Below are 57,671 nucleotides of genomic sequence, written 5' to 3'. Positions count from 1 at the left end.
ACCTGTCGCTGGTGCTTCGTGCCGTTCACGGCGTCGGTCGTGGCGGGCTCGGTGACGCGGGTCCGCCGGGACAGGGCGTCGTAGCCGTAGGTCGTGGTGACGCCCGCCGGGAACGTGTCGGACACCTCCCGCTCCGAGGTCAGCCGGCCGAGCACGTCGTAGGAGTAGTGGGTGACCAGCCCGGACGGCGTGGTCAGGCGCGCCAGGTCGCCGTTGGCGTAGTACGCGTACCGGGTGACCTTGCCGCGCGCGTCGGTGGTCGTCAGCGGCAGGCCGGCGGGCACGATCCCGCCGCCGACCGCCGCCTCCGCGCCGTTGGTGTAGGTGTGGCGGACCGTGGCGCCGTCGGGCTCGGTCTGGGTGGCCAGGTCACCGGTCGCGGTGTAGGTGTAGGCGGTGCGGTAGGTCGGGTCGGTCGCGCCGGCGGACCGCGCGTCCCGCGTCTCCGACGGCTGGTCCGCCCGCGGGTCCGCGGCGTCGCCCGCCGGGTAGGCGGTGTGGCTGGTGTGGCACTCGCCGGCGCGACGGCACGTCGTGGTGGACGTGGCGTTGCCGCGCGCGTCGTAGGTCATGGTCACCGCGTCGCCGTTCTCGTTGGTGACCGCGGTCAGGTTGCCCGCGTCGTCGTAGGAGAACGACCGGATGGCCATGCCGTCGACCGGGTGCCGCACGAACACCGGCCCGCCCGCGTCGCCCGGGATCACGGTGCAGAACTTCGGGTCGGCGGGGTCCGGGGCGCTGCACTGCTCGACCGGCTCCGGCTCGGGCGCCGGCTCGTCCTCCTCCCGGGCCTCCAGGCCGAGCGGCGTGCCCGAGCGCAGCAGGTGCCCGGTGACGGCGTCGAACTCGTACAGGCTCGGTCGGTTGCCCGGGTCGAGCACCTGCACGCCGCGCCGCAGGTCGTCGTCACCGCCGTAGACCACGGTGGGGCCGATCTTCCACAAGCCGCCGTCGCGGTCGGTGTAGGTCGTGACGCGGTCCAGGTCCACGTCGTAGGTGGCGTGCGAGGAGACGTTGCCGCTCGGCCGGGTCACGGTCGCCACCAGGTCCGCGGCCGTCGTGCCCTGCCGGTGGTGGGTCGACACGGCGTTCGGGCCGAGCGGGTGCGAGTAGACCGCCACCTCGTCCACCGAGCCGCTGAAGAACCGCCGGCCCGCCGCGCCCCACGCGGGCCACGAGCCGGGCGTGCTCACCTCCGCCGCGCCGACCTGGTTGAACGTCAGCTGCGCGTGGTCCAGCGCCACGCCGGCCGCCGTCGCCACCCGGGCGCCGTCGAGGTAGAGCGTCTGCGTGGCGCCCATGAGCGACAGCACGACGTGGTGCCAGCGGCCGTCGTTCACGGCGCCCGGCGAGGCCAGCGGCGCTATCGTGGTGGCGCCGAAGCCGCCGCGCAGCCTGCCGTCCGTGCCGACGTACAGCACCGGGACGCCGCGGCCCGGCGTGGCGCCGAACGCCTTGTCCTGGTAGCCGAGCAGCGGGCCGCCCGCGCCGGTGACGTTCGCCTTGAACCACAGCTCGACCGCGCCGTCCCGGCTCTTCTTCAGCACTCCCTTCGGCAGGTCGAGCCGGGTGGAGGAGCCGTTGAACGACGCCGCCGTCCCGGTCGTGCCCGCCAACGCGCCCGCCGTGCCCAGCGCCGCGTTCACGTACGCGCCCGCGTCCTCGCCCAGGTTGGCCGACACCTCGCTGCCCGCCGCCGTGCCCTGCGCCTCGCCGAGCCGCCAGTACGACTCCGGCCGCGAGTCCAGCACCGCGCTGCGGTAGTGCGACCCGGTGCTGTAGGCGTACTTCGTGCACCCGCCGCCGGGCGCGCACGCCTGCGTCAACGTGTCCCCGGCGTAGCCGTAGGTCCAGGTGGTGTTCGCGTCGGTGGTGACGGAGGTGATGTGCCCGCCGGTCCACGTGAACCGCAGCGCCCGGCCGGCGGTGTTGCTCTGGCTGTTGGCCACCTGTGCCTTGGCCAACCTGCCGTCCGCGGCGTTGTAGGTGAGCACCACCGACCGGCCCGCGCGATCGGTCGTGCGGCTGAGCAGGCCGGCGGCCGTGAACAGGTGCACCGTGCCCGTGCGGTCCGCGAGCCGCCAGCCGCCCGCCTCCCGGGTGAGGCTCGACACCCGGCCGGGCGGCGGCGCGTAGGAGCCGTCGGGGTCGCGGCCGTACCGGACCGCCTGGCCGTCGGGGAAGGTCACCACGACGTTGCCGCTGCCGTCGTCGTCCGGGACCAGGCGCATGTCGTAGCGGCTGGTCCAGCCCGCGCCGAACACGCCGTCCCGGCGCGGGTCCAGGCTGTTGTAGGTGCGCACCACGTCCAGCTCCGGTCCGACCGTGGCCACCGTCGCGTCCACCGCGACGTTCGACACGCCGCCGGTCAGCGGCTCGAACTCCCGCTCGTCCGACGCCGCCGCCGCCCGCGAGACCAGCTCGGGTTGCGGCACGACGGTGTCCAGCGCGGACCGCGGCGACGCCACCTCGTTGCCCGCGTCCCGCACGACCACCCGCCACAGGTAGCCGCGGCCCCACGACAGCCGACCGTCCGGGACGGTCCACTGCGGACTCGCCTGGAACCCCGAGTCGAAGCACGACGTCGCGTCGTCCGCCCGGCACACCTCGAACCGGAAGGACAGCGACGCACCCGGCGGCGCGTCCACGTCCAACGCCCGGCCCCACAACATCGGCGTCAACGTCGGCGCGCGGTAGCCGTTGGGCGGGTGCAGCTCCTGCACCACCGGCGCCAGGTCGAGCACCTGCAGCGCCAGCCGGGCGGGCGGCACCTGGTGGTCGGTGAACACCACGCCACCGGTGCGGACCATGGTGAAGTCGAGGAAGTAGGACCCCGGCGGCAGCGCCTGCACCGTCGCCTCGACCGTGACCCGCGCGCCGCGCGCCACCGTGCCCGGCAGCGACGCCGCGCGCCGCTGGCCGATCGCCGCGCCGGTCCGCGCGTCGTACGCCCGGTAGGCCAGGTAGTAGTCGGCGGGCGCCCACGCCTCCGCGCTCCTGTTGGTGACGGTGACCTTGACCTTGCCGTCCTGGTTCTGGAGCATCGGCGGGTTCGGCACCGGGTCGGGGATGGCGTACTCCGCGTGGTACGGGCTGTGCGTGACGAACAGCCGCGGCGGGTTCGCCGTCGCCGTGCCGGTGAACCGCTTGCCCGACACCGCGTCCGACACGTCGGCCCGCAGCGACAGCCCGTTGTTCGCCGCCGTGCCGTCACTCCAGCCCTGCACCAGCCTGGCGCCGTCGCCGCCGAGGTCGAACACCTCGGCGGCCGCCGGGCACTGCGACGTCGACTGCCCGGTCGCCACGTAGCCGTGCGCGAACGACCGGCTCGCCAGCGCCGCGCCGACCGCCGGCCCGGGGTAGGCGTAGGAGCCCGTCGCCGACCACGCCTGCGTCACGGGGTGCACCGCCACCGGCCGCGCCTGGCACGAGTTCGCGTCGAACCCGACCACCTGGAGCTTCGCCCCGAACACCACGTGGCCGCGCAGCCGCTCCACCAGGCTGCCGAACCGCACGTACGCGGCCGTCGACACGCCCGCCACCCGGCCCACCCGCAGCTCCGACCCGCCCGCGACCGACGTCGAACCCTGCACCGACATCGCCGCGTCCGCCGCGGCGCCGTCCACCGGCAGCGTCACCGTCGGGTCCACCAGCACCGGGTACCGCCGGGCCGGGTCGGCGAGCCACGACTGGTCCAGCTCGACCTTCACCACGTCGTCCACCAGCGAGTACCGCACCCCGCGCGACACCGCGCCGGCCGCGTCCACCATGTCGCCGGGCGGCACGACGGCACGCGTGGCGCCGCCGTCGGTCAGCACCAGGGTCTGATCGCGGAGTTCGGCCCGCAGGTTGCGCAGGGCCAGCGCGAACTCGAACTCGCGCGTGGCGAGCGCGTCCTTGAGCACGAGGGTTTCCTTCAGGCCGCCGGGCCGGGCCTGGAGCAGCAGGTCCACGCCCGGCCGCGCGTCGGGGTAGCGGACCTGGTCCCGGTCGGCCCGGCCGGGCCGGTGCGCGGCGTCCCGCAACCGGTAGCCGAAGGCGTGGTCGCCGCCGAGGTCGACCACGTGCTCGCCGTCCGCGTGCCGGGCCAGCGTCAGGCCGACCGCGTTGGTGGTGTTGCGCCAGCCGTCGTCGGCGGCGGCGAGCGTGGTGTCGATCGGCTCGAGCGTGCCGGAGCCGGACTCGTAGTTGACCGGCACGGCGGAGAACTCGGTGGTCTCGGTGCCGTCGGCGTTGGCGTAGACCCGCTCGCGCGACCCGCGCGCCTCGACCCGCTCCCGGCTCGTCGCCGGGTCGAACCCGGACCGCGCCGCCGTCGGACCGGGCGTCACCGACGCCGTGTTCGCGGGCGGCGGGGTGGCCGTCGGGCGCGGGTGGCGGCCGCGGTGCGACCGCGGCAGCTCCCGGTTGACCACGCCCGGCTCCAGGTGCGGCTGCCCGGCCGCCGACCCCCACCGCTGCTGCGGCGCCTCGGTCGCCCGGGACGGGAACACCGGGCCGACGGGCCCCGCCACGTCCCCCGCGGCCGTACCGGCCAACAGCAGCGCCACCAGCGCGAACGCGCACGCACGGGCTCGGTTCGTCCCCACGGCCCCTCCTGCCGCGGGACAGGCCCCGTCCGCACACCGACACCCGGTGTCCCCCCTGGCCTGCCCCCGGCACCGAGGACCGTAGGGACGGCCTCTAACAACTCGCTAACCGATGATCAGCCGAGGGTGAGGAACGCGGGCAGCCGCAGGGCCTGCTCCGCGAGGCCCAGCTCGCGCAGGGCCGCGTCGACCTCCTCCCGGTGCGCGTCGGCCGCCGGGTCGCCCGTGCGGGCCAGCACGAGGTGCAGCCGGGCGTGCACCCGGGCCGTCTCCAGCCGCGCGCCCGTGTGCCGCCAGACCGCCAGCGCCCGGTCCAGGTGGTCACGCGCCCGCGGCAGGTCGTCGGTCAGCACCGCCAGGTCCGCGATGGCGCGGTGGACCTCGGCCGTGGTCGTGGTGTCACCGGTGGCCTCGAAGACCCCCAACGCCTCCCGGAACCAGGCGTCGGCCCGTTCCGGGTCGTCGCGGTGCATCGCCACCGAGGCCAGCCGGAACCGCGCGTACGCCACCATGGCGGGGACGTCGAGCGCCGTGGCCGTCGCCATCGCCCCGGCGAACCACTCCTCCGCCTCGTCCACCCTCCGCGCGTCCAGCAACGCCGTGCCGTAGGTGAGCGCGTGCAACGCGGCGACCCGCGCGGTGCCCGCCGCGCTCTCCAGCTCGAACGCCTCCCGCGCGAACGGCAGCGCCTCCTCCGGCCGACCGGCCTCCACGTGGTTCGCCGCCAACCCCGCCAGCGCCGAACTGCGCACCTGCGCCGGTGTGCCGTCGTCGCACGCGGCCAGTCCCGCCCGGTTGCACCGCATCGCCTCCGCCAACCGCCCCTGCCGCCGGGCCACCAGCCCGGCCTGCGACCACGACCGGGCCTCCAGCGCGCGGTCGCCCGTGCGCACCGCCAGCTCCCGCTGCTCGACCAGCAGGTCCGTCAGCTCGTCGGGCCGGTCCCGCTCGGCCGCGCTCGCGATCATGGCCGTCAGCAGCCTCGCGCGCACGTCGTCCGGCACCCGCGCGCCCGGCTCGCGGGCCGCCGCCACGGCGGTGCGCATCACCTGCTCGCGGTCGCGGTTGCCGAGCAGGCCCAGGTAGCCGACCAGCCGCAGGGCCAGCCGTGCCGCCCGGTCGGCCAACCCCAGGTCCGCCGCCTCGCCGACCAGGCCGACGAGGGTGCGGCGTTCGACGTCCAGCCACGCGCGCGGCGCGCCGAGCACGTGCGGCAGCGCCTCCGGCGGCGCGGCGGGCACCGCGACGCCCCGACCGGCCAACATCCCGTGCCCGAGCCGTTCGTCGGCGGCGCCGGCCAGGCCGAGCCACGCGTCCACCAGGTCGGAGGTGGTCGAGAACCGCTCGTCGGCGGTGTCCTCCCGCTCCGCCCGTTCGGCGGCGAACTCGGACACGAGTTCGTGCAGCCGGAACCGCCGCTGACCGACCGCGTCCACGCCGGTCGGCTCCAGCAGGTGCACGTCCACCAGCTGGTCCACCGCCTCCGGCGACCCGCCGAGCCGCCGCACCACCCAGGCCGGCACGTCCGGCGACACCAGGCCCAGCCGCCGGAACAACGTCCGCGCACCGGCGTCCAACGCCCGGTAGCTCAACCCGATCGTGGCCCGCACGTCCATGTCCTCGACGGCCAGCTCGCCCAACCGCCCCCGTTCCGCCCGCAGCCGGGCGGCGAACCCGGCCAACGTCCACCGCGGCCGGGTCGACAGCCGCGCCGCCGCGATCGCCACCGCCAGGGGCAGGTTCCCGCAGGCCGCGACCACGTCCGCCGCCGCTGCCGGGTCGGCGGCCACCCGGTCGTCCCCGACCACGGCGCGGAACAGGTCCAACGCGGCCTCGTCGGACAGCTGCGGCACCGTCCAGCGCGCGCCGCCCGGCAGGTCGGCGAACTGCCGGCGCGAGGTCACCAGCACCCCGCACCCCGCCGCGCCCGGCAGCAGCGGCAGGACCTGCCCGGCGGAGCCGGCGTCGTCCAGCACCACCAGCACCCGGCACCCGGCCAGGCGCTCCCGGTACCGGGCGGTCAGGAGGTCGGTGTCGGCCGGCACGCCCTTCACCCCCAACGCCCGCAACCAGCGCGCCATCACCCCGTACGGGTCGACGGGCGTGCGACTGCCCCTCAGGTCGGCGTACAGCTGGCCGTCGGGGAACCGGTCCGCGACCGAGTGCGCCACGGCCAGCGCGATGGTCGTCTTCCCCACCCCGCCGGGCCCGGCCAACACCGCCACCGAACCCGCCGCCCCCACCGCCTCCGCCACCCCCGCGACCAGCGCGTCCCGCCCCACCGGCCGCCACGACAGGGCGGGCAACTGCTGCGGCGTCAACCGGCTCACCACCCCGGGCGCCCACCCCTCGCCGCTCAGGATCCGCCGCTGCAACGCCACCAGCCCGGCGCCCGGCTCCACGCCCAGCTCGGCCACGAACCGGGCGTGCACCTCCTGGTACACGTCCAGCGCCTCGGCCCGCCGCCCCCGCGCCGCCAGCGCGGACATCCGCACCTCGTGCAGCGACTCCCGGTACGGGTGCGCCGCCACCAACGCGGGCAACGCCGTCAACACCTCGTCCGCCCGTCCCAACCCCAACAACCCGCGCAACCGCAGCTCGGCGACCCCGAGCCGCTCCTCCTCCAACCCGGCTCGGGCGAACTCGGCCCACTCCCCGTCCACGTCCGCCAGCGCCCGCCCCCGCCACGACGCCAGCGCCCGCTCGACCGCCGACACGACCGACTCGTGATCGCCGTCGCCCGCCGCGTCACGCGCCCGCCGCGCCGACGACCGGAACTCGTCCACGTCCGAGACGTGGCCGTCCACCCGGACCTCGTACCCGGTCGGCCGCGTCCGGATCACGTCGCCGCCGACCCTCCGCCGCAACGCGCTCACCAGGTTGTGCAACTGCGCCTTGGCCGTCGGCGGCGCGCCGGGACCCCACACGGCCTCGATCAACCGCGACCCGCCGACCGGCCGGCCGCCCTCCAGCAGCAGGACCGCCAACACCACGCGTTCCCGCCGGCTGCCCGCGCCCAGCTCCCGCCCGCCGTCCCGCACCCGGACCGGTCCCAGCAGTCCGAACCACATGCCCGACACCCTAGGACCGCGCACAACCACGCCCCGTGACGTCAGCGGGGCCGCAGCGGCCTCGTCAGGTTCCGCCACGAGCCGCGCACCGGCGACGGTCGAAGGCCGCCCCCGCCCGCTCCGCACCTTCCCTGGAAGCCCGGTCGGCAGGCGCACCGGGCGCGAAGGCGAACGCCTGCGCGCCCGGCGCGCTGCGGACTACTCCTCGACGGTGATCGCCAGCGCCGGGCACATCACCGCGGCCTGCCGCACGTCCGCCAGCCGCTCGGCCGGGGGAGCGGCGTCGAGCAGCACCACGACGCCGTCCTCCTCGCGCTGGTCGAAGACGTCGTCCGCGGTCAACGCGCACTGCCCGGAACCGACGCACCTGTCCTGGTCGACAACCACCTTCACGACGTCCTCCTCGCCCTCACCAGGTCACCGGCAACTCGGTGACGCCGCCGGTGATGGTCGTGCGGACCTCCAGGTCCTCGACCCGCTTGACCAGTCGGAGGCCGGGCAGGCGGCGCGCGAGGGCGGCGAACACCACGCGCAGCTCGGTGCGGGCCAGGCTCGCGCCGATGCAGAAGTGCCCGCCGTGCCCGAAGCCGAGGTGGGCGCGTTCCGGGCGGTCGGGGTCGAACGCCTCGGCGTCGCGGTAGACCGAGGCGTCGCGGTTGGCGGCGTTGATCGACAGGACCACGGCGTCACCGCGCCGGATCGTGACGCCGGCGACCTCGACGTCGACGTGCGCGTACCGCAGCAGCCCCAGGTCGCCGGGCGCGCCCAACCGCATGATCTCCTCGACGGTGGCGTTGATCCGGCCGTCGGGGTCGGCGGTCAGGGCCGCCCACTGGTCGCGGTGGGTGAGCAGGAACAGCGTGCCCAGGCCGATGCGGTTGACCGTGGTCTCGTGGCCGGCGAACAGCAGCCCGACGCAGAGCCGGACCATCTCGTCGTAGTCGAACGCCGGGTCGGTGCTCTGGGCGCGCACGAGGTCGGAGATCACGTCCTCGCCCGGTCGCGCGCGCTTCGCCTCGACGAGCCCGACCATGTACCGGCTGAACTCCTCGAAAGCCCGGTGGGCCTCCTCGCCGATGGCGAGGTCGGACATGCGCTCGGACAGCGAGTGGAAGTGCTCGCGGTCGCTTTCCGGCGCGCCGAGCAGACGGCAGATGACGGCGACCGGCAGCGGCAACGCCAACCCGGCGTGCAGGTCGACCACCCCGTCGGGGGACGCGGCGCGCTCGGCGACCAGCCGGTCGAGGTAGCCGTCGACCAGGTCGCGCAGGTAACCGGAGAGCAGGTTCATCCGCTTGGCGGAGAACGCGGGGGTCAGCAGCCGACGCATCCGGGCGTGGTCGGCTGCCTCGGTGTCGTGGTTGCCGGTGGGCCCGTCCAGGATCGCGGCGGTCGACAGGCGCGCGGCCTTGTCCGGCTCGGGGTGGGAGCGGCCGAGCCGCTTGTCGCCGAGCAGGTCGCGCACCTCCTCGTAGCGGGTGACCAGCCAGGCCGGGTCCCCGGTCGGCGTGGTCACCCGCGCGACCGGCGCCTCCCGGCGCAGCACCTCGTACATCGGCGCGAGGTCGAGGACGTTCGGTCTCGCGAACGGTAATTGCGGGCGCTCCGCGGCAATGCTCATGGCTCTCCTCCCGTGATCCATCAAGCACTCCGACCGTAGCAGTTTGTTGGCAGTCACTGCCTATAAAGTTCGCCCGTCCGGGTGGACGGGCATGCTTGAATCGCCGCGTGGAGGACGTCGCGATCAACAGGCAGCAGGCGGGGGCGCCCCGCCGGGGACGGCCGCCGGTGAGCGACCGGCAACGCCAACGGCAGCGCCTGGAGATCTCCCGCCACGCGGTCCGCCTGTTCGCCGAGCACGGCGTGGCCGCCACCTCGGGCGGTCGGATCGCCCGAGCCGCCGGCGTCTCCGAACGCACGCTGTGGCGCTGCTTCCGCAGCAAGGAGAGCTGCGTGGAACCGCTGCTGGCCAAGGCGATCGACGCCTTCCGCGCGGTCCTGCGCGCCTGGCCCGCCGACGTGGAGCTGACCGAACACCTGCGCGACGCGTACCCGTCCCTCCTGGACTCGGCGTCGGACGCGGACCTCGAAGCGGTGCTCGCCGTGGTCCGGTTGACCCACGACGAGCCGGCCCTGCGCGCCGCGTACCTCATGCTCTGGGAACGCTCGGAGAACACCTTCGCCGAAGTGCTCACCGAACGCTCGGGCGGCCCGCCCGACTCGGTCGACGTCCGCGTGCAGGCCGCCGCGATGAGCGCCGCGCTCAAGGTGGCGACGGACCACCTGGCCCACGTCACGGCGACCGGCATCACCCCCGCGACCCTGCGCCGGCACCGCGAGGACGTCGCCGCGGCGGTCGATGTGGTCATCCGGGGGCTGTCGGACGAACCGCCCGGCGGAGGGCCGGCCAACCGCACCTGACCGGGAGCGCCCGACCACCATCCCGTTCGTCCGCGAGCCGGGCGTGCGGTGTCCCCGGTCACCTGCTCGTCGCGGGTTGATCACCTAGGGTGGAACCATGTCAGAGATCCAGTCGCAGACCCCTGCCGAGGCCTTCGAGCTGCTGCTGGCCGGCAACCGGCGGTTCGTCGCGGGAACGCCGGAGCACCCCAACCAGGACGCGGCCCGCCGGGCCGAGATCGCACCGGGCCAGCGCCCGTTCGCCGTGCTGTTCGGGTGCTCCGACTCCCGGTTGGCCGCGGAGATCATCTTCGACCGCGGTCTGGGCGACCTGTTCGTGGTGCGCACCGCGGGCCACGTGGTGGGGTCGGAGGTGCTCGGCAGCATCGAGTACGGGGTGGAGGTGCTGGACTGCCCGCTGGTCCTGGTCCTCGGCCACGACTCGTGCGGCGCGGTCGGGGCCGCGGCGGCCGCGTTGGAGGACGGGGCGGTGCCGGCCGGGTACATCCGGGACGTGGTCGAGCGGGTGACGCCCAGCGTGCTCGCGGCGCGGGCCGGGGGTCACACGGGGGCCGACGAGGTCCTGGCCGAGCACGTCCGGCGCACGGTGGACCTGCTGCTGGACCGCTCCCGCGTGCTCGCCGAGCGGGTCGACGCGGGTCGGGCGGCCGTCGTGGGCCTGTGCTACCGCCTGGCCGACGGCCGCGCGGACGTGGTCGCCTCCCGCGGGCTGGACGTCACCGCCGGATCCGCCCCCTGATCCGGTCCCGCCGATGACCGCGCGCCCCGCGCCCGTCGCCGGTCAGGCGGTGGGGCGGGGTCCCGCGGCGCGGCGGAGCCGGTTGGCGATCGCCAGGCCCAGGCCCTCCTCCGCCGGCAGGGAGGCGATGACGAGGTCGCAGCCCGACTGGTCCAGCTCGCGCAGGAACCCGTACAGCCCGCGGGCGTAGGCGGCCGTCGAGGGGGGAACGGTCACCACGGCGTGCGCCTTGACCGGGGCGTCGGCGAGCGCGGGCGGGAGGATGACGCCGACCCGGTGCCCCTGCTCCTGGGCGCTACGCGCTTCGGCGAGGACGTCGCCGGGCTCGACCAGGACGACCCGCGCCCGCGGCGCGTAGTGCGACGGGTGCTGGCCGGGCACCCGGACACCGCTCGCCGAACCGACCGCGACCGGACGGCCCAGCGCCGCTTCCAGCTCCTCCCGGGTCACCCCGCCGGGCCGCAGGATGGTCGGCGTCCCGCTCGTCACGCCGACGATGGTCGACTCGACGCCCACCTGGCAGGGACCGCCGTCGAGCACGAAGTCGACGGCGTCCCCCAGCTCCGCGCGGACGTGGTCCGCCGTGGTCGGGCTGACCGAGCCGAAGCGGTTGGCGGACGGGGCCGCGACGGCGCCGCCGAAGGCCGACAGCAGCGCGAGCGCCACCGGGTGGTCGGGCACGCGCACGGCCACCGTCTCCAGCCCGCCGGTCGCCGCCAGGGGCACCCGGGGGCCGCGTCGCAGGACCAGCGTGAGCGGTCCGGGCCAGAAGCGCTCGGCCAGCAGGCGGGCCGTGTCGGGCACGTCGGCGACCCAGTCGCCCAACCGCTCCGCGCCGGCGACGTGGACGATCAGCGGGTGCGAGGGCGGGCGTCCCTTGACCTGGAAGACGCGGGCGACGGCGGCGGTGTCCTCGACGTTGGCGGCCAGCCCGTAGACGGTCTCCGTCGGCATGGCCACCAGCCCTCCGGCGCGCAGCACCCCGGCCGCCTTCTCGATGTCACCGGTTCCTGCCGTCACGCCGGTCAACCTCCGCTGTTCCCGCTCCGCGCACCCGTCCGGTGACGCGTCCGCACTTCCTGGTCCGTGCCGGGCGACCCGACCGGAACGACCAGCGTAGAACGCCGCCGTCCGACCGCCGGGCGCGGGCAAGGGCGCGCCCGGCGCACGCTCGTGAACCTACGAATGTACGTGTAGAGTCGTACTGTCACGCGTGGGCGACCCCGAGGAGACGACGATGCCTTCGAGCGCGGGAGACCGGCGGAACAGGGACATGCGGTGCGCCCCTCGCGCGGTGGGTCGGCGATGACCGACCACGAGGTGGCCGTGGTCGGTGGCGGGCCGGTGGGGATGCTGCTCGCGCTGGAACTCGCCACGTACGGCGTGCGCACGGTCGTGCTGGAGCGGCTGCCCGAGCCGACCGGGGAGTCCAAGGCGGGCACGCTGCACGCCCGCACCGCCGAGACGCTGCACCGCCGCGGGCTGCTCGACGCCGTGCAACCCGGGCCGCACAAGGCCGCGCGCGGGGGCGGGCGCTCGGTGACGTTCCACTTCGCGGGCCTGTTCGCCCTCGACATCGGCCGCGTCGTGGACGAGGGGCCGGTGATCGTCGGCAGCCCGCAGGCCCACGCCGAGCAGGTGTTCGCCGACCGGGCCGCCGCGCTGGGCGCCGTGATCCAGCGCGACAGCGAGGTCGTCGGCCTCGACGACCTCGGCGACCGGGTCGTGCTCGACGTCCGCTCGACCTCCGGCGCGACCCGGCAGGTCACCGCCGACTGGGTGGTGGGCTGCGACGGCGCGCGCAGCGCCGTGCGCAAGCTGGCCGGCATCGGGTTCGTCGGCACGCCCGGCACGGTCGCGGCGCTCATGGGCGACGTGCGGCTGCTCGACCCGGACGCGGCCCCGGTCGGCTGGCAGCGCACCGAACGCGGCTGGACGTTGTTCTGGACGAACCCGTTCGGCCACAGCAGGGTGTGCACCTACGACTTCCGCGACGCGGCCCTGTCCCGCCCGGACCGGACCGCGCCCGTGACGCTGGAGGAGCTGCGCACCGAGGTTGAGCGCATCGCGGGCCGCCCGGTGCCGATGGACCGGCCGCGTTGGCTGACCCGCTTCACCGACGCCGCCCTGCAGGCCGACACCTACCGGCGCGGCCGGGTCCTGGTCGCGGGCGACGCCGCGCACGTGCACTTCCCGGCCGGCGGCCAGGGCGTCAACCTGGGCCTGCAGGACGCGGTCAACCTCGGCTGGAAGCTCGCCGCGCAGGTGCGGGGCTGGGCGCCCGAGGGCCTGCTGGACACCTACCACGCCGAACGGCACCCGGTGGCCGCCCGCGTGCTCTACAACGTGCGCGCGCAGGTCGGCCTGATGCTGCCCGACCGGCGGGTGGACGCGCTGCGCGACCTGTTCGTGGAACTCATGCGACTGCCCCAGGTCAACGACTTCCTCGCGGGCATGATCACGGGCGTGGACGTGCGCTACGACACCGGCCGGCCCGACGACCGGCTCGCCGGGCTGTTCCTGCCGGACCTGCGGCTCCGGGTGGGCGCCGAGGCCGCCACCGTGGCCGGGTTGCTGCGCGCGGGCCGCCCCGTGCTGCTGGACCTGGCCGACCGCGAACCGCTGCGCCGGGTCGCCGCGCCGTGGGCGGACCGGGTGGACGTGGTCGTCGCGAGCTGCGCCGACGTGCCGTCCGCGCCGACGCTGCTGGTCCGCCCGGACGGCTACCTCGCGTGGGGTGGCACGGGGTCGGAGCACGACCGCGACACCCTCGGCGAAGCGCTGCGCACCTGGTTCGGCGCGCCCGCGTGACGGGGATCAGGGCAGCCGCACCGACTGCCGGTGGCGGAAGAAGTCCGTCGGGTCGTAGGCCGCCTTCACCCGTTGCAGCCGGGGGTAGTTCTCGCCCCAGTACAACGCGTGCCACGGCACGCCCGACGTGTTGTGCTCCGCCTCGGTGAGGTCGGCGTCGGGGTAGTTCAGCACGCACCCGTCGGTGCGCTCGTCCGGGACCGGCACGTGACCGGTCCCGGCGTACAGCTCGGCGTAGAAGCGACGTGCCCACGCCACGTTCGCGTCGTCGTCGGACGGTTCGCTCCAGCCGGTCTGGATGTGCAGCTTGAACGCGCTGTCCCGGTGCACGTTCGCGGTGTCGGTGCGCCCGACGGCGTTCACCCGGCCGCCCGACGACGTCAGCATCGCCTGCGCGAACGGGTTGGCGAACCCGTCCCGGCCGTCGAGGTTGCGGTACAGGGTCGCCAGTTGCGCGTCGGTGAACCCCGCGCGGTGGTAGGCGGACTTGTGCTCGCCGCGCAGCGTGGGGTCCACCATCCGGGGGTGCATCGTGCCCAGGTGCCGGGTCGCGGTCAGCCAGCTCCACCGCTTCGGCCGGGCGTACCGCGTCAGCGGGCCGTGCTCACCGGAGGGCCGGGTGAGCGCGCCGTGCGGCAGGCCGACGCCGCGCGTGACGTCGGCGACGAAGCGGTCCAGCAGCCGCTCGGCGTCCGCGCCGCTGCCGTCGAGCACGGTGAACAGGCCGACCTCGCCGGTGGCGCGCTGGTTGAGCAGCAGGAAGCCGCACAACCCCGCGTACCGCCCGCCGGGCGCGGCGTTGGCCACGTGCCAGCCGGTCCAGTTGCGCACCAACCGGGTGAACGCCGCCTCGGTCATCCCGTCCCACGGCCACGCGATCGCGCTCAGCAACAGCTCCGCCGGCGGCTTGGGCAGCAGTCGCGCCGGGTCGTCCGACCACGCGTCGGGCGAGCGGAACAGGTACCGGGTGACCACGCCGAACGTGCCGCCGCCACCGCCGGTGTGCGCCCACCACAGGTCGTGGTGGGGGTCGTCGGGGTCTCGGGTCGCCACCACGAGCCCGGCCCGGCCCGCCGCGTCCACGACGACGACCTCCACCGCGTGCAGGTGGTCGACCACGAGCCCGTCCCGGCGGCACAGCAACCCCCAACCGCCGCCCGCGACGTGCCCGCCCACGCCGACCGAGTAGCACTGACCGGCCGGGATCGTCACGCCCCACGTCTTGTAGAGCAGTTCGTACACGTCGAGCAGCGTCGCCCCGGCCTCCACCGAGAACGCGCGGTGCACGGGGTCGAAGGTCACCGAGGTCATCCCCGACAGGTCGAGCACCACCTCGACCTCGGCGTTGAACACGAAGTCCTCGTAGCAGTGCCCGCCGCCGCGCACGGTCAACCGCTTGCCCGCCCGCACCGCCTCCTGCACCACGTCCAGCGCCTGCCGCGGCGAGGACACCACCCGCACCGACCCGGGCCGCCCCACCCACCGCCGGTCCAGGCCCACCACCAGGTCCGGGTAACGCGGGTCGCCGGGCTCGACCGTCACCGCCCCGAACCGCGCCCGAGCCCCGACTTCGTTCGCCGCCCCGAACCCCGCCCGAGCCCCGACTCCGGTCCCCGCCCCGACCTCCGCCGCCGTCCCGACCCCGGTCGCCGCCGCCGCACCGGACCCGGCCGCTGTCCCGGGCTCGGTCGCTGCCGCTCCGGGCGTCGCCGCCGCGCCGATCCCCATGGCGCCGGTCGCCGCCAGCAGCCGCCGCCTGCTGATCAGCCCGTTGTGGTCGTCCATGCCGCCTCCGCTCGATCCCGTCACCTCGGCACCGCCGCCGTCAGCAGCGGCGCGACCAGGTCCGCCAGGATGTCCGGGCCGTCCCGGGTGAGGATCGACTCCGGGTGGAACTGTGTCGAGGCGAAGCCGGGGCCCCGCAGCGCGTGCACCTGCCCGGTCGACGGGTCGCGGCTGACCTCGATCGCGTCGCCGAGCGGCAGCGGACCGCCGTCGTGCCGGGCCGCGAAGGTGTTGTAGAACCCGACGTGCCGGCGCCGGCCGAACAGGTCGATCTCCAGCTGCACGCCCTGGTGCGGCAGGTCGCGGCGCAGCAGCGGCAGGCCGAGGTGGGCGCTCAGCACCTGGTGGCTCAGGCACACGGCCAGGAACGGCCGCCGTTCGCGCAGCAGCCGCCGCACCGCCGCGGCCAGGTGCGCGATCTTCGGGTGCGCCCGGTCGCGCGGGTCGCCGGGACCGGGCCCCAGCACGACGAGGTCCGCGTCGTCGAGCGCGTGCTCCACGTCGTAGCGCCGCACCGCGACCTCCAGGCCGAGCGACCGCAGCTGCACGTCGATCATCGACGTGAACGTGTCCTCGGCGTCGACCACCAGCACCCGCCTGCCCGCGAAGCCCGCCCGCGGCCGGGCCCGCCGGCCCGTTGGTTCCGACCAGAACCGGGCCAGCGGCTCGTTCCGCCGCGCCAACGCCTCCACCACCGGACGCCGCCCGCCCAACCCCGCGCCGCCGGACGTCGCCACCGACGTCGCCGACCCGGTCAGCGCGGCCAGCAGGCCCGCCGCCTTCACCCGCGTCTCGGCCACCTCCGACGCCGGGTCCGAGTGCCGCACCAACGTCGCGCCGACGCCGATGGCCACCCGGCCGGCCGCGTCGATGTCGGCGGTGCGGATCAGGATCGCCGAGTCGACCGCCTGCCCGCCGGACGGGTCCGGCCCGATCAGCGCCACCACGCCGCTGTAGTAGCCGCGCCCGGCGGGCTCGTAGCGGCTGATGACCTCGCAGGCGCTCTCCAGCGGGCTGCCGGTGACGGTCGGCGCGAGCAACGTCTCGCGCAGCACGTCCCCCGCGGCCATCGCGGTGCTGCCCTCGATCAGGTACTCGGTGTGCGCGAGGCTGCCCATCTCCTTGAGGAACGGGCCGATGACGCGCCCGCCCGCGCCGCACACCCGGGCCATCATCTTCAGCTCCTCGTCCAGCACCATGTGCAGCTCGTCCACCTCCTTGCGGTCGGCCAGGAACTCCAGCACGCCGTCCAGCTCCGGCCCGGTCGGCGGGTACCGGTAGGTGCCGCTGATCGGGTTCATCACGACCCGGCCGCGGTCGAGGGTGACGTGCCGCTCGGGGCTCGCGCCCACGAACGTGCGAGTGCCCGTGTGCACCAGGAACGTCCAGTACGCGCCCGGCTCGCGGGTCACCAGCCGGCGGAACAGGGTCAGCGCGGTCGCGGGGGAGTAGTCGGCGATGTCGACCAGGTACGACCTCTTGACCACGAAGTTCGCGCCGACCCCGCGCCCGATCTCGTTCGCCAGCACGGAGCGGACGACGTCGGCGTACCCGTCGTCGTCCACGTCGAAGTGCCCGTCGGCGAGCACGATCGGGGTGTCCGGCAGCCGGTCGAGCACGCCGTCGAGCGGCAGCACGGCCCGCTCGGACACCGCCATCGCGAGCAGCGGCGCACCGTCGTCCGCGCACGCGAAGCCGCGTTCGGTGATCTGCCGGTAGGGCACCAGCGCCAGCACCTGTCCGTCGTGGACGGACAGCTCGGCCAGCCGGTCGTGCTCGGTCAGCGGGCCCGCGAACACCTCGACGTGCCCGGAGCCGGTCGACTTGGGACGGTGCAGGAGGGCGTAGGCGTCGGCGTTCCCGGCCAGCAGCCGGTCCAGCAGGTCGGTGTCGGTCACGAGTCGGCCCCCGTCGACAGCATGCGCAGGACCTCCTTGGTGGACGTGGTCGACGCGCACGTCGCGGCGGCGTAGGTGATCGCCATCCGGTGGTGCGCCTCGGAGAAGTCCGCGACCGCGTCGGTCACCAGGAACGGCCGGATGTCCGAGCTGAACGCGTCCAGGCACGTCACGAGCACGCCCACGTGCGCGTAGACACCGCACACGACGATCTGGTCACGGCCGCGTTCCCGCAGGAACTCCTCCAGCCCGGAGTTGAAGAACGCGCTGTAGCGCCACTTGGTGAACACCGTGTCGTGCTCGCCCGGCGCGAGTTCGTCCACCACCGCGCGGTCGGCCTCGGACACCGTCATGCCGGGTCCCCACAGGTCGGTGAGCAGGCCGCGTTGCGCCGGGGTCATGCTGCCGGGCTGCGCGGTGTAGGCGACCGGGACGCCGAGCGCGGCGCACCGCTCCCGCAACGCGGCGATGTTGGCCACCAGGGACACCACCGGTTCCCCGCCCGCCGGGAAGGGCGCGACGAAGTAGCGCTGCATGTCGTGGATCAGCAGGATGGTCCGCTCCGGGTCGACCACCCACCGCAGCGGGCCGTCCGACCCGGCTGCAACGGGCATGGGGTAGGCGTCGATGGTCGGGATGGGCATGGTCTGGCCACCTTCCTCGCCGGGCGGCGGACGACGACGGCGCGGTCACGCGCCGAGCGCCGCGCCGCCGTCGACGGTGAGCGTCTGCATGGTGATGTGGGACGCGCGATCGGACAGCAGGTACAGCACGGCGTCGGCCACGTCGGACGGCTGCGCGACCTTGCCGAGCGGGATGCCGGTCCGGAACGCCGAGGGCACGCCCTCCACCGAGGCGCGGACCGCGTCGCCGTCGTCCCACAGGCCGGTCAGCATCGCGGTGTGCGTCGAGCCGGGCGCGACGACGTTGCAGCGGATGCCGTGCTCGGCCAGCTCCAGCCCGAGGCACCGGGTGAAGCCGGTCGCCGCGGCCTTGGACGCCGCGTAGGCAGCCATGTCCATCCGCGCGATGCCCGCCGCGTTCGACGCCACGGTCACGATCGCGCCGCCGCGCCGGGGGATCATGCGGGCCGCCACCGCGCGGCACAGGTTGAACACGCCCGTGCTGTTGACCGCGAACGTGGTCGCCCAGTCGTCGTCGGTGAGCAGGTGTGCCCGGCCGGTCCGCAGCACCCCCGCCGCGTTCACCAGCGCGCCGATCGGGCCCACCCGCGCCTCGACGTCCTCGACCATGGCCCCGACCGCCGTGCTGTCGGCCACGTCGACCGCGTACGCCCGCACCTGGTCGCCCTCCAGCTTCGCCAGGCCGTCCGACGCCACGTCGACCGCGGCGACCGAGACGCCCTGCTCGACCAGCGCGCGCACGACGGCCGTGCCGATGCCGCCCGCCGCGCCCGTGACCACCGCCGTGTTGTCGTGGAACACGTCACTCCCCCCAGACCGCGGCGACCGCGAGGGCTTGCCCGGGGTTCAGCCTCGGGTCGCACAACGTCGTGTACTCGGCGCCCACGTCGGCCAGCCCGGCCTCGTCGGCCGCGCACTCGGTGACGTCGTCGGGCGTGGTCTCCAGGTGCAGCCCGCCCGCGACGCCGCCCGCGCCCGCGACGGCCTCCCGGAACGACCGGACCTCGCGGGTGATCGCGGTCAGCAGGCGGCTCTTCAGCCCTTCGGCGTTGGTCACCGTGTTGGCGTGCATCGGGTCGCACAGCCAGATGACCGGGTGGCCCAGCGCGCGCACGGCGGCGACCAGGGCGGGTAATCGTTCGGCCACCACGTCCGCGCCCATCCGCGGGATCAGCGTGAGCCTGCCCGGCGTGCGGTGCGGGTCGAGCCGGGCGCACAGCGCCAACAGGTCGTCGGCGGACGCGGTCGGGCCGACCTTGCACGCCACCGGGTTCACCACCGACGCCAGCAGGTCCACGTGCGCGCCGTCGGGCCGGCGGGTGCGTTCCCCGATCCACGGCCAGTGGGTCGAGCTGAGCACGGTGTCGCCGTCGGCGTCGCGTCGCAGCATCGGGAGTTCGTAGTCGAGCACCAGCGCCTCGTGGCTCGCCCACACGTCCCGGTCGCCCGAGGGGCCGCGCAGGAACGCCAACGCCGCGCGGGACGCGGTGTAGCAGGCGAGCATCCGGTGCGGGTTCGGCCGCCGCAGCTCGGGGTCCGGCTCCGGGCGGTTGACCATGTGACCCGCGTACACCGGCATCTCCACGCCGTCGACGCGTTCCACCGCGGCCGACCGGGGTTTGGCGAACTGGCCCGCGAACCGGCCGACGCGGATCACCGGCAGGCCCGCGCCGGCGGCCATCGCGCCCGCGACCGCGTCCAGCAGCCCCACCTTGCGGGCCAGGTCGCCGGGGCGGCACTCGGCCGGGTCCTCGGCGCAGTCACCCGCCTGCACGACCTGGGCGCGGCCCTCGGCCACCTCGGCGAGCAGCGCGCCGAGCCGCCGCACCTCCTCCACCTCGACCAGGCCGGGCATCCCGGCCAGCGTCGCGCCCACCTCGGCGGCGGCGCCCGCGTCCCAGGCGGGTTGGTGCGCGGCGGGCAGCGACCGTCGCCGCCGGATCTCGTTGTCCGGCAGCGCTCCGACACGATCCATCAAGTCCATGTGCCGAGCCTGCGGGACCGCGGGGCGCGATCGTGGCGAACCGGGTGGATCCGCGATCCAGTTCGTCACGGACGGTTCGACTGTGTCAGAACGTTGGGACAGACGGGTTTTCGCGCCTCCGCACGGGACCGGGGAGCGGACCCTCGGACCTGCTCCCCGGTGCCGCGCCCGTGCCGGCGTCAGTCGACGGCGGCCACCGGTTCCGCGACGGCGGCCCGGTCCGCGGCGCGCGGCTTGCGCAACGCGAAGCTCACCAGGATGCCGAGCAGGATGCCGATCGCGGCGACGTACACCGCGGACCGGAGCGTGCCGGTGGTGAAACCGATGAGGCCGGGGTCGGCGACGGCCACCAGCACGGCGAGGCCGACGGCGGTGCCGACCTGCATCGCGGTGGACGTCATGGCCGAGGCGACGCCCTGCTCGCCGCCCGCCACACCGGACGCGGCGGCGATCCACATGCCGGTCCACGTGATGCCCTGGCCGATGCCGTAGAGCGCGACGCCGGGCAGCACGGCGAGGTAGGAGCCGCCCGAGTCGCCCATGCCGTAGGCGATGGCGGCCGTGCCGACGATGCCGATCGCCATGCCCAGGACCAGGATGACCCGCATGTCCACCCGGCCCGCCATGCGGCCGCTGATCTGCGTGCCGACCGCGATCAGCACCGCGGGCACCAGGAACGCCAGGCCGGTCTGCAAGGCGTCGTAGCCGTGCACGCCCTGGAAGAAGACGGTCAGGAAGTACGGCACGGTGCTGTAGGTCGCGCCGAAGACCAGCGCGATGGACATGGCGGTGCCGAGGCTGCGGTTGGCGAACAGGCGCAGCGGCATCAGCGGGTCTCGGCTGCGGCCCTCGACCACCGCGAACGCCGCCAGCAGGACCGCCGACAGCACCGAGCTGATCAGCACCTCCGGCGAGGTCCAGCCGGACTCCGGGCCCTGCACCAGGACGAAGACGAGCAGCGTCACGCCCAGGGTCGCGGTGATCGCGCCGGGCAGGTCGAACGTGCGGCCGCGCTCGCGGGCCGGGTCGCGGGGGATGAGCGCGAACGCGACGAGCGCGCCGAGCCCGGCCAGCGGCACGTTGACGAAGAACACCGCCGTCCAGCCGAACGCGTCGGTGAGCAGGCCGCCGAGCAGCGAGCCGAGGCACAGGCCGCCGGCGCCGCACGCGCTCCACACCGCGAGCGCCCGGTTGCGCTCCCCGCCCTCCGCGAACATGGTGTTGACCAGCGACAGGGTGGCCGGGAACAGCAGCGCGCCGCCCAATCCCTGCAACGCACGCGCGGCGATCATCACGCCGGTGTTGGGCGCGAGACCGCCGAGCAGGGAGGCGACCGCGTAGACGGTGAGCGCCAGCACGAACATCCGGCGCCTGCCGAGCAGGTCGGCCGCCCGACCGCCGAGCACGAGCAGGCCGCCGAACGCGACGGCGTACGCGCTGATCACCCATTGCAGGGTCTGGGCGCTGAAGCCGAGGGAGTCGCCGATGTCCGGCAGCGCGACGTAGACGATGTTGAAGTCCACGGTGATGATCAGCTGCGCGAACCCGAGCAGCAGCAGGGCCGGGCCGAGCCGTCGAGCCTGGGGCGGGGCGGTGGGCATGGCGCTCCTTGTCGTGGCACCGTACGTCACTATACGTACAGTTGGAATGTACGTGGATGTTCGTACAGTCACGCAGCGCTGTCAAACGGCTCGCGCGGGTATGTCATTTCGCATGTACGCGTACACTCGACCTCGTGTCCGACGCCCACCACCCGACCCGCGACCAGATCCGCCTGGAGGCCGTGCTGACCGCGCTCGGCCACCCGTTGCGGATGAACGTGCTCCAGGTGCTCGCGGACGGAGGGGAGTACCCGTGCGGCGCGATCGTGGACGGCGTGTCGAAGTCGACGCTGACGCACCACTGGCGGGTGTTGCGGGAGAGCGGTGTCATCAACCAGCGCGCGTCGGGCCGGACGCTGCTGCTGTCGTTGCGGCGGGACGACCTGGACGCCCGGTTCCCGGGGCTGATCGACGCCATCCTGGCCTCGTACACGCCGGCCGACCCCGCCGAGCTCGTCGACGCCCGCTGACCCGAATCCCGGAGACCGACCGGCCGTGCGGCTCCTGGTAACCGCGGCCGGTGAAATCCCGGCGGCACACCCGGGATCCGCTGTGGAGCCACTCGCACCGGTCGGGTGTGACGTGTTCGCGGTTGATGCCGTTCTTCCGACGCCGGAGGGAGACCTGTCGCGCCAGGACCGCGAACGGCGGGCGCGGTGGGACGGACCGTGCGCGGGCGGCGGCACCGTCGACACCCTCCGTTCCGGCGGTGCCGCCGCGCTTCGGCTAGGACGACCGGCCGGCGACCAGCAACTCGGGCGCCCGGGAGCAGGCGTTGGCGGGCATCAGGATCGCGTGCGCCACCGACACCAGCGTGATGTGCCGGTGCCAGCCCGCGAACGAGCGCCCGGTGAAGTCCTCGATACCGACCTGCGAGCTGACCTCCGCCACGTCCTGGCGCACCCGGTCGAGCCGGCGGGCCAACCGCAGCAGCCCCGCGCTCGACAGGTCGGTCAGGTCCGACAGCCACAGCTGCGGCAGGCCGTTGCCGTCCGGCGGCCACACCGCCAGCAGCACCAGGCGACCCGACCGCGCCGGGTCACCGGGCACCGCGACGTCCGCGGTCGCGCACAGCCGGAACCGGTGCGACGGGTCGGGCGCCACGGGTTGCCGCAACGGGTGCAGCGCGGGCCGCAGCGAGCGCAGCGTCGTGCGGACCCGCCGGTTGTCCGCCAGGTCGGCCACCACGTTCACCGACGCGTCGACCCGCATCACGAACGACACCTCGCGCAGCCGCAGCTGGGCGATCAGGGCCTCGGCGTCCGCGTCCCGCGCGTCCAGCACCAACGGCCGGGGCTGGACGTCCCAGCCGTCGGCCACCTCGAGCGCGGCGTTGAGCTTGCACGAGCCGGGCGTGGCCGACGACAGGTGCGCCGGGATCGCGGCCCGCCGCCGGCGCACCGGGTCGTTCAACCAGCTGTCGGGCAGCGCCAGCCGCCAGTTGACGGGGTAGCTGGTGTGCTCGGCGGCCAACCAGACGCCGTAGGCGTGCTGGCTGTTGGCGACCCGGCCCAGGTGCCGCACGAAGGCGTTCTGCACCCCGACCGAGTGCCGGCCGGACTTCGTGATCGCCATCGAGTCCACCACCCAGGCGATCGGCTTGACGGTGCGGTCCAGGTGCTCGGCCAACGCGCGGCGCACCTGCTGCCAGTCCCACGGCGAGTTGCTGACGAAGTGGTGCAGGCTCTGCTCGGCCGCGGGCCTGCCGAGCTGGGACGCGAGGTTGCGCATCGACTTGCGGCCCTCCGCGGCGAGCAGGCCGCGGACGTACAGCTCGCCCGCGCGCCGCTGGCTCCGCCTGGCCAACGACGCGAACACCCGCTCGCACAGCTCCGCGGCGTCCTCGGCCAGCCACTCCCGATCCAGCTCAACCTGTCTCGTCACGTGCGCATCGCTCATTTTTCGGCTCCCCACAGCGGCGTGTCGACCTGTTCGGGCGCGCCGTCCCGGCGAATAGCGGGAGTCGGCGCGTCCCGGCGTGCGTGGTCGCGCTGCGCGTACAGCCAATGACGGCCGCCCCCTCGACGGCCACGCGCCGCGCGCGATCCACTGACCGGTGCGAAACGTGCTCAGGTAGGAGGTTCTCCCAGGGTGACCGCCCCCCCTTGCGCTGGTCACCGGTCGATGTGGCTCATGATGCCACGCCTGCGGGGAATCGGCCAACATTTGCGGGAACACATCAATTGCCCGAGTTGGTCGTCAATTCGGGCAAATAGCGTAAGCCGGTGGGGGGCGGCGTGGAATATTCCTTTGTAAAGAGCCGGTCGGTCGCCGAGGGTGACAATGCGGCGACCGACCGTTCCTTTATTCGGCGGCGGCTGCCACGCGTCGCGCCGCCCCGACGGATTCCGGTGTGCCCGTCGAGCCGTCGAACCGGGTGGCGCCGTGCAGCCAGGCGACCTTCTCGTACAGCTCCTCGGTCGAGAACCCGCCGAGCATGGCGTTGCGAGCCCGTGCGGCCTCTCCCGAGGGGTGGTACAGCCGCGTGCCCATGGCGCGGGCCACGAGCTGCGCGGCGGCCGTGCGCTCGCGCCGGTCTTCGACGAACGCCGCGAACGCGGCGGCCGGCTCGCGGCCCGCCAGCAGGTCGCCCAGGTGCACGGCGTCCTCCAACGCCATGCAGGCGCCCTGCGCGGCGTACTGCAGCATCGGGTGCGCCGCGTCGCCGAGCAGCACCACCCGGCCGTCCTGCCACCGGTCGACCGGGTCGCGGTCGCACAGCACCCAGCTGCGCCAGTCCCGCCCGAGCGCCAGCAGCGCCCGGATCACCGGCGCCGCGTCGGCGAACTCGGCGAGCACCCGCTCGCGCTCCACCGGCACGCCCACCACGACCTCGGTCGCGTCGTTGTCGCGGGTGACGGCGACGTTCAGCGACCGGCCGCCGTCGATCGGGTAGTGCACGAAGTGCCAGCGCGGCCCGGCCCACAACGTCACCGAGTCCGACCGGAGCCGCGCGGGCACCGACTCCATCGGGATGACCGACCGGTAGATCGTGTGCCCGGACACCCGCGGCTCGCCGTCGCCGACGAGCTGCGCCCGCACCGCCGACCGCAGCCCGTCCGCGCCGACCAGGGCGTCACCGCGCACCCGCCCGCCGTCGGCCAGCACCGCGACGACGCCGTCCCCGTCCTGCTCGTAGCCGACGACCGGGCTGTCCACCCGCAGCTCGACGTCGAGGTGCGCGCGGCACCGCGCCAGCAGCGGGGCGTACAGGTCGTTGCGGTGCACCACCGCGTACGGGTTGCCGAAGCGCTCGCGGTACTCGCCGAGCACCGGCATCGCGGCGACCTGCTCGCCGGTGACGGCGTCCATGAAGCGCAGGGCGTCCACGTGCACCGCCCGGTCGAGCACGGCGGCGGCGACGCCCAGCCGGTCCAGCGCGAGGAACGCGTTGGGGGCCAGCTGGATCCCCGCGCCCAGCTCGGTGAACTCCGACCGGCGTTCCAGCACCACGGCCCGGTGGCCGCGGTCGGCCACCGCGAGCGCGGTGGCCAGGCCGCCGATGCCGCCTCCGGCGACGATCACCCGTGACATCGTTCCTCCGCGTCCCGCCTCACGGCAGTTCGATCGACTGGGAGTGGCGGAACACGTCGCGCGGGTCCCACCTCGCCTTGACCTGTCGCAGCCTGGGGTAGTTCCCCTTGTAGTACAAGGTGGACCACGGCACGCCGGACGTGTTCTGCGCCGGGTCGCGCAGGTCGCCGTCGGGGTAGTTGATGTAGCAGCCGTCCGTGACGGCGTTGGACACCGGCACGCCCCCGGTGTCGGCGTAGACCTCGCGGTAGAGGTCGCGCAACCACCCGATGTGCTGCGCGTCCTCCGCCTGCTCGGTCCAGAACACCTGGTAGAGCAACTTGAACGTGGAGTCGCGCTGGCCGTTCGCGGTCGCGTTCTCGCGCACGCGGTTGATGTTGCCGCCGAACGACAGCATTGTCACCATGGCCATCGGGTTCGCGTAGTCGGCGCGGGTGAGGTGCTTGTGGATCGCGGCGATGTGCGCGGCGGGGAAGTTCCTGCGCATGTACGTGGACTTGTGCGCGCCGCGCAGCGTCGGGTTGGTCAGCACCGGGTTGCCGGTGCCGAGCAGGCGCGTGGCGGCCAACCACGGCAGCCGACGCGGCGCCGACGCGGGGGACGGGACCACCGACGTGCCCGCGGTGATCGCGGCCAGGTAGTCCCGCAGCAGCCCTTCCGCGTTCGGGACCGACGCGTCCTGCACGGTCAACATCACCAGGTTGCCGTTGGAGCGGTGGTACAGGGAGAAGAAGCTGCTCAGACCGATGTTCGGGCCGCCGGGCGCGCCGTTGGCCTCGTGCCACGCGCCGTAGTTGTGCACGAGCCGGGTGAACGCGGTGCGGTCGATCGCGCTCCACGGGAACTGCACGACGCTGACGATCACCTCCGCCGGCGGCTTGACCAGCAGGTCGGACGGGTTGGTCCCGGTGGCGCCCGGCGAGCGGAACCAGTACCGCGTGATGACGCCGAAGTTGCCGCCGCCGCCACCGGTGTTGCCCCACCACAGGTCTTGGTTGGGGTCGTCCGGGTCGCGCGTCGCGATCACCGCCCTGGCCACGCCCGACCGGTCGACCGTGACGACCTCGACGGCGTGCAGGTGGTCCACCGTCAGGCCGTGCACGCGGGAGAGCAGGCCGTACCCGCCGCCGCTGACGTGGCCGCCGATGCCCACCGAGTAGCACATGCCGCCGGGCAGCGTGACGCCCCACTCCTTGAACAGGCGGTCGTACACGTCGAGCAGCAGCGCGCCGCCCTCGACCGCGAACGCGCCCATCGCGGGATCCCAGTACACCCGGTCCATGCGGGACATGTCGATGACCACCTGCACCTCCGGGTGGTACACGAAGTCCTCGAAGCAGTGACCCCCGCCGCGGATGGAGATCCGCTTGCCCGCCCGCACCGCGCCCTGCACCGCGGCCACCACGTCGCGCGTCCCGCCCACCAGGTGGATCGCCTCGGGCCGCGCCGTCCACCGCGTGTTGTTGCCGGTGATCAGCTGCGCGTACCGCGGGTCGTCGGGCGTCACGGTCGGCCTGCCGATGCGGCCCGACGCCTCCTCGGCCGTCGCGACGCCGCCCAGGGCGCCGCCCACCGGGCCGGTCACCGCCCCGACCAGGGCGGCGGTCGCCGAACCCGCCAGCACGCGCCTGCGGGATAACTCACGCCCAGTTTCTTCAGACATGGTCGCTCAGAGCCCTCTCGTCCTGGAAGGCGTCGAGTATCACGGCGGCCGCGGGCCGTCCGGCATCACGTGTTCTCGTGATTCGCGGTGGGCCCGACAAGGGGCACCGTGGGGGTCGTCGGTGACCGCGACCCGAGGGGAGCACGGTGAGTTTCACTCCGGACCAGCTGAAGACCGCGGTGCACGTGCCACCCGGCGCGGGACCGAGCAGGTGGGTGTTCGGCGACCGCTACACGCTCAAGTCGGGCCTGCACAACACCGGCCCGGCCTTCGGGCTGGTGGAGGCCGTCGTGCCCGCGGGCGGTGGGCCGCCCAAGCACGTCCACTACCACGAGGACGAGCTGTTCTACGTGATCGACGGCCGGTTGGAGCTGTTCACCGGCGAGGAGGCGGTGATCGCCGAACCCGGCGCGTTCATCTACGTCCCGCGCGGCGTCACGCACTCGTTCACCAACGCCTTCACCGACGACTGCCGGATGCTGCTGATGTTCCTGCCCGCCGGCAAGGAGCGGTTCTTCCTGGAGATGGGCGTCTCGGCCGACGACGGCGCGCCACCGCCCCCGCCGGAGCAGTACGCGATCGACCGGGAGAACGCGATCCGGCTCGCGCCCAAGTACGGGGAGAGGTACGTCTGATGCTGGTCGACGTGCACCACCACGCCATCCCGCCGGTGTACCGCGACGCGATGCGCGGCATCGACCCGATCCCCGGCGTGGACTACCCCACGTGGGAGCCCGACCGGAGCCTGGAGGTGATGGACCGCAACGGCATCACCGCCGCGCTGCTGTCGATCACCGCGCCCGGCGTCTCCTTCGCCGGACCGGCCGACGCGCCGAAGCTGGCCAGGCGGGTCAACGAGTACTTCGCCGAGCTGGTCGCGGCGCACCCGACGCGGTTCGGCGCGTTCGCCGTGCTGCCCCTGCCGGACGTCGCCGCGGCCCGCGACGAGCTGTCCTACGCGGTGGACCAGCTCGGCCTCGACGGCGTCAACGTGCTCACCAGCTACGGCGGCGAGTACCTGGGCGCGCCGGAGTTCGAGCCGCTGTTCGCCGAGATCGCCGACCGCGGCACCGTGGTCCACGTGCACCCGGCCGCGCCGCCCGCCCGGGACCTGGCCACGTTCGACCTGCCGCCGTCGCTGTACGAGTTCACCTTCGAGACCACCCGCACCGCGGTGAGCCTGCTGTTCGGCGGGGTGCTGGACCGGCTGCCGCACCTGAGGCTGATCCTGTCGCACGCGGGCGGCACGCTGCCGTTCCTGGCCAAGAGGCTCACGTACGGCCCGACCATCGGTTCCTACCTGCGCGGCAAGCCGCCGGTCGACGTGCTGGCGTCGTTGGGCCGGCTGCACTACGACATCGCCATGTCGGCCACCCCGCACGCGCTGCCCGCGCTGACCGGGCTGGCGGGCGCGGACCACGTGCTGTTCGGGAGCGACTACCCGTTCATGCCGGACTGGCACACCGCGGAGAACATCCGCGGTTTCGCCGGTCACCCCGGGTGGACCGACGAGCAGCGGTCGCGGATCGCGAGCGGGAACGCGCTGGAGCTGTTCCCCGCTTTGCGCGCGCGGATTGTGACTTAATCCGCGGGTTGTCATGAACTCCACGACGGGTTCGTTGACCCGCCGACCGCCCCGGCACACAGTGGCAGCAGGCCATCAGTGACCAGGGGGAGTTCGGATGTCGAACACGCGGGGATCGACCAGACCCGACACGACCGGCGGCTGGACGAGCCTGACGCCCGCCGAGGCGCGGGTGGCCGGGCTGGTCGTGCTGGGGTTGACCAACCGCGCGGTGGCCCGCCGGTTGGCCATCTCGCCGCACACGGTCGACACCCACCTGCGCCGCGTGTTCGGCAAGCTGCGCGTGCGCAGCCGCGTGGAGCTGACCAGGGAAGTCCTCTCCCGCGACCACGCCGCGGTGGCCGACGCCCGACCCGGTCGGGTCGTCAGCCCGCCTCGATCGCCTGCACGATGAGTTCGTTGCGGGCGTCCTGGCCCAGCGGCTCGGTGGTGTGCACGCCGTCGCGCAGGTACGCCGTGAGCCGGGTCGGCTTCGCGGCCAGGAACTCCGCCCAGCGGACGATGCGCAGGTTCGGGTGCGCGCGCTGGGCGTCGGCGAGCTGGAGGTTGATCCACGCGCTGTTGCGCTGGTCGGCGAGCTGCACGGCGGCGCTCTGGCCGGTGCGGGCGACCTGGACGTTGACCCAGTACACCGTCCGGCCCGGGCCGACGATGTCCAGCACGCGCTCCACCTGGGCGGCGAACACCGGCGGTGTGAAGATGTCGTTGGACCCGGTGGCCATCAGGACGCGGCCGGGCAGGCCGTAGGTCTGGGCCCACTGCGCCAGCGCGTCGACGGCGGGCGCGGTCGGGCGGCCGGACCAGTTGTGCACGGCGATGACGTCACCGGTGCGGCCGTGCAGCCGCTGCGCCAGCGAGTAGCCGTCCTGCACGGAGATGCTGTCACCGAACATGAACAACCCGTCGGTGTCCAGCACCGGCCTGATCTGGGTGAGCGTCGAGATCGCCCTGGACGAGTTCTCCCACGGGCCCAGCGCGCCGGAGCCGTAGCCGTCGGCGAAGGCCGCCGGCGCGGTCAGCACCGTCGAGCCGACCGCGACCGCGCCCGCGGTGAGCAGCCGGCGGCGAGTGGTCCTGCCCGTGCTCACGACACGACCTCCGGTTCGGTGGAGCGGGTCGCCGACGATCGGTGCATGGTTGTGCCTCCCCGCTCTCTGTCACGCCGTGCCGCACGCTACGCGCCCCGCCACGCCGGGGAGGCGGGAATGAGGAGGATGACCGTCCGACGTGGGCGGGGATCACCGGTGGACGGGCCGGGCGGCCCGTCCACCGGACCCGGCTCACGCCCGCCCGTGCAGTCGCGCCAGCGCCTCCTCGGCGGTCAGGCAGCCGGCGGTCGTCAGCTCCAAATTCGCCAGCGAGGCGGTGTGCGCGGCGTCGTCGGCGGCGGTCACGCAGTCGCGCACGACGTGCACGGTGAAGCCCAGGTCGGTGGCGTGGCGCGCGGTCTGCTCGACGGTCAGGTTCGTGGCCACCCCGGTCAGGAACAGCGTGTCGACGCCCTGGTCGGTCAACCGGGCGGCCAGGTCGCTGCCGGCCAGGCCGGAGAGCTTCTGGTTGTCGACCACGGTCCCCGCCGTGCCGGTCACCTCCGGGATCAACCGCGCGCCCGGCGCGTCCGGCCGGAACCTCTCCTGCACCTCGCCGACCGCGCGCATGAACCCCGTGTTGCGCACGAGCCCGCCTTCGCCTTCGGGGATGGTGAACCGGGTGAAGAACACCGGCACACCTGCCTGCGCGTGGAACCGCGCGGCCCGCTCGACCACGCCGCTGCGGGCGACCGGCTCGGCGAGCATGGGTCCGAAGAACCCCTCGGGCTTGATGACGTTGACCTGCCAGTGCAGCGCCAACACGGCTGCTCGCTGTGCGTCCGGGCTCATGGTCGCCGATTGTGCACCGTGGTCGAGGGGAGTCGTCAGCACGTCCCGCAACCTGTTCGGCGGGAAGCGATGTCGGCCGCGTTGTCGTGCCCGGGGTCGCCCGAGCCGAGGCGTGGCGCCCCCAGGGCGGGCGGTGCCGACCCGATCACCCGTCTACCTTGACCGGTATGACCAGTTCATCACCCGCGTTCCGATCGCTGTTGCGCGCCGTCGGCGGTGAGTGGGAGCCCGTCACGAGCGGGGAGTCCGGAGCCGGCGTCTTCCGCTCGGAGGACGGGTCGCGCTACGCCAAGTGCGTGCTCCCCGGGGAAGTGGCTTCGCTGGAAGCGGAGCGGGATCGCGTCGCCTGGCTCGGCGGGCACGCGATTCCCGGTCCCCGGGTGGTGGACTGGCGCGGCGGCGCCGATGGCGCGGTCCTGGTCACCACCGCTGTCGCAGGCGTGCCCGCGGACAGCGTGCCGGCCCCGACCCTGATGTCGGCGTGGGGGGCGATCGCGGATGCCGTGCGCGGGCTGCACGCACTGCCGGCACGCGACTGCCCGTTCAGCCGCGATCTCACCTCGATGCACGCCAGGGCACGCGACGTCGTCGGCCGCGGCGCGGTGAAGCCGGAGTTCCTGCTCGTGGAGGACCAGCGCACGCCTCCGGAGGAGTTGCTGGCGCGCCTCACCCCGCAGGTCCAACACCGCCTGGCGCAGGAAGCCGACGACACCGTGGTCTGCCACGGCGACCTGTGCCTGCCCAACATCATCCTCGACCCGGACTCGCTCACGGTGGCGGGCTTCGTCGACCTCGGCCGGCTGGGGCGGGCCGACCGCTACGCCGACATCGCCCTCCTGCTCGCCTCCTCCCGGTTGGAGAAGTGGACCGACGACCGGCAGGCGGACTCGGCGGACGAGCTGTTCGCCGCCCGCTACGGCATCGCCCTCGACCGCGACCGGGAGCGCTTCTACCTGCACCTCGATCCCCTCACCTGGGATTGATCCCGCTCGGCTCGTGCGGCAACGTCCGCGTGATGGCCGGCGGACCCGGTGCCCACCGCCGACGGCTTCCCGGCCGGGATCGTGCCGCCGAGCGGTCTGCCGGCCCGCATCGAGTTCTCCGCCGACGGCGTCGCGTGGACGACGCTCGCCACGGCGGGGGCGCGGCAGGTCCGCCGGGGCTACTACCTCTACACGGCGTACGTGGCGCAGCCCGCTCCCGGTTACCGGCGCGGCGTGCACGACGGCCACCCGACGTCGGCCGAGCCGGCCACCAGCCAGGTGGTGCACCTGGTCCAGCCGGTCACCGGGTCGCGCGCGGTCCGTGCCCCGCACTCGCCTTCATGCGGCGCATGGACGCGTGCGACCGGGCCCGGCGACGAGCTTCTTCCGCCGGCATCCGACGGGCCCTGCCCGGAGGCAGGCTCAGAAGGTGAAGCGCGGCGAGGTGGAGGACAGCACGGCGTGCGCGGGGTCGCCCGACCAGGCCCGGGTCACTTCGGCGGCGAGGTCGTCGAGCAGCTTCGGCACGTCGGTGTCGGCGGTGGGGTGCAGGGCCTCGACCACGATCAGTGCCGAGGCGGTGGTGTCGCGCACCGCGGACAGGCCACTCTGCCGGTTGGTCCAGCGGCGTGCGTGCGCCCGGTTCCGCGCATCGACGAAGACGACCTCACGCGGCTCGGGGTGTTCGGTCTCGCCGGAGAACGTCAGGTACGCCTCGTCGCCCGCGGCGTGCCGCACTTCGAGGTGCCCGGCCACGTTGGCCAGGTCGAACACGGCGATCGGGATCGCGTAGGCCAGCGAGACGGCGTTGCACAGGTCGACGAGGGGGTGGATGGCGGGCAGCGACCGCTCCTTGCGGAACCGGCGCAGCAGGGATTCCGACGCGCACCGGTACTGCGTCGGCTTGAGGCCCATCCTGGAGAACGCCCGTCGCCACGCCTGGATCTCGGGCAGGTCGCTCTCGGTGCCGCCGGCCAGCCGCTGCTCGGCGACGGCGCCGTAGTGCTCGACCCGGTCCCGGACCGACCCACCGGGGTCGATGCCCGTGACGTGCAGGACGCCCGCGCGGAGCTCGGGGAACTCGGCCCACATGTCGGGCGAGTGCTGGAAGTGCACGCTGTACCTCGCTGATCGTGAAGGGGCCGGCGCAAAACCGCGGGCGCCCGACGCGTCCGGGGCCCGGCGGCGGACCGAACCCGGTGGACGTGATGGCTGATCCAGGTTTCCACCGTGCACGCCCCCCGCCGAGGAACGCGCCCGCGTGGTGCAGCGCACCCTACCGGTCCCCCGGGGATCACCTGGAAGAGCGACCCCGGTAGGGCGGGCACCAGGGGAGTGCCGCGGTCAGGACAGCAGGGCGCGGGTGGCGGCCTCGACGTCGGGCTGCCGCATCAGGCTCTCGCCGACCAGGTAGGCCGAGACGCCGACCTTGGCCAGCCGGTCGAGGTCCTCCGGCGCGGCGATACCGCTCTCCCCGATCACCGTGCGGTCCGCGGGCACCAGCGGCGCGAGCGATTCGCTGGTGGCGAGGGTGGTCTCGAAGGTGCGGAGGTCGCGGTTGTTGATCCCGACCAGCGGCGAGCGCAGGGCGAGGGCCCGCGCCAGCTCGGCCTCGTCGTGCACTTCCAGCACGACGTCCATCCCCAGGCCCAGCGCGGTGTCCTCCAGGTCGCGGGCGGTGGCGTCGTCCACGGCGGCGAGGATCACCAGCACGCAGTCGGCGCCCCACGCGCGCGACTCCACCACCTGGTACGGGTCGAACAGGAAGTCCTTGCGCAGCACGGGGAGCGGCACCGCCGCGCGGGCGGCGGCCAGGTGTTCGCGCCCGCCCTGGAACGACGGCCCGTCGGTCAGCACCGACAGGCACGCCGCGCCACCGGCCGCGTAGGCGCGGGCGTGCGCGGCGGGGTCGAAGTCCGCGCGGATCAGGCCCTTGGACGGGCTCGCCTTCTTGATCTCCGCGATGAGCGCCGGCTCGCCCCGCGCGGCACGGGCGTCCAGCGCCGCCCGGAACCCGCGTGGCGGCGGGGCCGCCGCCGCGTCACGCTCCAGGGCGGCGAGCGGCCGGTGCCGCTTGGCCGCCGCGACCTCCTCGCGCTTGTACTGCTCGATCCGCTCCAGGACGTGTGCCACGACCCGCTCCTTCAGCCTTCGTTGGACACCGCGACCAGCCGCTCCAGCCGGTCCAGCGCTTGACCGGAGTCGACCGCCTTGGCGGCCAGGTGGACGCCGTCGGCCAGGTCGGCGGCCCGCCCGGCGGCCACCAGCCCGGCCGCCGCGTTGAACACGGCGATGTCCCGGAACGCGCCGGGCTCGCCGCGCAGCACCGCGAGCAGCGCGGCGGCGTTGGTCGCCGCGTCACCGCCGACGAGGTCGCCGGGTGCGCTCCGCGGCAGGCCCACGTCCTCCGGGGCGATCTCGTGGACGCGGACCTCGCCGCCCTCCAGCGAGGCGACCGTCGTCGGACCGGTGGTGGTGATCTCGTCGAGGCCGTCGGAACCGTGCACGACCAGTGCCCGCTCCGACCCCAGGGCGCCCAACACCTCGGCCACCGGCACCACCCACTCCCGGGAGAACACGCCGATCATGTGCCGCCGCACGCCCGCGGGGTTGAGCAGCGGGCCGAGCAGGTTGAACACCGTGCGCGTGCCCAGCTCGACCCGGACGGGGTCGACCCGGCGCAGCACGGGGTGGTGCACCGGGGCGAACATGAAGCCGATGCCGACCTCGGCGACGCACCGCGACACGCCCTCGGCGCCGAGGTCGACCCGCACGCCGAGTTCGGCGAGCACGTCCGCGGCGCCGCAGCGCGACGAGCGGGCCCGGTTGCCGTGCTTGGCCACGGTCACGCCGGCTCCCGCCACGATGAGCGCGGCACAGGTGGAGACGTTGTACGAACCGGAGGAGTCGCCGCCCGTGCCGACGACGTCCACCGTGTCCGGCGGGGCGGTCACCCGGACCATCGTGGTGCGCAGCGCCGCCACCGCGCCGGTGATCTCGTCGACCGTCTCGCCGCGCAGCCTCATGGCCATCAGCACCGCCCCGACCTGCGCGGGGGTGGCGTCGCCCGACGTCATGGCGGTGAACGCGGCCGTGGACTCGGCGACGGTCAGCGTCGCGCCGCCCGCCACCTTCCCGACCAGCTCCTTGAACTCAGCCACGGGTCGCTCCTCCGGTCGGTCCCGTTCCGGGCGTGTCGAGCAGGGGCAGGTGGAGTCCGCCGCTCTCCGGCGGCAGCGGCAGGTCCCAGCCGGGGGCGACGCTCTCGCGCCGGTAGGGCGTCCGGTCGGTGACCGCCGTGTCGAGCGTGCGGGCGAACAGGTGTCCGCTGTGGACGGCGGCGGCCATCAGGGCGGGCGCCAGGCAGTCGCCCAGCCGCACCACCCGGCGCACGCCCGCCTCGCGCAGCGCGTCCGGCCGCGCGGTCAGCTCCCGGTACAGCCCGTCGTTGGGCAGCGACCCGGTCACCAGCACGACCGCGTCCACACCGACCTCGACCTCGACGCCGGTGTAGACCGACGCCAGCCGCGCCGCGCCGGGCCCGAGGCGGGTCAGCGCCGTCGAGGTGTGCACGGCCGCGCACACCTCCATGACGCGGCGCTGCACCTTGCGCTGCTCACCGGTGTACTGGGTGAACGACGACACGAGGCTGTCCGGGGTGGCGAACACGACCTCGCACCCGCGGTCGGCCAACCGCTCGGCCACCACACCGCCCATGTAGTAGTGGTCGTCGTCGAACACGAGCACGCGCCCGGAGGGCAGGCGCCCGTCCATCACGTCGTCGGGCGTGAACACCGGGACGAGGTCCAGGCCGGGGATCGGCAGGTCGTGGTAGCGGCCCGTGCCGTCGCGCCGCCAGGTGGACCCGGTGGCCACGGCGATCAGCGAGCACTCGGCCTCCAGCGCCAGCTCGGCGGTCATCTCGCTGCCGCGCACGACCTCCACGGTCCGCAGGCCGCGCAACTGGCCGACCCGCCAGTCGCTGACCCGTCGCCAGCTCGCCAGGCCCGGCAGCGTGCTCTCCCGGACCGACCTGCCACCCAGCTCGGCGTCCCGCTCCACCAGGAGGACCGGGTAGCCGCGCCGGCCCAGCGCGCGGGCCGCCTCCAGGCCGGCCGGACCGGCGCCGACGACGAGCACCGCGTCGTCGGTGTCGCGGGGCGCGATCCGCTCGGGGTGCCAGCCGCGCCGCCACTCCTCGCCCATGGTCGGGGGTGGTGTTCTCCCCGCCGGCCACGATCGCCATGCGTGGGATCCCGCCCGCCCTGTCCGGCGCGGCGTCGGGCCTGTTCAACATGACGCGGCTGGGCGGGAGCCTGCTCGGTGCGGCGGCGGTCGGCGCGGTGCTGCAGAGTCGGTTGGCGGCGTCGTTCGCCGAAGTGGAAGGGCTTCCCGGTGACGTGGGCACGGCGGTGCGCCGATCCGTCGCGGGCGCCGAGGGCGTGGACCTGGCGGCGGTGCGGGACCTCGGCGGCCCGTCCTGGGACACGGTGTTCCAGCACGCCGTGCTGGATGCCGTGCGGTGGACCTACCTGTTGCCGGTCGCGATAGTGGTGGCCGGGGCGTTGGGGGCGCTGGCGGTGCGGGTGCGCGCACCGGACGCCGTGCGCTGATCGCGTGCCGCTGCCGCGGAGGCGTGATCGTCGAACACGCGGGATCGAGCGGGTGGCGGGCCGAGGCCGGCGTCGCGTCGGACCGCCACCCGGCCCCCGCCCCGACCAGGGCGCCGCCCGCCACCGCCGCGATCGCCTGCGCTCGACGGGCGCCGGTGTCGGCCGACCGGACCCTCGAACGGAACCGGCGGCCCCCCGACGTTCGTGGGGAGCCGCCGGTCGCGTCGGAGCGGTGCTACCGCAGGCCGCGCTCGATCGCCTCGATGATCCGCGGCCGCAGGCCGGACGGCGGGATGATCGCGTCCACCGAGCCCACCTCCACCGCGCGCCGGATGCTGTGCACCCGGTCGAACTCGGCGGCCACCTCGGCCAGCTTCTCGGCCCGCACGGCGGTCCGGGTGCTCGCCAGTTCGGCGGTCAGCGCGGCACGTTCGCCGCCGCTGGACTCGGCCACGGCCGCCTCCAGCTTGCGCACCCGGGGGTCGTTCGCGGTGCGGCCGTCGACGTCACGGGCGAACACGACGGCCGCCGCCGGGGCGCCGCCGATGACCGACGCGAACGAACCCTCGACGGCCAGCACCGTCATGTTCGGGTTCAGCGCCTTGGAGAACACCACGAACGCGCCGCCGTGGTAGCGCGAGATCACGCAGAACACGATGGGGCCGCGGAAGTTCACGATCGCGCGGCCGATCTCGGCGCCGTACTCCAGCTGCAGCTCGCGCATCGACTCCGGCGAGCCGTCGAACCCGGACAGGTTCGCCAGCACCACCAGCGGCCGGTTGCCGCTGGCCGCGTTGATCGCCCGCGCGGCCTTCTTCGACGACTTGGGGAACAGCGTGCCCGCCGTGTAGGAGTCCGGGCCGTCGGTGGGCGGGAACCCGTGCCGCGGCACGGTCCGCGACTCGATGCCCAGCAGGCACACCGGGATGCCGCCGAGGTGGACGTCCTGCACCACGGCCGTGTCCGCGTCCGCCATGCCGCGCCACCGCTCCAGCACCGGGTGGTCCTGGTCGGCCAGCGCCCGCATCACCGTGCGGATGTCGAACGGCTTCTTGCGGTCCGGGTTGGCCTCGACCGAGAAGATCTCGCCCACGGTGGTGAACGGGCTGTCCGCCGAGCTGTGCGGGAACGCGCACACGTCGCGGTCCGCCGGGTCAGAGGTGGACGCCCGGCGCGGCGTGCTCTCGCCCGGCGCGACGAAGCTGTGCTCGTAGTGCGACATCAGCACGTCGCGGGCCGCGCGCAGGTCCGGCGCCCAGTACTGCGCCTGCCCGTTCGGGCCCATCACGCGGTCGTAGCCGCCGATGCCGAAGTTGTCCTCCGCCGACACGCCGCCGGAGAAGTCCAGCGACTGCTTGCCCGTCAGCACCATCGCCGAGTCCGGCGTCATCACCAGGATGCCCTTGGTGTGCATGAGCATCGTGGCCTCGGCGTTCCAGTACGGCTGGGCGCCGACGTTGATGCCCGCCACCACGACGTTGATCTCGCCGCCCGCCTGGGTGAACTCCACGATGCGCTTCAGCGCCGCCGCCACCCAGTCCATGTTCTCCGTGCCGGACGACATCGAGATCCGCGCGCCCGCGGACAACGCGAACCACTCGACCGGCACGCGCATCCGCTGGGCGAGGTCCAGCGCCGCGATGACCCGCGCGCACTCGGGCTCGGACAGCGCGCCCAGCGCCTTGGTCGGGTCGCCCAGCAGCGCCACCCGCGTCATGCCCTCGGGGTGCTTCGCGGTGGGCGTGCTGACCGTGCCGACGACGATCGCCGCCGTGTTGCGCCCGCGCGGCCGGTCCACGGCCACCAGCCCGCCGTCGACCAGGTCGTGCTCGACGAACGACCCGTCGGGGCCGGTGAGCACGTCGATCAGCTCGTACGGGTAGACGGTGCCGCGGCTGCGGGCCCGCAGCACGTTCTGGCGGTAGTCGTCCAGCGGTCGGACCGGGGCGGTCGGCGGCTTCCCGGCCGACACCCGCAGGCCACCGGCCGCGTCGTCGCCGATGCGCACGGCGATGTCGACCAGCGACCCGGTGGCCGCGTCGCGGCGGCGGGCCAGGAACAGCACCTCCTCCAGGTCGAGACCGGTCGTGGTGGGCAGCACGCGCTGCGCCACCGCGTCCAGGTTCTCCACGCCGAGGTCGGTCGGCGGCCACGCGTAGAGCACGATGCGGTTGGTCGCGGGCCGGTGACCGCCACCGTGCCGGCTGCGCGCCCGGCGGATGGCGTCCAGGCAGGCCGCCAGGACGTCCTCCGCGGCGGGCAGCGCCACGATCCGGCCGTCGTCGTCGCGCAACGGCGTCAGGTCGCGCACCTGGGCCAGCGCGACCAGGCGCTCGTCGGACGGGTTCTCCTTGGCCACGCAGCGGTAGAGGTAGACCTCCTCGTCCAGCGACGGCAGGCGGGTCAGGTCGAAGTCGCGCAGCCGGTCGAGCTGCATGCGCTCCGCGATGCGCGGGTGCAGGCCCCGCACCAGGCGTTCCTCCACCACGCCCGCCGGCGACCTGCGGAACGTGAAGTGGTGGTGCATCGCCTCGTCCCGGCGGCCCGCCACGGTGGTCGTGATGCGGTCCAGGCCCGCCGGCAGCGGCTGCGCGGCCAGCAGGTCGCTCAGCTTCGCGGCCATCTGCTCGTGCTCGGCCGGCCCGTCGGTCCACGTCACGTAGACGTCGGCGACCAGCGGCGCGTCACCGGCCACCTCGCCGAGCCCGCGCACCGCGTCGGCCAGCGCGGGGAAGTCCACCGCGGTGCTCACCACGCGGGTGTTCGCCGCCCGGTTCTCGGCCAGCACGAACACGCACCCGGCCGCGTCGGCCGACCGGATGCCGGTGAGCGCGTCGTTGCCGTAGTAGCGGCGGGCCAGCACTTCGAGCAGCGGCACGGGGTCGGCGCCCGGACGGCCGATGCGCTGGCCGAGCAGCCGCACCAGCGGCTCGGGGCTCGCCACCATGGCGGCGATCCGCTCGGCGCGGTCCGGCGCGTCGGGGTGGCGGTCGAGGTGGATCAGGTGCTTGCGCACCTCGGTGTGCACGCGGGCGCGGGAGCGCCGCAGCAGCGGCTGGGCGAACCAGCGGAACACCACGCCGCGCGCGAGGTCCGACACCGCCGGGAACCGGACCTGGGTCGCGGCGACGAGGTGCTCCAGCGCCAGGCCCACGGTGACGCGGTCGGCCTCGGCGGGCGGCCCCTCGGTCAGCCACTGCCTCAGCAACGCGGCGACCACGGCGGAGTCCGACGCGGCGCGCTGCTGGGCGAGGAAGATGCGGAAGACCGCCTCCTCCAGCGCGGGCGTGCGCTCCAGGTCGGTGACGCCGTAGTTGGCCAGGGCCGTCGTCAGCCGCTGCCGGAACGTGTCGGACACGCCGGCCCGGTCCGGTTCGAGGCTGCGCAGGTAGGTGTGGAAGTACTCGCGCGGGCTCAGCACGCGGCTGTCGGGCTGCTCCTCGCCGACGGGCCGGTTGCGGCTCAGCTCGGACAGGTCCGCGAACACCCGCAGCAACCCGGCCTCCGCCGTCAGCGGGCGCTCGGGCAGCCCGGCGCGGGCGGCCAGGTAGTCGGCCTGGAGGCGGTCGGTGCGCGCCGGGTCGGTGTCGAAGCCGAGCAGCAGTTCGCGCAGGTCGCGCAGGTGGCGCTCGACCGCCTGCGCCGGCGGCTCGCCCTCGACCCCGGCCGGCAGGTCCAGCTCGACGGCAGGACCCTGCCCGACCGGCGCGGCGGCCCCCTCGGCGTCACCCACGGGCTCCAGCCGCAGCAGCGGGGCGCCCGCGGGCACCTGGCTGCCCACCGACACCGCCGACTCGCGCAGGCGTGCCCGGAACGGCGCGCGCAGCACCGTCTCCATCTTCATCGCCTCGAGCACGAGGACCGGTGCGCCGGCCTCCACCTCGTCGCCCACCTCCAGCGGCGTGGCCACCACGAGCGCGGGCATGGGGGAGCGCAGCACGCCGCCCTCGTCACGGCTCACCCGGTGGCTCACGCCGTCGACCTCGACGTGGTGCACCGGGCCGTGCACGCCGGTCACGACGCGGAACCGCACGCCGTTGACGGTGAGCTGGCCGGTGTGCGCGTCGAACCGGTGGACCTCGACCTCCGCCTCGCGCACCGGCCCCGACGCGGCCGAGACGCCGACCCGGAAGCGCCGGCCGCCGGTCCGCGCGACGTGCACGCGGTAACCCTGGCCGCGCAGGGTGAACTCCAGCGTGCGGCCGGCTTCGTGGCGGGTGTGCGGGCGGCCTCCGCGCGCGGAGGTGAACAGCTGCTGGCGGGCCAGGCGCTCCTCGTCCTGGTAGACCTCGATCGCGGCGGAGGCCAGGGCGATCGCGGAGTGCCGGTGCACGACCAGGCCGCCCTCGGCGCGGACCCGGTCGATCCAGCCGGTGTCGGCCGTCGCGTCCACGACGGCGGGCTCGTCGAGCAGTTCGAGCACGAAGCTCTTGTTGGTCGCGCCGCCCTCGATGATCACGGTGGTCTCGGCCAGCGCGCGGCGCAGCCGGGCCAGCGCCTCGGAGCGGTCGCGGCCGTGGGCGATGATCTTGGCGATCATCGAGTCGAAGTCCGGCGGGATGCCGTCGCCCTCGCTGACGCCGGTGTCGACCCGGATGCCCGGACCGGAGGGCAGCTCCAGCCTCTCGATGCGGCCGGGGCACGGCGCGAAGTCGCGGTCGGGATCCTCGGCGTTCAGCCGGGCCTCGATGGCGTGACCGGTCTCGACGGGCTTGACGCCCTCCAGCCGCCCGCCCGAGGCCACGTGCAGCTGGGCGCGCACCAGGTCGAACCCGGTGGTGATCTCGGTGATCGGGTGCTCGACCTGCAGGCGGGTGTTGACCTCCAGGAACGCGAACTGCTCCTCGCCCGGGTGGTACAGGAACTCGACGGTGCACGCGCCCCGGTAGCCCACCGCCAGCGCCAGCCGCTCGGCCGACGCCTTCAGGTCGGCGACCTGACCGGGCCGCAGCACCGGCGACGCCGACTCCTCGATGATCTTCTGGTTGCGCCGCTGCACCGAGCAGTCCCGCACGCCCAGCGCCCACGCCGTGCCCTGGCCGTCGGCGATGACCTGCACCTCGACGTGACGGGCGCCGGTGACCAGGCGCTCCAGGAACATCACGCCGCTGCCGAAGGCGCGCTCGGCCTCCTGGCTGGTGCGGTCGAACGCCTCGACCAGCTCCTGCTCGGAGGTGATCATGCGGATGCCCCGGCCGCCGCCACCCGCGGTGGCCTTGAGCATCAGCGGGTAACCGACCTCGCGGGCGGCGCGCAGGGCCGCGTCGAGGTCCTCGACCTCGCCCCGGCTCCACGGCGCGACCGGGACCCCGACCTCCTCGGCGATCAGCTTGGCGCCGATCTTGTCGCCGAGCTTGCGCATGGCCTCCGGGCTCGGTCCGATGAAGGTCACGCCGATGCGCTCGCACAGCTCGGCGAACGCCGGGTCCTCGGCCACGAAGCCCCACCCGACCCAGGCCGCGTCCGCGCCGGACTCCACCAGCGCCTTCTCCAGGACCGCCAGGTCCAGGTACGGCCGGTCGGCCGCCCGGCCGAGGGGTTGCGCCACGTCGGCTTCCCGCACGAAGGTGGCTGTGCTGTCGACGTCGGTGTGCAGGGCCACGGTCTCGATGGGAGACCCGGTCTCGGCGGCGAGGTCGCGAACGGCGTGGATGAGCCGCATGGCGGCTTCGCCCCGGTTGACGATGGCGATTCGGGAGAACAAGAACGAGCTCCTCGTGGGCTTGCGGTCTGGGGTGACCGTCGAGGACTAGCTTTTCTGTGCGGCCCCGCATTGCCAACGGTGGGCGCTAGGCGTGTCGCAGCGCCAGTGTTGTGGGAACCCTACAAAAGCGTGGCATCGGTTGGCCGTGACGTGCGCGACGCCGCACCGCGCGGGCGCCACCGGTCCCCCGCACGGGACGAGCCCGGCCGGTCACCGGGGTGATCGGCCGGGCTCGTCGGGGAGCCGGATCAGGCGAGGTCGAACCGGTCGAGTTCCATGACCTTGGTCCAGGCCGCGACGAAGTCCGTGACGAACTTCTCGCGGGCGTCCTCGCTGGCGTAGACCTCCGAGAGGGCCCGCAGCTGGGAGTTGGAGCCGAAGACGAGGTCGACCGACGTGGCCGTCCACTTCAGCTCGTCGGTGGCCGCGTCCCGGATCTCGTACACGTGCTCCTCGGACTCCGACGCCTTCCACCGGGTGCCCGGCGACAGCAGGTTGGTGAAGAAGTCGTTGGTGAGCACGCCCGGCCGGTCGGTGAAGACGCCGTGCCGGGTGCCGTTGAAGTTCGTCCCGAGGGAACGCAGGCCGCCGATGAGGACGGTCATCTCCGGCGCCGACAGGCCGAGCATGTAGGCGCGGTCGACCAGCAGCACCTCGGGCTGGAGCTTCTCACCGGACCGCACGTAGTTGCGGAACCCGTCGGCGCGCGGCTCCAGGAACTGGAACGACTCGACATCGGTCTGCTCCTGGGCGGCGTCGGTGCGACCCGGGCGGAACGGCACGGTCACGTCGAAGCCGGCGTCGCGCGCCGCCCTCTCGACCGCGGCCGAGCCGGCGAGCACGATCAGGTCGGCGAGGGAGATCTTCGCGCCGCCCGCCTCGTTGAACTCCCGCTGGACGCCCTCCAGGACCTCCAGCACCTTCTCGAGCTGCCCGGGCTGGTTGACCTCCCAGTTGCGCTGCGGCTCGAGGCGGATGCGGGCGCCGTTCGCGCCGCCGCGCTTGTCCGTGGTGCGGAAGGTCGCGGCGGAGGCCCAGGCGGTGGTGACCAGCTCGGCGGTGGTGAGGCCGCAGTCGAGCACCTTGGCCTTGAGCGCCGCGATGTCCGCGTCGCCCACGAGCTCGTGGTCGACGGCCGGCACCGGGTCCTGCCACAGCTGCGCCTCGGGGACCCACGGCCCCAGGTAGCGGCTGACCGGACCCATGTCGCGGTGCAGCAGCTTGTACCAGGCCTTGGCGAACGCCAGGGCGAACTCGTCGGGGTTCTCCAGGAAACGGCGGGAGATCTTCTCGTACGCCGGGTCCACGCGCAGCGACAGGTCCGTCGTGAGCATGGTCGGCTTGTGCTTCTTCGACGGGTCGTGCGCGTCGGGGATGATCGCCTCGGCGTCCTTGGCGACCCACTGCTTCGCGCCACCGGGGCTCGTGGTCAGCTCCCACTCGTAGCCGAAGAGGATCTCGAAGAAGCGGTTGCTCCACTGCGTGGGCTTGTCCGTCCACGTCACCTCGAGACCGCTGGTGATCGTGTCGGCGCCCTTGCCGCTGCCGTGGGTGCTGAGCCAGCCGAGGCCCTGCGCCTCCAGCGGCGCGCCCTCGGGCTCCGGACCCACGTGGCCGTCGGCCACGCCGGCGCCGTGGGTCTTGCCGAACGTGTGACCGCCCGCGATGAGGGCGACGGTCTCCTCGTCGTTCATCGCCATCCGGCCGAAGGTCTCCCGGATGAAGTGCGCCGCCGCCAAGGGGTCCGCGTTGCCGCGAGGGCCCTCGGGGTTGACGTAGATGAGACCCATCTCGGTCGCGCCGACCTCGGGCGCCATCTCGGTCTCGCTGACGTAGCGCTCGTCACCCAGCCAGGCGTCCTCCGGGCCCCAGAAGATCTCCTCCGGCTCCCAGACGTCCTCGCGGCCGAAGCCGAAGCCGAAGGTCTTGAAGCCCATGGACTCCAGGGCGACGTTGCCGGCGAGGACCAGCAGGTCCGCCCAGGAGATCTTCTGGCCGTACTTCTGCTTGACCGGCCACAGCAGACGCCGCGCCTTGTCCAGGTTGGCGTTGTCGGGCCAGCTGTTCAGCGGCGCGAAGCGCTGCCCGCCGTCGCCCGCGCCACCGCGGCCGTCGTGGGTGCGGTAGGTGCCGGCGGCGTGCCAGCTCAGGCGGATCATCAGGCCGCCGTAGTGGCCGAAGTCGGCCGGCCACCAGTCCTGCGAGGTGGTGAGCACCTCGACGATGTCGCGCTTGAGGGCCTCGACGTCGAGCTTGGCGAACTCGCGGGCGTAGTCGAAGTCCGGCCCCAGGGGGTTGCCCTTGGGCGAGTGCGCGTGCAGCACCGAGAGGTCCAGCTGGTTCGGCCACCAGTCGCGGTTCGTGCGCGGACGGCCGCCGGTCTTCGGGGTCGGCGAGTCGATCGCGGGGTTCTCGCTCTCGCTCCCGTGCGCGGTCACGGAGTCGTGCGCGACCGGGCAGCCGGCCGCGGCCTTCTGGTCCACGCCCTGTGCGCTTGAGGGGGGCGTCTTCCCGAGGTCGCTCAATTTACTTCCTTCCAGCGGGCTGATCATTGGCGGTGTTCCGGGTCGCGCAGTCGGGGCAGGTGCCCCAAAACACGACCTCCGCCTCGTCGACGGCGTAGCCGCCGTCGTCCGAGGCGGTGAGACAAGGGCTGTGGCCGACGGCGCAGTCGACGTCCGCGATCGCGCCGCACGAACGGCACACGACGTGGTGGTGGTTGTCGCCGACCCGGGACTCGTAGCGGGCCGTCGCGCCTGCGGGCTGGATGCGCCGCACCAGGCCGGTGTCGGTCAACGCCCGCAGCACGTCGTAAACGGCCTGGTGGGAGACCGTCGGCAGGTCGGCCCGGACCAACGTGATCACCGTCTCGGTGTCGACGTGCGGGTGGTCGCGCAGCGCGGCGAGCACGGCCAACCGGGGCCGGGTCACGCGCAGGGAGACCGACCGCAACTGCGCCTCGAAGTCGGATGTCACACGCCCGACCCTAGGCGGCTTGTCTGGAATGAATCAAATTGCCGTCCGTCACACCGTCCTCGGTGCACTCACCGTAGTCCTTCGGCTACGCGCCACGTCGTGCGCATCGCGTCATCCACAACGCACTCGCCGGCTGCCGGTGCGCGCCGTGCGCGAAGTCCACAAGCGATGCGCTCTCGACGCACGGAGGCGACCGGCAAGTCGTGATCGGTCTTGGCGGAACGGTTGCTCTTGTCGCGCTTGGACCGGAACGCCCGCGGGGACCCGGGACGCGGCTTCGCCGCCGATCCACCCGTCCGCGCCTGGACCCGTCACCCGGTCGAGGCTGCGTGGGGTGCGTCGCGTCCCGCGGCCACGCGGGCTCACGGCCGGGTGTCGAACGGTTCGTAGCAGTCGAAGGTCTCGATCGAGGTGATCACACCGTCTGCGGTCTCGACGAACTGCGCGACGTGCGCGACGAGTTCGTCGCCGTGCCGGAAGGGGCCCGCGTCACGTGCGATCACGCCGCGCCAGGTGAGGCGGAGGATCGCGGTGTTCCCGACCGCGACGGCCGAGCGCACGTCGTACCGCTGACCGGCCAACAGCCCGGCAGCCGCCTCGGACGCCGCCGGCATCCGGTCCAGGGCGGTGCGGGCGCCGTGGGGCTTGAGCCGGTTCGGGTGCTCGACCGTCGATGCCGACGGGGCGAAGTGCTTCCTGAGGTCTTCGCCCCGGTGCCCGGCCTCCAACGCCCGAAGCAGGGCGGTCGCCACGGCGACCGGATCGCGTGCCATAAGCACAATGCCAGTTGTACAACCTTGGTTGTCAATTGCACAGTTGGTGCCGTGGGCACACTCGACCCGGCGGACATCGACATCGCGACCCTCGCCTGGCTGGCGGGCAGCGCCGCGAACAGGGCGATCCTGGCGGAGCTGCACCGGGCCGGTCACGCCGGCGTCCGCATCTCCCACGGCTACGTCGTGCAACACCTGGTCGACGGGTCGCCCACGGTCTCCGAACTCGCCGACCTCCTGGAGGTCACCCAGCAGGCGGCCTCCAAGCACCTGGTCGAACTGGAACGCCTCGACTACGTCGTGAGGGAGCCGGACCCCGCCGACAGCCGAGTGCGCCGCGCCCGGCTCACCGACCGCGGCCGGCGGCTCATCGAGGACAGCCGCCGGGTACGTCGGCAGTGGGACGACCGGCTGACGGGTCTGGCGGGCGCCGACGCGGCCGACGCGGCCCGGCGCGTGCTGGTCCACCTGCTCGACGCGACAGGGGGGACCGGGAGCGTGACCGCGCGTCGCGCCGTCCCGCCGAGCGAGTAGACGAGCACTCCCGACAGCGGGTCGAGGGCGAGGGCGAGTCCGGCCGCGTCGCGCGGAGCGCCGCCTGATCGGCCGGACCCGGCCGCGGGCGTGACCGGCCCGGAACGGCGACCCTCGGTCGAAGCACCGCGACCGGTCGGCGGGTTCCGCGCGGTGGTCCCGACGAGGAGCCGGTTCGTCGCCGCCCGGCGCCACTCCCGGTCGGTCGAGCGCGACGCCCTGAACGGCGAAGCCACCCGCACGGGCGGCGCGCTTCGGCCGACGTGCCCGACGCCGGGTCAGCTCTTGAACACGTCGTCGAGCGCGTCGTACAGGACGACCTCCTCGGTCTCGAACGGGACCGTGCCGGTCGGTTCGACCAGTTCCATCTCGACGGCCGGGCCGGTGTACCTTGTGACGTGCTGCTTCACGAACCTCTTGCCCGACAGCGCGGGTTGGACGTGCTGCGCGGGTTGGACGGGCTGGGCGGGTTGGACGGGCTGGGCCTGCACCGGCTGCACGGGCTGGGCCTGCGGGGGCGGCACCGGCGCGTACCCGGTGAACGCGGTCAGCTGGGCGGCCAGCGACTCCACGGTGGTCGGCACCCCGACCAGGGTCAGGAACTTCGCGGCCATCGCGTTGGCCTTCCCCCAGGTCACGGATTCCGGCCGGGCGTGCGTCTCACCGTCCCGCGACAGGATGAGTCCGGTGACGGAGTAGAAGTGGTGCAGCCCGTTGAGGGTCACGTGGAACTCGTCGAAGAACAAGTCGGGCGGCGGCACGTCGGACACCCGGGTCTTCAGCCCCTGCTTCACCTGGTTGTTCCGGATGACCCGCCACTGCTGGGTCTCCAGCTTCTTCGTGTAGACCGACACGTGGGTCTCCGCGGTGCCGAGCATCCAGTAGGCGCTCCACCCGCTGAGCGACACCAGGTCGTTCGGCGCGATCTTCGATAAGTTGAGCATTTCCGGACCCCTCCCAGGGCGACAACGCGGACGAACGGGTAGTCGTCGCCCGCAGCCCCGGCATTAGCCGCTCCACCCGCACGGGCCGGGCCGACACCCCTCGCGTGGGAGGATCCGGCGCGTGACGTCCCGGATGACCTACGCCGCCCTGGGCAGCTCCTTCGCCGCCGGTCCGGGCATCGCCCCGCTGGTGGACACCAACGCCGCCCGCTCCGGCCGCAACTACCCGAGCCTGCTGGCCGCCGCGCTGGGGGCGGACCTGGTGGACCTGACCGTCTCCGGCGCGACGGTCGCCACGATCCTGGACGAACCCCAGGTGACGCTGACCGGCGTGGAGTTCCCGCCCCAGGTCGACGGCGTCCCCGCGACCGCGGACCTGGTCACCGTCACCGCCGGCGGCAACGACCTGCGCTTCGCGGGCTCGCTGCTGACCACCGCCTGGACCCGCGTCGAACCCGACGGCCCGATGGCCGACGTGCTCACGGCGACCTACGGCCCCACCATCCCCGAGCCCACCCCGGCCGACGTCGACCGGACCGCCGCCGGCCTCGCCCGGGTGGTCGACGAGGTCCGCCGCCGGGCCCCGCGCGCCCGGGTCGTGCTGGTCGACTACCTGACCGTCATCGGGCCCCACACCGAACCCGCCCCGGACATCCCCTTCACCCCGGAGGAGATCACCGCCCTGCGCGCCGTCCAGGAAGCCCTGGAAGCGGCCTGCGCGCTGGCCGCCGACCGCAGCGGCGCCGACCTCGTCGCGGTGTCGCGGGCGAGCCGCGCCCACGCCCTCGGCGCGCCCGAGCCGTGGCTCCAGCCGTTCACCCGCAACCTCGCCAGGACCGCCGCGTCCTTCCACCCCAACGCGGCCGGCATGGCGGCCGTCGCGGCCGAGGTCGGCACGGCCCTGGGCCACGGCGACCCCACCCGACCCGCCGGTTCCGGTGACGTCGGGCGGTGAGGTCGAACGCGGCCCCGTCGCCCGCCCGGTCGGGGGTGATCACGGTGCACCAGCTCTTGCGGCAGCCCCACACCGGGGCGTCACGGAGCCGAAAGGTGACCGGATGGGCAAGACCGACAGGACCCGGCCGTGGTGGGTTCGGATGGCCGACCGGCCGATGACCACCTGCGTGCCGGTGCACGACCACCGGCACGGCGTGTGCACGCTGCCCGACGAGATCACGCCCGACAGCGCGTCGAGGAGCCGCCGCACGTCCGGCTGCCACTGGGGCGGCTCCGAGCGGCACCCGATCCGTCGGGAGACCAGGGCCGGCCGACGGGAGTGGTTCCACTTCCGCCGCGAGTCGCGTCGCCGTGACCGGCGGCGGGCGCGGCGCGAGCTGCGGGAGTGCCGCGGCGGGGAGCGCTGAACGGCGGGGGCGGGGCCGCGGTCCCGCCCCCGGGATGGCCTCCAGGGCGAAGCACAGGACGGGAACCTCGCCGGCCGGCCTCACAGCGGTGAGGGCTTCGTCGTTTCCCGCGGAGCCGTGTCCTCCACGAGCACCGCGCGCAACCTCGCGTGGCGGAACGCGTAGTGCGCGCCGACCCGCTGCAACAGCCCGATCCGGCTCGTGTCGTCGAGGAACGCGCCCAACCGCCACGGCAACTGGCCCCGGAAGGCGCAGGTCAATCGCGCCCCCAGGTAACCGCCCCACACCGATGCCGACAGCAACCACCCGGCGATGAGCGTGGCCGTGGCCGAGAGGAGCAGCGGTCGATCCCACACGATCGCCTGCGGCAGCAGTCGGTGGAGCACGACGGAGAGCATGCAGAACACCGCGCCGCTGGACACCAGCGCATGCCACCGCGCGGTCCGCACCGCCTCGGCCGGGTGCGTGTAGGTGCGCTTGACCGAGCGGAGCCTCGCCACCACCCGCACACCGAAGAAGATCGTGGTGATCGCGGCGGACAACCCCGCCGCCATGCCGGTCACCGGTCCCTGGGAAGTCCCCACCAGCACGCCGACGAGAACACCGGCCGCGAACGACAGCGACACCGAGGTGTCCACGCGCGGATCGTCGACGTAGAACAACCGCTTGTTGGGCAGCATGGAGGCCAGCATCAGCCCCACCGCGGGGTACAGGAAGGACTTCAGCAGGGCGAAGAACCTCATGTCGACGCCCAGCACGAGCGCCTGCGCCACGTAGGTCTGCACCCCGACCGCGCCCACGATCACGGCCGGCGCCGTCATGGGGTTCGGCACGCGCTCGCGGAAGTTCCACCACCGCAGTTCGCCGGTCGGTTCGGACAACCGCCGAGCCAGGAACGACAACCACCGCTCGGCCGACTCGACCGGCCACGCCCGGCCCGGCGCGCCGGACGAGCGGCGGGCGACCTGCCCGGCCAGGTCCTCGAACACCGAGGGCACCAAACCACGCCACAGCGCCCGCTCGACGGGTTCGTCACCACCGGCCTTCCGGTCGAGGTAGACCTGCCGCATCAGGTAGACGGTGAGCGGGGTGGACAGCAGGCGTCGCAAGGAGCCGGTGTCCACGTGCCGCCAGCGGCCGTCGAACGAGGCGAGGTAGGCGACCGCGTCCGCCGGCACGGTGGGGAGCAGGTCGACTCGGCGCAGACCGCGGATCCGCGACGTGCGCGCGGCCAGTCTGCGCGACGGACCCGGGCGGCTGGTCAGCACGAACGGCGTCTTCGCGCCCGCGCCGGCCAGCAGGTCCAGCACCGCGCCGCGATGGGCCTCGGGAAGCTCGTCCAACCCGTCGATCACGCACCGGACACGGCCGTCCTCCACCAGCCCCGATGCCGCCGTGCCGCCGTACTCGGCGGTGTTGGCGAGCACACCGACCGACTCCGCCACCCAGGCCGCCACCCACTGGCGCAGGGTCTTGTACTCCGGCCTCCACGACGTCGTCGGCACCAGGACCGGCACGGCCTGACCGTCGTCGCGGGCCAGCGCCCGGCACCACAGCAGGCAGACCGTCGTCTTGCCCGCCCCCGGTTCACCGACGAGGAGCAGCCGGGCGTCCACCGCGAGTGGCGCGACCAACTCGCCGCTCGCCGCCACGACCAACCGCTCCCCGTCCTCAGTGCGCAGGCGTACCGGGATCACCACGTCGTCCAGCCCTCGGCGGTGCAACTCCTCGTCCAGATAAGCCCGGACCGACGCCCGCAGCGCACGTTCGGCCTGGTCGAGTTGCGCCGGCGTGCTGACCCGCTCCACGGCCGACCTGCGCGCGGGCAGTCCGATCACCAGGGCCAGCACGGACAGCAAGGCCGAGAAGATGCCCGCCTTCCAACTCGCCGACTCGTCGCCGCCCCCGGCACCGAGGTAGGAGGGAACCAACCACCCCAACACCGCACCGCCCAGCAGCAGCCCGACCAGCAGACGCCGCCCCATACCCCTCCTCCTGTCGTGGAGGTCGTCGCCGAGCCGCGGCCCGTCGTTACGGCCGGCATCGGTCGAGGTCGACGCACAAAGGGGGAACGGCCTGCCGATCGAGTTCACCACGACCCGATCGGCTCCGCGGTTGCGCAGCTCGGTGCGGGAGGCGGCCGGCTCCGGCTCCGGGTGCGCCGGCGCGGGTGGGTGACGGGCGCGCGTTCGGGGATCGACGAGGGCACGCCCGATCGGCAGCGGTGAAGGCTTACGGCGCTTTGGCGAACTCCTGCACGATGCGCTCGCAGAAGGCCGGCAGGTCGTCGGGCGACCGGCTCGTGGTGATGTTGCCGTCGGTGACGACCGGCTCGTCGACCACCTCGGCCCCGGCGTTGCGCAGGTCGGTGCGGACGCTCGGCCACGAGGTCAGCCGGCGTCCGCGCGCGACGTCGGCCTCGACGAAGTTCCACGGGCCGTGGCAGATCGAGGCGACCGGCTTGCCCGACCGGACGAAGTCCCGGACGAACCGCACCGCGGCGGGCTCCATCCGCAGCTTGTCCGGGTTCACCGTCCCGCCCGGCAGGAGCAGCGCCTCGTAGTCGTCCACCGACACCTCGCCGACCAGCCGGTCCACCGCGAAGGTGCCGGCGTCTTCGAGGTCGTGGTCGCGCGCCTGGATCTCGCCGCCGGCGATGGAGACCACGACGGTGCGGGCTCCCGCGTCGTCCAGCGCCTGCCGCGGCTGCTCCAGCTCGACCCGCTCCACCCCGTCGGCGGCGAGGATGGCGATCCGACGTCCGTCCAGCTCCCCGGCCACGTCAGACACCCGCCCCGGCCGGGTGCAGGACGACCTTCGTCCAGCCGTCGTCCCGCTTGTCGAAGTGCTCGTAGGCATCCGGCGCGCGATCGAGGGGCAGCTCGTGGCTGACGATGAACGACGGTTCGGCCTTGCCCGCGGCGATCAGGTCGCGCAGCTGCCGGTTGTACTTCTTGACCGGGGCCTGGCCGCTGCCGATGTGCTGGCCCTTGAACCAGAACATGCCGTAGTCGAAGGCGAGTTTGCCCTGCTTGGCCAGCTCGTCGCCGGCCCCGGGGTCCTCGGGCACGAAGACGCCGACGTTGCCGATCTTCCCGGTGAAGCGCACCGAGGCGACCAGCCGGTTCATCGTCAGGTTGGCCTGCTCCCGGCCGTCGGGCTCGTGCGCCTGGTAGCCGACGCACTCGCAGCCGTTGTCCGCGCCCAGACCCATCGTCTCCTCCAGCACGGCCTGCACCGGGTCGACCTTCGAGTCGTCGATGGCGATCGCGCCGATCGACTCGGCCAGCCTCAGCCGGTCGGCGTGCCGGTCGACGACCATCACCTTGCTCGCCCCCCGGATGGTCGCCGAGAGGGCGGCCATCAACCCGACCGGACCCGCGCCGTAGACGACCGTCTGGTCGCCGGGCTGCACGCCGGCCATCTCGGTGGCGTGGTAGCCGGTCGGGAAGATGTCGGCGAGCATCACGTAGTCGGTCTGGCGCTCCTCGGCGTCCTCGCCCAGCCGCAGGCAGTTGAAGTCGCCCCAGGGCACGCGCAACAGCTCGGCCTGCCCGCCGGCCCACGGGCCCATGTCGGCGAAGCCGTACGCGGCGCCGGCCATCGTCGGTTCGGGCTGGGCGGTCAGGCAGTAGTTCGTCAGCAGGCGCTCGCAGTTCTTGCAGTGCCCGCAGGAGATGTTGAACGGCAGGACGACCCAGTCGCCCACCTCCACCTTGTCGACCCCGGCGCCGACCTCGACCACCTGGCCCAGGTTCTCGTGCCCGAACCAGCGGCCGGTCTCGAAGTCGGTCCGCCCCTCGTACATGTGCAGGTCCGAGCCGCAGATGTTCGCCGACGTGATCCGCACCAGCACGTCGGTCGGTCGCTCGATCCGCGCGTCCGGCACGTCCTTGACGCTGACCTGCCGTGGCCCTTCGTACACCACTGCTTTCACGACTACCTCCTCGTCGCGGGCGCCTCCCTCCGTCCGGGCGGCCCCTTCAGAGCCGAATACCCTGGGGAAACCGTCCAAACCGGCGGTCCACTGAGGATGATGTCCACACGGCACTCGCCGTCACACAGCGGGAGACACGAAAGCGTGAAACCGGCGTGGCCGAGCGGTCACCCGCAGCCGGGCGCTCGTCGCGGTGGCCGGGCGCCGGGTGGTCGTCAGGGTTTGAGGACGACCTTCTCGCAGTTGTCCTGCTTGTTCTTGAAGATGTCGAAGCCGCGTTCCGCCTCGTCCAGCGGCAGGGTGTGGGTGATGATCCGGGTCGGGTCGATCTCGCCGCGTTCGATGCGGTCCAGCAGCGGCTTCATGTAGCGCTGCACGTGGCACTGCCCGGTGCGCAGGGTCAGCGACCGGTTCATCCACGCGCCGGCGGGGAACTTGTCCAGCAGGCCGCCGTACACGCCGATCACCGAGACCACGCCGCCGCTGCGGCACGACAGGATCGCCTGCCGCAACGCGTGCGGGCGTTCGGTCTCCGACCGCACGGCCTGCTTGATCCGGTCATAGGCGGCGATGTGCGCGCTGCCGTGGGTGGCCTCCAGGCCGACCGCGTCGATGCACTTGTCCGGGCCGCGCCCACCGGTCAGCTCCAGCAGCCGGGAGCGGACGTCGACCTCCTCGAAGTTCACCGGCGTGTGGCCCGCCCGTTCCGCCAGCTCCAGCCGGTAGGGCTCCTTGTCGATGGCGACGACCTGCGCGGCGCCCAGGAGCCGGGCGCTGTCCATGGCGAACTGGCCGACCGGGCCCGCGCCCCAGACGGACACCACGTCGCTGGGGCGGATGTCGCACATCTCGGCGCCCATGTAGCCGGTGGGCAGGATGTCGGACAGGAACAGCACCTGCTCGTCGGTCAGGTCGGACTCGATCTTCAGCGGGTTCACGTCGGCGAACGGCACGCGCGCGTACTCCGCCTGACCGCCCGCGTAGCCGCCGGTCAAGTGGGAGTAGCCGAATATCCCGGCGACCGGGTGGCCGAACATCTTCTCCGCGATCCCGGCGTTGGGGTTGGAGTTCTCGCAGCAGGAGTACAGCTCGGCCGCGCAGGCGGCGCACGCGCCGCAGGCGATCGGGAACGGCACGACGACCCGGTCCCCGACGCGCAGCCGGTCCGGGGCGACGCCCGGGCCGACCTCGACCACCTCGCCCATGAACTCGTGCCCCAGGACGTCCCCGTCCTGCATGGTCGGCACGTAGCCGTCGACCAGGTGCAAATCCGAGCCGCAGATCGCGGTGGAGGTGATCCGGACGATGGCGTCGCGGCTGTTGAGGATCCTCGGCTCCGGCACGTCGCGGACCTCGACCTTGTTGCGGCCCGCCCAGGTGGTCGCCCTCATCCGCCCGCCCCCTTCGCGAACTCGGAATCCGACAGCGGTTGCGCCGGCCGTTGCGGGAACTCCTCGCGCGCCCTCTTGCCCCACGGCGCGCCGTCGGAGCGGACCACCTCGCCGGTCTCCACGACCTGCTTGAACCGGCGCAGGTCGTCGTCGAGCTGCTGGTGGGGTTCCTCGCCGAAGTACCTGGCGACCGCCTTGCCGACCGCGCCGCCGGGGATCTCGTACACCAGGACGACGAACACCTCGGTGCTCACACCGTCCGGGGCGGGCGTGAAGCGGACCGTGCCGGCGTTCGGCACGGTGGCTTCCCCGGTCGACCGCCACACGATCTTCTCGCCGGGCGTCTCGTCGGTGATCTCCGCGTCCCACTCGACGTCCTTGCCGAACGGCGCGCTTGCCGACCAGTGGCTCGTCCGGTCACCGGTGGTGCGGACCCGCGCGAGGTGCGCCATGAACGTCGGGAGGTTCTCCAGGTCGCGCCAGAACGCGTAGACCTCCGACGGGGGTTTGCGAACGGTTGTCGTTGCTGTCAACTCCACGGGTCCTCCTTCGCGCACGCCCCGCGCCGCCGCCACGGAGCCGGTGCGTGCCTGTCGGGTGGCCTGTACGGCGGTCAGCAGGTCCAGCGCGGTGATGCCGGCGACGGCGCCGGTGACCCCGACCAGCCGCCGCCGGCGGCCCCCGTCGCGGCGGGCGAGGGCCACCCCCAGCGCGGTCAGGTCCATCGCGTCGCCCACGACCCTGGTCCACACCCAGGCGCCCTTCCGCCGGCCCGTCAGCAGCCCGGCCGCGTGGACCAGCTCCCGCGCCCCGACGGCCGGCGCCACCGCCCGCGACCGCGCGGAATCGTCCACGCCGGCGAGCCGGCGCACCGCGCCCGGCGCCGCGAGCTGCACCACGCCCAGGGCGAAGCTCAGCCAACCCAGCCGCCGAGCCCGCCTCTGCACCTCTTCCCGCCTGCCTCGCCTTCCGGCCAGGCGTGCCGGTCGCGCCACGGGCAGCCTCCGCATCCGATCGGGTCGATCGCCCCGGTGCACACGGCCCGGGACGCGACCGATGTGGACTGGGCTACCCCTCGCCGATCCCACTAACCCCGCCGACCGGCCACGGCGCGCGGATACCCCCGGCCCTGAGCAGCAACCGACCGCCGGGGCGACCCCGGTGCGGGCAACAGCGCGGTAGCGTCGCGCCTCGCCGTGATCGGCCGTCGTCACCGCGTGCCGCCGTGAACGTGAGCCGGCGGCTCCCCACGCGGGATGGCCACGGGGAGCTGTTCGCTCGTTCGGGTTACCCGGCGCGATCGGGCTCCGTCGGTTGCGGCTCGGGCTCCTCCGGAGCGGGCACGGCCGTCGGGTCGCGCACCCACTTCAGCTTGACCTCGAACTGGCCGTCCACCGCGGTCTTCGCGATCACCGCCCCGGCGGTCGCGGACAGCTTCACGGCGAACTTCAGCTCCACCTCGTCGGGTTGCCGGCTCATCGACCGCAACTGGCCGAGTGCCGCGGCCGCCGCGTCGCGGATGCTCTCCAACGCCTTCTCGAACGACACCTTGGCGTCGGCGATCAGGTCGTCGCGGCGCGACACGCGGGTCGTGTGCGGGACGGGGTCGACCTCCACCACGACTCCGCCGCCGTCCTCCAGGACGAACCGGGCCATCTCCTGCACGCGCTGCTCCTCACTGCCCGCAAGGGACGTCGAGCCACTGTTCCGGGTCGTCCAGGCTCGCCCGGACCTCGTCCAGGTCGGCCAGCAGGGCGTCCAACCGCGCCGGGGCGTGCAGGTACTCCAGCACGGCGCGGTAGAACGCGTCGGTCATCCGCGCGGGCATCAGGTCGGACGCGTCCAAGCACAGCGGTTCCGCCGTGAGCCTCTGGACGATCCGGCGGCCGATGTCGTCGTCGTAGACGTCGGTGACGGTCTTGTTCACCGAGAACACGCTGCCGCCGCGCAGCTCCGGCCAGATGCGCTGCGCCTCGTCGGACGCGAGGAACCTGACGAGCGCCCTCGCCCCCGGGGTGTCGTGGAACATGCCCGCGAGGTCGGCGGACACCGACGACACCCGGCCACCGGGGAAGGGGAAGAAGTCGAAGTCCGACCCCGGTCGCGGCGTGCTGCCGTCCTCGCGCTCCACGGCCTGGTAGCCGCCGATGGCGAACGATGCCTGGTACTCGAGCAGGCACCCGGGCGGGTTCGTGAACAACCCGCGCCCCGCGTCGCCGAAGTCCGTGAGCAGCGCGGCCTGCGCGCCGCCTCGCACCGCGCCGGGCGCCGCCACGAGTTCGCCCCACGCCTGCCACGCCTGGCGGACCTGCGGTGACGTCCACGCGAGCCGACCGGAGGCCCATTCCCGGTACACCTCGGGCCCGGCGGAGTGCAGCAGGACGTCCTCGACCCAGTCGGTGCCCGGCCAGCCGGACACGGGTGGGGATCCCATGCCCAGGCACCACGGCGTGCGGCCCTCCGCGCCGAGCCGACGGCTCAACGCGACGAGTTCCTGCCAGGTCACCGGCGTCGGCCAGTCGGCGTTCGCGGTGGCGTACCAGATCGTGCTCTTGACGTCGGCCTTGACCGCCACCGCGTACTGCCGGTCCCGCCCCACCCGTTGCAGCGCCAACCACTGCGGTCCGTACGACCCGCTCCGGTCGCCGAGCACCTCGTCCAACGGGTGCAGCTCGCCCTGCCGCGCATACGCGGCCAACACGCTCGGGTTGGGCAGGACGGCCACGTCCGGCGCGGCGTCGCGCTGGACGTCGGCGGCGAGCACCTGGTCGACGGCACGCGTGCCCCGGTACTCGTAGCCGATCCCGGTGGCGGTCTCGAACCGGTCGAGCACCTCGCGGAAGGCGTCCTCCTCGGAGCCGGTCCACGGCCCCAGCACGGTGACCGTGCCGCTCGCGGTCGTCGCGCACGCGCCGGACGCCAGCAGCGCGACGGCCAGCACGAGCCGCCCCACCCGTGTCCGGGCTCTCCCTCGGGTTCTCATGTTCGATACCGGTATTCGTTGAGGCGGAGCGCCATGCCGGTCACGACGAGCGCCAACGCGAGCACGGCCGCCAGCGGCACGAGCCAGCCGCGCCCGCCGGACTCCGTGGCGGCCGCGGTCTGGGCGGTGACCTCCTCGGCGTCGGTGTCGCGCTCGGCGTCCGCCTCGGTGACCGGTGCGGGCAGCCCGGCCCGGAACTCGTCCACCGTGGGCCCGCACCCCTGCGCGCCGCACAGCCCGGAGAGCAGGTCGGCCAACGCCCGTTGACCGACGGCCTCGTCGGCGGAGACGGCCGCCTCCCGTGCGGCGAGCACGGTGTCCACCCGGTCACCGACCTCGACGAGCCGGTGGCGCTGGAAGGCGGTGAACACCAGGGCGACCGCCACGAAGAGGGTGAGCACGGTGGCGGCGGCGAGCCAGACGTTCAAGACCCGGCGGAACCGCTTGAAGAACTGCCACTGCACCACCAGCAGCACGAGTCCGAACAGGGCGGGCGGGAGCGGCGAGGCCGGCTGCGACCACAGCAGCCGCGGCCACAGGGTCCCGTCGTCGAGCTGTTCCGCCAACGCCGCCCGCTGGTCGGCCTGCAGGGTCTCCAACTGCTCCAGGACGCCGCCGGGCGCGTGCAGCAGGCGCGACGCGTACCACAGGTCGGCCGCGCCCAGACCGGTCGCCTCCGGGTCGCGGTAGTGGGCGTCGGCCTGGCCGATCGCGCCCGCGTAGGCCGCGACCAGGCCGGCGACGACCTGGAGCCTGCCCGCGCCCGCCGCCGCCTGGTTGGCCTCCGCGACCTTGGCCAGGCTCTGGTTGGCCGCGGCCAGCCGGTTCGTGTAGTCCTGCCCCGGTCCGGTGAGCACCGCGTGCCCGGACGCGAAGGACGTGATCACCGCCCGGTCGGCGGCGGTCAGCGCGAGGCGGGCCGCGGCGGTCTCCAGCACCGCTTCGGTCGTCCGGTCGCGGACGGTCCCGGCGGTGTCGACCACGACCCACACCGCCCACGGAGCGGTCGCCAGCGTCAGCGCCGCCGCGCCGAGCAGGAGCCACAGCCGCCGCAGCAGCCACGTGCGCGTGCCGCCGCGGACGTGCGCGGGGGCGCGCGTCACGTCCTCGGCGGACGTGGACCCGTCGCCGCCGACGTGCGCGGGCAGCGGGCTCTCCCGGGCCGTCACGTCGCGACCTCGGCCATCGGGCCGCCACAGCTCTCGCAGAACCTCGCGGCCGGCCTGTTCGGCTCCCGGCAGTGCGGGCAGGGCTGCCAGGGGCC

46 protein-coding genes (2 of these 46 cut by a window edge) are annotated in these 57,671 nt (G+C 73.8%); 12 read left to right on the top strand and 34 right to left on the bottom strand.

Annotated features, from left to right (window positions below; genetic code table 11):
• The 4 genes from ACWEFJ_RS02965 to ACWEFJ_RS02950 all read right to left on the bottom strand — a co-directional run.
• Positions 1–4,589, bottom strand: the 5' portion of a protein-coding gene (locus ACWEFJ_RS02965) for a LamG-like jellyroll fold domain-containing protein (RefSeq protein ID WP_449712740.1). It extends 4,552 nt beyond the left edge of the window; the window shows 4,589 of its 9,141 coding nt (coding positions 1–4,589); the start codon lies at positions 4,587–4,589; its stop codon lies beyond the left edge, outside the window.
• A 116-nt stretch (positions 4,590–4,705) separates the two neighbouring features.
• Positions 4,706–7,660 carry a BTAD domain-containing putative transcriptional regulator gene (locus tag ACWEFJ_RS02960; protein WP_449712739.1) on the bottom strand — a complete coding sequence of 985 codons (2,955 nt, stop codon included), beginning with the start codon at positions 7,658–7,660 and terminating at the stop codon, positions 4,706–4,708.
• Between the two features lie 198 nt (positions 7,661–7,858).
• On the bottom strand, positions 7,859–8,053 hold the full coding sequence (locus ACWEFJ_RS02955) for a ferredoxin (RefSeq protein WP_378086648.1): 195 nt from the start codon (positions 8,051–8,053) through the stop codon (positions 7,859–7,861).
• A gap of 16 nt (positions 8,054–8,069) precedes the next feature.
• The gene (locus tag ACWEFJ_RS02950; RefSeq protein WP_449712738.1) at positions 8,070–9,281 is read right to left on the bottom strand and encodes a cytochrome P450; all 1,212 of its coding nucleotides are present in this window, start codon (positions 9,279–9,281) and stop codon (positions 8,070–8,072) included.
• A gap of 107 nt (positions 9,282–9,388) precedes the next feature.
• Between ACWEFJ_RS02950 and ACWEFJ_RS02945 the strand changes: the two genes are divergently transcribed.
• On the top strand, positions 9,389–10,081 hold the full coding sequence (locus tag ACWEFJ_RS02945; protein ID WP_449712737.1) for a TetR/AcrR family transcriptional regulator: 693 nt from the start codon (positions 9,389–9,391) through the stop codon (positions 10,079–10,081).
• A gap of 97 nt (positions 10,082–10,178) precedes the next feature.
• Positions 10,179–10,820: a carbonic anhydrase gene (locus tag ACWEFJ_RS02940; RefSeq protein WP_378086654.1), complete on the top strand. Its 642-nt coding sequence runs from the start codon at positions 10,179–10,181 to the stop codon at positions 10,818–10,820.
• 42 nt (positions 10,821–10,862) lie between these two features.
• On the opposite strand, the gene ACWEFJ_RS02935 is transcribed toward ACWEFJ_RS02940, so the two are convergent.
• Positions 10,863–11,840, bottom strand: a complete 978-nt coding sequence (locus ACWEFJ_RS02935; protein WP_449712736.1) for an L-threonylcarbamoyladenylate synthase — start codon at positions 11,838–11,840, stop codon at positions 10,863–10,865.
• A 285-nt stretch (positions 11,841–12,125) separates the two neighbouring features.
• Here ACWEFJ_RS02935 and ACWEFJ_RS02930 point away from each other — a divergent pair, with 285 nt between their 5' ends.
• Complete coding sequence (locus ACWEFJ_RS02930) at positions 12,126–13,631, top strand: FAD-dependent monooxygenase (RefSeq protein WP_449712735.1); 1,506 nt, start codon at positions 12,126–12,128, stop codon at positions 13,629–13,631.
• A 6-nt stretch (positions 13,632–13,637) separates the two neighbouring features.
• Here the strand turns inward: ACWEFJ_RS02930 and ACWEFJ_RS02925 are convergent, their stop codons facing one another.
• The 6 genes from ACWEFJ_RS02925 to ACWEFJ_RS02900 form a co-directional block, all read right to left on the bottom strand.
• Positions 13,638–15,416 carry an FAD-binding protein gene (locus tag ACWEFJ_RS02925; protein WP_449712734.1) on the bottom strand — a complete coding sequence of 593 codons (1,779 nt, stop codon included), beginning with the start codon at positions 15,414–15,416 and terminating at the stop codon, positions 13,638–13,640.
• A 20-nt stretch (positions 15,417–15,436) separates the two neighbouring features.
• The gene (locus ACWEFJ_RS02920; protein ID WP_449712733.1) at positions 15,437–17,314 is read right to left on the bottom strand and encodes an anthranilate synthase family protein; all 1,878 of its coding nucleotides are present in this window, start codon (positions 17,312–17,314) and stop codon (positions 15,437–15,439) included.
• Positions 17,311–17,958, bottom strand: coding sequence for an isochorismatase family protein (locus ACWEFJ_RS02915; protein ID WP_449712732.1), 648 nt, complete (start codon positions 17,956–17,958; stop codon positions 17,311–17,313). Before ACWEFJ_RS02915 ends, ACWEFJ_RS02920 begins: the two co-directional genes overlap by 4 nt.
• Positions 17,959–18,003: 45 nt before the next feature.
• On the bottom strand, positions 18,004–18,759 hold the full coding sequence (dhbA, locus tag ACWEFJ_RS02910; protein ID WP_449712731.1) for a 2,3-dihydro-2,3-dihydroxybenzoate dehydrogenase: 756 nt from the start codon (positions 18,757–18,759) through the stop codon (positions 18,004–18,006).
• A 1-nt stretch (position 18,760) separates the two neighbouring features.
• Complete coding sequence (locus tag ACWEFJ_RS02905) at positions 18,761–19,933, bottom strand: 3-deoxy-7-phosphoheptulonate synthase (protein WP_449712730.1); 1,173 nt, start codon at positions 19,931–19,933, stop codon at positions 18,761–18,763.
• Between the two features lie 188 nt (positions 19,934–20,121).
• Positions 20,122–21,543, bottom strand: coding sequence for an MFS transporter (locus ACWEFJ_RS02900; RefSeq protein ID WP_449712729.1), 1,422 nt, complete (start codon positions 21,541–21,543; stop codon positions 20,122–20,124).
• A 134-nt stretch (positions 21,544–21,677) separates the two neighbouring features.
• Between ACWEFJ_RS02900 and ACWEFJ_RS02895 the strand changes: the two genes are divergently transcribed.
• On the top strand, positions 21,678–22,013 hold the full coding sequence (locus ACWEFJ_RS02895; protein WP_378086673.1) for an ArsR/SmtB family transcription factor: 336 nt from the start codon (positions 21,678–21,680) through the stop codon (positions 22,011–22,013).
• Positions 22,014–22,269: 256 nt separating this feature from the next.
• On the opposite strand, the gene ACWEFJ_RS02890 is transcribed toward ACWEFJ_RS02895, so the two are convergent.
• From ACWEFJ_RS02890 to ACWEFJ_RS02880, 3 genes are all read right to left on the bottom strand, one after another.
• On the bottom strand, positions 22,270–23,442 hold the full coding sequence (locus tag ACWEFJ_RS02890) for an IS701 family transposase (protein ID WP_449712728.1): 1,173 nt from the start codon (positions 23,440–23,442) through the stop codon (positions 22,270–22,272).
• A gap of 405 nt (positions 23,443–23,847) precedes the next feature.
• Positions 23,848–25,077, bottom strand: a complete 1,230-nt coding sequence (locus tag ACWEFJ_RS02885; RefSeq protein ID WP_378086677.1) for an FAD-dependent monooxygenase — start codon at positions 25,075–25,077, stop codon at positions 23,848–23,850.
• 19 nt (positions 25,078–25,096) lie between these two features.
• The gene (locus tag ACWEFJ_RS02880; RefSeq protein ID WP_449712727.1) at positions 25,097–26,701 is read right to left on the bottom strand and encodes an FAD-binding oxidoreductase; all 1,605 of its coding nucleotides are present in this window, start codon (positions 26,699–26,701) and stop codon (positions 25,097–25,099) included.
• A 185-nt stretch (positions 26,702–26,886) separates the two neighbouring features.
• Between ACWEFJ_RS02880 and ACWEFJ_RS02875 the strand changes: the two genes are divergently transcribed.
• The 3 genes from ACWEFJ_RS02875 (at position 26,887) to ACWEFJ_RS02865 (ending at position 28,719) form a co-directional block, all read left to right on the top strand.
• Complete coding sequence (locus ACWEFJ_RS02875; protein WP_378086681.1) at positions 26,887–27,375, top strand: cupin domain-containing protein; 489 nt, start codon at positions 26,887–26,889, stop codon at positions 27,373–27,375.
• Entirely contained in the window at positions 27,375–28,325 is a 951-nt protein-coding gene (locus tag ACWEFJ_RS02870; protein WP_449712726.1) for an amidohydrolase family protein, read from the top strand. The genes ACWEFJ_RS02875 and ACWEFJ_RS02870 overlap by 1 nt, the downstream gene beginning before the upstream one ends.
• A gap of 97 nt (positions 28,326–28,422) precedes the next feature.
• Complete coding sequence (locus tag ACWEFJ_RS02865; RefSeq protein ID WP_378086685.1) at positions 28,423–28,719, top strand: response regulator transcription factor; 297 nt, start codon at positions 28,423–28,425, stop codon at positions 28,717–28,719.
• Here the strand turns inward: ACWEFJ_RS02865 and ACWEFJ_RS02860 are convergent.
• Positions 28,691–29,413, bottom strand: a complete 723-nt coding sequence (locus tag ACWEFJ_RS02860) for an SGNH/GDSL hydrolase family protein (RefSeq protein ID WP_378086687.1) — start codon at positions 29,411–29,413, stop codon at positions 28,691–28,693. The genes ACWEFJ_RS02865 and ACWEFJ_RS02860 overlap by 29 nt on opposite strands.
• A gap of 192 nt (positions 29,414–29,605) precedes the next feature.
• Positions 29,606–30,205, bottom strand: coding sequence for a cysteine hydrolase (locus ACWEFJ_RS02855; protein ID WP_449712725.1), 600 nt, complete (start codon positions 30,203–30,205; stop codon positions 29,606–29,608).
• A gap of 167 nt (positions 30,206–30,372) precedes the next feature.
• Between ACWEFJ_RS02855 and ACWEFJ_RS02850 the strand changes: the two genes are divergently transcribed.
• Complete coding sequence (locus ACWEFJ_RS02850) at positions 30,373–31,188, top strand: APH(3'') family aminoglycoside O-phosphotransferase (protein WP_449712724.1); 816 nt, start codon at positions 30,373–30,375, stop codon at positions 31,186–31,188.
• 423 nt (positions 31,189–31,611) lie between these two features.
• Here ACWEFJ_RS02850 and ACWEFJ_RS02845 read toward each other — a convergent pair whose 3' ends face one another.
• The 4 genes from ACWEFJ_RS02845 to ACWEFJ_RS02830 form a co-directional block, all read right to left on the bottom strand.
• Positions 31,612–32,304, bottom strand: a complete 693-nt coding sequence (locus ACWEFJ_RS02845; protein ID WP_449712723.1) for a B3/B4 domain-containing protein — start codon at positions 32,302–32,304, stop codon at positions 31,612–31,614.
• Between the two features lie 228 nt (positions 32,305–32,532).
• On the bottom strand, positions 32,533–33,321 hold the full coding sequence (gene trpC / locus ACWEFJ_RS02840) for an indole-3-glycerol phosphate synthase TrpC (RefSeq protein WP_449712722.1): 789 nt from the start codon (positions 33,319–33,321) through the stop codon (positions 32,533–32,535).
• Between the two features lie 11 nt (positions 33,322–33,332).
• Positions 33,333–34,349 carry an anthranilate phosphoribosyltransferase gene (gene trpD / locus ACWEFJ_RS02835; RefSeq protein ID WP_449712721.1) on the bottom strand — a complete coding sequence of 339 codons (1,017 nt, stop codon included), beginning with the start codon at positions 34,347–34,349 and terminating at the stop codon, positions 33,333–33,335.
• Complete coding sequence (locus tag ACWEFJ_RS02830) at positions 34,342–35,394, bottom strand: NAD(P)-binding protein (RefSeq protein ID WP_449712720.1); 1,053 nt, start codon at positions 35,392–35,394, stop codon at positions 34,342–34,344. The genes trpD and ACWEFJ_RS02830 overlap by 8 nt, the downstream gene beginning before the upstream one ends.
• Positions 35,395–35,405: 11 nt before the next feature.
• Here ACWEFJ_RS02830 and ACWEFJ_RS02825 point away from each other — a divergent pair, with 11 nt between their 5' ends.
• Positions 35,406–35,801, top strand: a complete 396-nt coding sequence (locus tag ACWEFJ_RS02825) for a hypothetical protein (RefSeq protein ID WP_449712719.1) — start codon at positions 35,406–35,408, stop codon at positions 35,799–35,801.
• Between the two features lie 235 nt (positions 35,802–36,036).
• On the opposite strand, the gene ACWEFJ_RS02820 is transcribed toward ACWEFJ_RS02825, so the two are convergent.
• The 4 genes from ACWEFJ_RS02820 to ACWEFJ_RS02805 all read right to left on the bottom strand — a co-directional run bounded on the left by ACWEFJ_RS02820 (position 36,037) and on the right by ACWEFJ_RS02805 (position 45,254).
• Positions 36,037–41,505 (bottom strand): ATP-binding protein, encoded by a 5,469-nt coding sequence (locus tag ACWEFJ_RS02820; protein ID WP_449712718.1) that lies wholly within the window; start codon positions 41,503–41,505, stop codon positions 36,037–36,039.
• A 248-nt stretch (positions 41,506–41,753) separates the two neighbouring features.
• Positions 41,754–44,057: a catalase/peroxidase HPI gene (gene katG, locus ACWEFJ_RS02815; protein ID WP_449712717.1), complete on the bottom strand. Its 2,304-nt coding sequence runs from the start codon at positions 44,055–44,057 to the stop codon at positions 41,754–41,756.
• Positions 44,032–44,481: a Fur family transcriptional regulator gene (locus ACWEFJ_RS02810; RefSeq protein WP_449712716.1), complete on the bottom strand. Its 450-nt coding sequence runs from the start codon at positions 44,479–44,481 to the stop codon at positions 44,032–44,034. The genes katG and ACWEFJ_RS02810 overlap by 26 nt, the downstream gene beginning before the upstream one ends.
• Positions 44,482–44,843: 362 nt before the next feature.
• Entirely contained in the window at positions 44,844–45,254 is a 411-nt protein-coding gene (locus tag ACWEFJ_RS02805) for a hypothetical protein (protein WP_449712715.1), read from the bottom strand.
• A gap of 51 nt (positions 45,255–45,305) precedes the next feature.
• Between ACWEFJ_RS02805 and ACWEFJ_RS02800 the strand changes: the two genes are divergently transcribed.
• Positions 45,306–45,788, top strand: a complete 483-nt coding sequence (locus ACWEFJ_RS02800; RefSeq protein ID WP_449712714.1) for a MarR family winged helix-turn-helix transcriptional regulator — start codon at positions 45,306–45,308, stop codon at positions 45,786–45,788.
• Between the two features lie 278 nt (positions 45,789–46,066).
• On the opposite strand, the gene ACWEFJ_RS02795 is transcribed toward ACWEFJ_RS02800, so the two are convergent.
• A complete protein-coding gene (locus tag ACWEFJ_RS02795) occupies positions 46,067–46,732 on the bottom strand; it encodes a hypothetical protein (RefSeq protein ID WP_449712713.1) in 666 nt (221 codons plus the stop codon).
• A 121-nt stretch (positions 46,733–46,853) separates the two neighbouring features.
• On the opposite strand from ACWEFJ_RS02795, the gene ACWEFJ_RS02790 reads away from it, so the two are divergent.
• Both ACWEFJ_RS02790 and ACWEFJ_RS02785 read left to right on the top strand, forming a co-directional pair.
• On the top strand, positions 46,854–47,687 hold the full coding sequence (locus ACWEFJ_RS02790; protein ID WP_449712712.1) for a GDSL-type esterase/lipase family protein: 834 nt from the start codon (positions 46,854–46,856) through the stop codon (positions 47,685–47,687).
• 103 nt (positions 47,688–47,790) lie between these two features.
• Positions 47,791–48,096, top strand: coding sequence for a hypothetical protein (locus ACWEFJ_RS02785; protein ID WP_449712711.1), 306 nt, complete (start codon positions 47,791–47,793; stop codon positions 48,094–48,096).
• 80 nt (positions 48,097–48,176) lie between these two features.
• On the opposite strand, the gene ACWEFJ_RS02780 is transcribed toward ACWEFJ_RS02785, so the two are convergent.
• The 9 genes from ACWEFJ_RS02780 to ACWEFJ_RS02740 all read right to left on the bottom strand — a co-directional run.
• Positions 48,177–50,081 carry a hypothetical protein gene (locus ACWEFJ_RS02780; protein WP_449712710.1) on the bottom strand — a complete coding sequence of 635 codons (1,905 nt, stop codon included), beginning with the start codon at positions 50,079–50,081 and terminating at the stop codon, positions 48,177–48,179.
• A 247-nt stretch (positions 50,082–50,328) separates the two neighbouring features.
• Positions 50,329–50,877 (bottom strand): type 1 glutamine amidotransferase domain-containing protein, encoded by a 549-nt coding sequence (locus ACWEFJ_RS02775; protein WP_378087306.1) that lies wholly within the window; start codon positions 50,875–50,877, stop codon positions 50,329–50,331.
• Position 50,878: 1 nt separating this feature from the next.
• Entirely contained in the window at positions 50,879–52,033 is a 1,155-nt protein-coding gene (locus ACWEFJ_RS02770; RefSeq protein ID WP_378087304.1) for a glutathione-independent formaldehyde dehydrogenase, read from the bottom strand.
• Positions 52,034–52,248: 215 nt separating this feature from the next.
• A complete protein-coding gene (locus tag ACWEFJ_RS02765) occupies positions 52,249–53,424 on the bottom strand; it encodes a zinc-dependent alcohol dehydrogenase (RefSeq protein ID WP_449712709.1) in 1,176 nt (391 codons plus the stop codon).
• Positions 53,421–54,371 carry an SRPBCC family protein gene (locus ACWEFJ_RS02760; protein WP_449712708.1) on the bottom strand — a complete coding sequence of 317 codons (951 nt, stop codon included), beginning with the start codon at positions 54,369–54,371 and terminating at the stop codon, positions 53,421–53,423. Before ACWEFJ_RS02760 ends, ACWEFJ_RS02765 begins: the two co-directional genes overlap by 4 nt.
• 340 nt (positions 54,372–54,711) lie before the next feature.
• Positions 54,712–55,080 carry a CU044_2847 family protein gene (locus ACWEFJ_RS02755; RefSeq protein WP_378087322.1) on the bottom strand — a complete coding sequence of 123 codons (369 nt, stop codon included), beginning with the start codon at positions 55,078–55,080 and terminating at the stop codon, positions 54,712–54,714.
• A 19-nt stretch (positions 55,081–55,099) separates the two neighbouring features.
• On the bottom strand, positions 55,100–56,377 hold the full coding sequence (locus tag ACWEFJ_RS02750) for an ABC transporter substrate-binding protein (RefSeq protein ID WP_378087298.1): 1,278 nt from the start codon (positions 56,375–56,377) through the stop codon (positions 55,100–55,102).
• Positions 56,378–56,403: 26 nt separating this feature from the next.
• Positions 56,404–57,576, bottom strand: coding sequence for a hypothetical protein (locus tag ACWEFJ_RS02745; RefSeq protein WP_449712707.1), 1,173 nt, complete (start codon positions 57,574–57,576; stop codon positions 56,404–56,406).
• A protein-coding gene (locus ACWEFJ_RS02740; protein ID WP_449712706.1) for a VWA domain-containing protein crosses the window boundary here: on the bottom strand, positions 57,573–57,671 show its 3' end. 1,308 nt of this gene lie beyond the right edge of the window; only the last 99 of its 1,407 coding nucleotides appear in the window; the start codon falls outside the window, past its right edge — the gene reads right to left on this strand; it ends in the stop codon at positions 57,573–57,575. Before ACWEFJ_RS02740 ends, ACWEFJ_RS02745 begins: the two co-directional genes overlap by 4 nt.

Source organism: Actinosynnema sp. NPDC004786 (assembly GCF_053601135.1).
This window is presented reverse-complemented; position numbering and strand designations above follow the sequence as displayed.

What these genes read in the sequence shown, in the direction of transcription:
- ACWEFJ_RS02960 (WP_449712739.1), bottom strand. Translation starts at nt 7,660, where the DNA reads ATGTGGTTCGGACTGCTGGGACCGGTCCGGGTGCGGGACGGCGGGCGG.
- ACWEFJ_RS02950 (WP_449712738.1), bottom strand. Translation starts at nt 9,281, where the DNA reads ATGAGCATTGCCGCGGAGCGCCCGCAATTACCGTTCGCGAGACCGAAC.
- ACWEFJ_RS02940 (WP_378086654.1), top strand. Translation starts at nt 10,179, where the DNA reads ATGTCAGAGATCCAGTCGCAGACCCCTGCCGAGGCCTTCGAGCTGCTG.
- ACWEFJ_RS02930 (WP_449712735.1), top strand. Translation starts at nt 12,126, where the DNA reads ATGACCGACCACGAGGTGGCCGTGGTCGGTGGCGGGCCGGTGGGGATG.
- ACWEFJ_RS02925 (WP_449712734.1), bottom strand. Translation starts at nt 15,416, where the DNA reads ATGGACGACCACAACGGGCTGATCAGCAGGCGGCGGCTGCTGGCGGCG.
- ACWEFJ_RS02915 (WP_449712732.1), bottom strand. Translation starts at nt 17,958, where the DNA reads ATGCCCATCCCGACCATCGACGCCTACCCCATGCCCGTTGCAGCCGGG.
- ACWEFJ_RS02905 (WP_449712730.1), bottom strand. Translation starts at nt 19,933, where the DNA reads ATGGATCGTGTCGGAGCGCTGCCGGACAACGAGATCCGGCGGCGACGG.
- ACWEFJ_RS02900 (WP_449712729.1), bottom strand. Translation starts at nt 21,543, where the DNA reads ATGCCCACCGCCCCGCCCCAGGCTCGACGGCTCGGCCCGGCCCTGCTG.
- ACWEFJ_RS02890 (WP_449712728.1), bottom strand. Translation starts at nt 23,442, where the DNA reads ATGAGCGATGCGCACGTGACGAGACAGGTTGAGCTGGATCGGGAGTGG.
- ACWEFJ_RS02885 (WP_378086677.1), bottom strand. Translation starts at nt 25,077, where the DNA reads ATGTCACGGGTGATCGTCGCCGGAGGCGGCATCGGCGGCCTGGCCACC.
- ACWEFJ_RS02870 (WP_449712726.1), top strand. Translation starts at nt 27,375, where the DNA reads ATGCTGGTCGACGTGCACCACCACGCCATCCCGCCGGTGTACCGCGAC.
- ACWEFJ_RS02865 (WP_378086685.1), top strand. Translation starts at nt 28,423, where the DNA reads ATGTCGAACACGCGGGGATCGACCAGACCCGACACGACCGGCGGCTGG.
- ACWEFJ_RS02855 (WP_449712725.1), bottom strand. Translation starts at nt 30,205, where the DNA reads ATGAGCCCGGACGCACAGCGAGCAGCCGTGTTGGCGCTGCACTGGCAG.
- ACWEFJ_RS02850 (WP_449712724.1), top strand. Translation starts at nt 30,373, where the DNA reads ATGACCAGTTCATCACCCGCGTTCCGATCGCTGTTGCGCGCCGTCGGC.
- ACWEFJ_RS02830 (WP_449712720.1), bottom strand. Translation starts at nt 35,394, where the DNA reads ATGGGCGAGGAGTGGCGGCGCGGCTGGCACCCCGAGCGGATCGCGCCC.
- katG (WP_449712717.1), bottom strand. Translation starts at nt 44,057, where the DNA reads ATGATCAGCCCGCTGGAAGGAAGTAAATTGAGCGACCTCGGGAAGACG.
- ACWEFJ_RS02805 (WP_449712715.1), bottom strand. Translation starts at nt 45,254, where the DNA reads ATGGCACGCGATCCGGTCGCCGTGGCGACCGCCCTGCTTCGGGCGTTG.
- ACWEFJ_RS02795 (WP_449712713.1), bottom strand. Translation starts at nt 46,732, where the DNA reads ATGCTCAACTTATCGAAGATCGCGCCGAACGACCTGGTGTCGCTCAGC.
- ACWEFJ_RS02785 (WP_449712711.1), top strand. Translation starts at nt 47,791, where the DNA reads ATGGGCAAGACCGACAGGACCCGGCCGTGGTGGGTTCGGATGGCCGAC.
- ACWEFJ_RS02780 (WP_449712710.1), bottom strand. Translation starts at nt 50,081, where the DNA reads ATGGGGCGGCGTCTGCTGGTCGGGCTGCTGCTGGGCGGTGCGGTGTTG.
- ACWEFJ_RS02765 (WP_449712709.1), bottom strand. Translation starts at nt 53,424, where the DNA reads ATGAGGGCGACCACCTGGGCGGGCCGCAACAAGGTCGAGGTCCGCGAC.
- ACWEFJ_RS02755 (WP_378087322.1), bottom strand. Translation starts at nt 55,080, where the DNA reads ATGGCCCGGTTCGTCCTGGAGGACGGCGGCGGAGTCGTGGTGGAGGTC.